We start from the raw sequence: 57,671 nt of genomic DNA, 5'->3' as shown, positions 1-57,671 counted from the left end.
CTCATCTATTACATTGCAATCTACATATCTTTAGAATTTAATTTCCTCTATCACGTTCCCCATTCCGCCGTGAAGTGATGCTACACCATCGTAAATACAGAACAGTTCAAATCTTGGATTGTCAGGTGTTTGGTAAACTGTAGCTAGTAGAGGCTCAATTTCAAACATCTCGTTTTTAAGCTCTTGGTTGTCAGAAAACTGTACTTTGCCTCTCAGTCTTACCCACTGCATGTTATCCCCCATAACAGCGAAAGCTGCTGTCGGATTTTCTTTTAGTTCTTTGTAGACTTCTTTGTCGTTGGCCGTACCAAATATGAATTTACCGTCCTTTTCACATAGAAAATGAAATGGTCTCATAACGACCTGCCCATCTTTAATTGTTGCGAATTGACCTACTTTGTTATTGTTTAAATATTCTACTACTTTACTCATTGTAAACCTCCCATTTATTCATACTGTTTCGATTATCCTATTGGTGAGTTATATTTTTCTTACCTGTTACCAACCACTTCTGCTTCAGTTTTCTTACCTCACTGCCACCTAGCAAGGTCTTTTCATATAATGACTTCATTTGAATACCTCCTGGGTTATTCATTAACAAGTTTTAACAACTTATTTTGATGCTTAAGGCAATCCGCTGATGTGCCTCAACCTTTACAAGTAGATTGTACTTTGATTAACCGTTATTAACAAGTACTATAATTTTTCATATATAGTACGTTAAAAAAGAGTATTGTTGAAATTAGTAGTATTGCTCATTTGAAAAAGTTTCATTTTTTTGCTCTATACTTTCTATGCCAATGATTATACAAGTATTAAATTAAGTTGATATCATAATGACAAAAAAATAGTCAGCCTTTCAGTAAAGGCTGACTATTTCTTACTTAATCATCGTATGTTCTATTCAGAACCTTTTTCTTCAAATGTTTCGCGTAAAAGCTCGTTGTACTTCTTCCCCCACTTCTCCATTGCTTGGGTAACAGGTAAAAACTCACGACCAATATCAGTAAGAGAATATTCTACTCTTGGTGGAACCTCCTTGTACACCTCTCGATGCACTAGACCATAATTCTCAAGCTCTCTTAACTTCTGAGTCAAATACCCTTGTCGAATATTTGGTAATGCTCTGTGAAGCTCTCCAAATCTCATCGTTTTTTGTGATAAGAAATGAATTATTGCAAATTTCCACTTACCCTGCATCACAACATTTGCTATACCAACATTACATTTAATCTCTAGTAAGTCTTTATTCATTCAGTCCAACTCCTTTATTTTCAACATTACTACTCAAAAACATAGTATATCATAAATATTGTAGTACTTTTATTTTTCAACATCTTTAACTATAATTTAGTTGAAAACATAACCCTTGTCAATACCGCTAACTCAATTGGCGGTTATATTAAAAAAGTAAGGAGTTTTAAATATGAAAAAAATTTCATTGTTAATCGTACCACTATACTTGATAATCTTTGGTTTAAAAAAACAAGTAGACTGGAGTTTATTACAGTGGATTGTTGCCATAATCATTTCCATTGATATTCGCAATGGTATGATCACCAACATTTTTTATTCTTTTATTTTTCCTAAAGATAAAAAGATTATACAGATATTACATGCTCATACAATCGTCATAAGTATAATATTTGCTCATTCTATAACATGGGGAGTAATATGGTATGCAATATTTAACTTTTCAGTATGGTTTATAGATAAGCTACCAAAACAACATCATCGTTTTGTTTCAATTGCAATCATCATTCTTGCAATTGGTGTGAATGTCTTCATTTACACACCACCTATGTTATTTGAATGGCTCATTCCAATGCTATTTATCAATAATTTGATTCGGAAATCTAATAATACAAACTTAGGTGAAGCTTATGGTCACTAGTAAAATATAAAGGGGAAGATACTATGAAAACAGCTCTACTTTATTTTTCAGGTACAGGTAATACAAAGAGAGTAGGCGAAGTGTTTAAAGACTATTTATTAGAAAAGAAGCATAACGAAGTTGATATGATAGACATCTCTACTCACCGACAATCACTAAGCAACTATGATCTATTGATAGCAGGTACGCCAACATACACAATGACTTCATCGAGAAATATGAATGATTTTATTCAAATGTATGTTAATAAAACAAATAACCCTAAAGCCCAATTCATTACGTATGTGACACACGGTTGGGGACATTCTTATGGCCATCTAACCCTTCAAGAATTTATTACAAAACTTGGATTTCGAGTTATAGGTGCACAATCCTTTTTAGCACCAAGTAACTTCTATGTCTATAACGAAAAAGTGCAGCCAAAGCAGAATGAAGTTGAAATACGTCGTTTATATGAAAAAATAACGATTGATGTCAAGGGATTAATGGATGCTTGTCTCAATGGTTATATTCGTATCGAAAAAAAATCAACCTTTAAAAAACAGCAAGCCAAACTGATATCTGCACTATCTAGAAAGGCATTTATCAACCAGTTTTCTGCTAAAACACTTTCGGTAGATGGGGACAAATGTACCAGATGTCTTGTTTGTGTTAAGAAATGTCCAAACAAAAATATCGCCTTGATAGATGGTAACATTAGATTCTCAAAAAATTGTTCAGCATGTAGTAGATGTATGCATATTTGTCCGCAAAATGCCTATGCCTATAGAGGTAAAACCTTTGAACAATATAACATGAATCAGCAATCAATCAGCGAACAATTGAAGTAACCCTAAAAAAAGTTAAAACTTTTTTAATCCATATAACCCAGCAAAATCAATATTACTACTTTTTTCCGTAGTATGTCAGATTAATTACAGTACTATTCATTTTCAATTTTAAGTACTATACTAAGTTTATCAAAACAACGATCTATTTTTTTAGATGAAAGGAGCAATGCAATGATTCAAAAAATATTAAAGACACCTGAGCATCGTTTTTCAAATTTAAAAGACTATCCATTCAAACCAAACTATATGGATGTGGGCGGCGTTAATATGCACTATGTAGATGAAGGGGATAAAAATAATAAAGTCATCTTCTTATTCCATGGGCAACCTTCCTGGAGTTATCTATACAGACATATGATTCCTCAATTAGTCAATGAAGGCTACCGTGTTATCGCCCCTGATTTAATTGGCTTTGGTAAATCTGATAAGCCAACTCACTCCCGTGACCACTCGTACAGCGCCCATGTAAAATGGATGTCGACTTTTATAGAAAAACTGGGCATTAAACATGCAGCAGCGTTTATGCAAGACTGGGGTGGTATGATTGGTCTTCGTGTTTTAGCAAACAACCCAGAATGGTTAGATAGATTAGTGGTTGCTAACACAGCACTTGCTGAGTCAAAAGGCTTCGAAAGATGGATCACTCCTACGATGTTAAAAGTCATTCGCTCAACAAGTTTGAACCCAACGATTGAAAGTCTTGAAAAGAAAATGAATTATGCTAACTGGGCTGGCTACTTCAGTCGTTCTAAGAAACTTGAAATCGGTAAAATTATGCAGTTATTAACAACTAAAAACCTTTCAAAAGATGAAATGGAAGCATATGATGCACCATTCCCGACACCAGATTATTACGCAGGACCACGTAAAATGCCTGAAATTGTTGTTTCAGATTTAGATAAAGCTTATGAGGATTGGCAAAAATTAAAGCAATGGACAAATCCTGTGTTAACACTGTTTAGTGATAAAGACCCATTCCTTGCAGATCAAGGATACGACAAATTATTTCAACAAAACTTTCCTGGTGCAAAAGGGCAACCTCATATTACAGTGACGGATGCCTCACACTTCTTACAAGAAGATCAATCTTCAGAACTAGTAAGCAGAATATTGAAGTGGCTTAACCAGACAAAGTTTTAATTATAAAAACAAAAAATTATAAAAGAAAAGGATGATATAATATGAAAATTTTAGTAGTTGGCGGAACAGGAACACTTGGAAGTGCACTCGTTTCATTATTAAGAAAAGAGCATGAGGTTATTGCAGTTGGTAGATCAACGGGTGATTATCAAGTAGATATAGAAAGCAAAGATTCTATAAAAAAAATGTTTGAAGATATCGGTCCAGTTGATGGTATTATTTCAACAGCTGGTGATGGTAAAATGGCACCTTTCCAAATTCAAAGCGATGAAGACCTTGATCTTGCTATCAATAGTAAATTAAGAGGTCAAATTGATCTTATAAGATATGGTATACATTCTGTTAAAGAAAATGGCTTTATTATTGTTACTACAGGTACTGCAAGTCACACTTATATGCCAGGTGCTTCTTCAATCACAATGGCAAATGTTGGCCTTGAAGGCTACATTCGTGCAATTAACGTTGAACAGTTCAATGGTGTGAGAGTGAACGCTGTAAGTCCATTCTTTATCAAAGAAACAGTTGAAATGATGGGATTTGATGTTCCAAATGCAGTTCCAGCAGCAGATACTGCAAGTGTTTATAAAATGGTAATGGACTCCGATGTATCAGGTATCATTGCTGACGTAAATGAGTATTTGAATCGTGGATAGTAAATGTAAAGCAACATATGAATTCTAAATGTGAAAAAGAAAAGACCACTTGCAAGTGGTCTTTTCTCATTGTTATGATGAACATTAGATACAGTCCATAGTAACCAATGTAACTGCGGATTTCTTCTTCATGATATGTGGACTCATCACACATAAAATAAGGGCAACCTCAATACCTAAATGAGATAGCCCTACATATACTAGAATAAAATTTATTTTACAAAATTAACAGAATCTATTTATCCTCGTTACTCTTGTATATTTGTGAATTTGCATTTCAATTATTCATCAGAAATAATATTTTCAAGAGTGCGGTCTAATAAGTTATATAGTTGATGCTTCTCTTCTTCTGAAAATCCATTCTGCACATGCTCATTTAAAGAGTTCCAAACAATGTTTGCTCTGTCCATAAGATCATCAGCTTTGTCAGTTGATTCTACATAATAGACTCTTCTGTCCTCTTCTGATTGATATTTTACTAAGAATCCCTTTTTTTCTAGTGAATTGACATTTTCTGTAACGGTGGATTTTTTCTTCTCCATCTGAGTAACAATATCCTTAATAGTGACTTTTCCACCTTTTGTTATAACAAAGTCCAGTATTAGCATTTGAGGACATTTCATATTAATATTTTCAGCTAACAGTCCGTTATTCAGATTATTAGTTATATGTTCAAATATGCTCATAAACCTTCTCAATATATCATTCATAGAGTACCTCCCTAAACTATTCGTAACTAAAACAATTCAATAATGAATTTGTCTTTATTTTATGTGAAATAAAAATAATTGTCAACGGCTGTCAGGAGAGTACCTTGAAGTAATACTTATAATTCCAGCTGCTCCATTATTGGTTTTTTGATTCCTTCATATTGTTCGAATTTTTCACCTGAAACCATGTATGCATTTTTAGGACAAACATGAATACAACGACCACATGCTAAACATTGATTTGAAAATTCAATCTTCCCATCTCTTAAAGAAATATTTTCACCTGGGCATTGTTTAACGCACACTTTGCATTTCGTGCACTTGTCAGCATCCACTTTCATCATGAATTTAGCAAGTCTTGACACCATTGTACTACTGCTCATCAGTTTCGCTTTCGTATATGCTAAGTTTTTTTTGAGTGTTGGGCGTTCATCAATTTGAACTGATCCTTTTACGTAAGAATCCATTAAACTCCAAACACCTTTATGAATATTCTGTAGAGCCTGCTTTACTTCGTTGTCACTGAACTTAGGTTCATCTTTTCTATACATATACCAATTATTAGGTGCTATAAATGCTCTAGCTCCAACAACTTTAAATCCTTTTTTTCTTGCAAAATCTTTAAGAGTCAAGTGCCCAAATGCGGTCCCCCAGCTGTGAGTTACATAGGTGATAAATCGAGCATTAGGATTATTCTTCTTAGAAATATGCTTTCCAATAAAATCATGCATATTGAACGTAGATGTACTATTTTGAGTTGGTGTACCCACCACAAATAAGTCATACCCCTTAAGATCGCTACTATGTTTAGTAATGTCGATCATTTCCACTTCATAATCGATAGTTTCTAAATATGCTTTAAAAACTTCACCTACTCTAAATGTATTGCCAGTGCCTGAAAAATATACGATAGCTGCCTTCATAATAAACCTCCTGAATCATAATAAATCCTATAATTAGCTTTTATAATTAGTTCGGATCCGAACTTTGATTCAAGTATAGTTCATGCCCGAACTATTGTCAACTACTTTTTAGTATTACCTTATGATTTTGTATAAGTAATCATTACTTAGATATTATTAAAATTGAGAATAGATATATCCAAGTGATATATGTCCGTAAGCCTCTAATATTATCAAAATAAAAGCCCAGTTTCATATTAGCAACTGGGCTTTTGTTTTTGGATGAAGATATGCAATTTAAAAACTGTACTTATTTATGATACGGCTCACCATCCTGTGTGCAACGGCAGTTTTTTTAAGTTCTATTCAATAAAGTACAACTTACAAATCCATTGACTAGGATTATTTTTATTATAATAGTTTACGATTCCAATGCTTTTTCATATGTTTTGGAGCAGTATATCTTATCTAAAAACATAAATAAAGACCCTCCAAATATAATCAAATATCCAATTACACTCAAGAAGTCGGCATATTCTTCAAATATAACCATACTAAATATTGCTGAAAATATAACACCAAAATAGCTATAAATAGATATCTCCTTTGCAGGTGCATATTTATATGCAACAGTTAAACCATATTGACCCACACACGCCCCAACACCAGAAAGTATTGAATAAACAATTTGTATTCCACTCATTGCTACAAAATTAAAAATTACATATGGCAGTAGAACAAGAGTAGAAAAAGTTGAAAAATACATAACAATAGACAAATAATGTTCTTTTTGTCCAACAACTCTAAGCACCGTATAAGCTAATGCAGCTGCTACGGATCCCAAAATAGCCACTATATACGCCGGTTGAATTGTTAATTGAGGCTTAACGATAAATAGTACCCCAATAAAAGCTGCAATAATAGCCCCTACTTGTTTAAAATTAACTTTCTCTTTTAAAAAAATAAAACAAAAAATAACAACAAGAAATGTACTTAATCTAGCTATAATATTGGCATCAGATAAAATCAAATTATCTAACGCATAATAGTTAAGTAGAATACCTATGGTACCTAAACTAGAACGTAATAATAGAAGTTTGTGATGTTTAATTTCTCTAATATCTACTTTAGAATATATGATTATAATAAGTGTGATAATCATTGTAACTCCATTTCTAAATAAAGATTTTTGTATTACTGGTATGTCTCCTATTAACTTGACTAATCCCCCCATTATTGCAAAACCAAATGCAGAAATTATCATAGCCATAATACCTTTATTTTTATCAGTCATTGTTTTCCTCCTGTATATTTAGGTTATACACTGTTTTGAACTCATTTATTATCGCATAATTGATAATCATTTTCAAGTTCCTTATTACCCCAGTGTATCTTTTGAGTACATATTAATCACTACTCTTGATATTTCTTCTATGGAATACTTATGCCTATTATTAATCCCAAAGCAAATGACACCTATAGGTCATGGGGTCAGGTATTCAACGTAGATTTTTCTATTGTCAACATTTCTCTCTTCAGCTTTTAATGGTACAAATTTATCTACCCCTTCATTAAGATGATTCTTTGCAAAAACTTGACAAATTAGAATCTTGGTGTTAGCATGTAAGTATCACTTGCATAGCAGAGGAGGAATTTCGATGGACTCAAGATCATCTAAGGAAAAGATTCTTCACGCAAGTATGGATTTGTTTGTTAAAAACGGTTACAAGAAGACAACGACAAAATTAATTGCAAATGAAGCTGGAGTCAATGAAGTAACCATATTTAGGTTATTTGGAAAGAAAAAAGCAATCATAGAAGAAATTATCAAATACAAAATGAGTAATATAGATCCTTTAACAAGCTATTTTAAAAATGACGCAAAATTTAACTTGAGTGAAGATCTTTACAAGTCAAGTGTACTGTATTTCAACTCAATGTCGAAAAATCTACCTCTTATGCTGACTTTGATAGAAGAATTGGGTGAAGATTTTGAACGTATTTTCTCAAAACTACCTATGCGCATTAAGGAAGCATATAAATCATACTTTGATGAAATGCATAAACGTGGAGTAATCATTGAACCGGATACTGAATTTCTAGCATTGTCATTTAGCACTTTAATTGTAGGGTTAGCAGTAACAAAAACAATGACAAACAAAACCATCATAGAATTATCAAATGAAGAATTCATAAGAAGGAATGCAGAAATTTTTGCAAGAGGAATATCAAAATAATTTTTTTTACGCCTCATGCAAGTAACACTTGCACAATGTGAAAAATATAGAGTGAAGGGGAGAATTAGTATGAGTAGACCAGAACAAATAGAAAAAAAAATCAAAGTAGACTTTAACATGGAGGAATACGTGGAAAAGGATACAGTTCTATTCATCCATTCAGAGGAGTCTAAAGTATCACACAATATTGCTGCTTTGGCTAGAAAATATGGTGAAGGACCACCAAAGTTCTATCCTAAGACTTTTGAAGTAATGATCGATACTGGACAGCAGACAAAAATAAGTTATGAAAGTGTTTCAGAGAATCCATCAGAGGCGAAAACTACCATTTCCTCAGAAGAATTATCAGACATAATTGAGTATGCAAAATCACTAGGTGTTAATGATATAGGCTTTACGAAGATTCCCTCAAAACTCATTTTCAAAAACCATGCAATACTTCATGATAATGCAATAGTACTTACCATGGAAATGGATCCTGAAAAAATCGCATTAGCACCTTCACGAGATACGGGGCATGAAGTGCATTTCACTTACAATAAATTAGGACGTATCTCAAATAAAATTGCTCATTATCTCAGGACAAAAGGTTTTAGCGCTCAAGCAGGTCCGGCTATGGGTGGTGATGTTGACTATAAGCATCTGGCAGAAGAAGCAGCTATGGGCGCCATAGGAAATCATGGGCTTTTAATATCTCCAGTTGTTGGACCAAGACAAAGAATAACAGCTGTCTATACAAGTATTGAAAACTTACCATTCCCAGAGATAAATCCTCATAATTGGATTAAGGATTTTTGTAGCACTTGTCAGATTTGTTCTAAGCGTTGTCCAGCAGACGGGATAGTAGGTATTGAAAAGGCTAGTATGACCAACGAGTATATTGACTTACCTAAATGTGCAAGATCATTTGCAACCTCATTCGGATGTTCAGTATGCATTAAGGAATGTATTTTTAATAAGTCAGATTATCATAAGGTTCATGAAGTCCATTTAAAAAGAACTAAAACAGTTGGTTAGTATGCAAATTATTTTTAAGTTCTAGCAACTTTTTAATAATGCCAGTATATCTTGAGAGTATATATTAATCACTATTCTTGATAATTCTTCAATGGAATACTTATGCCTATTATTAACCCAAAAACGAATAACACCTATAATCCCTGCTGCCATGTATTCAACATAGTTTTTTCTATTGTCTATCATACTAATACAATATTACTGTAATCAATGAGAAACATCAAATATTTATAAAGAATTTAGGAGGCTATTACTATGAGTAAATTAATTGACTTTTTAAATGAAAACAAGTACGGGCAAATTGCCACAATCAAAAATAATAAACCAGTTATGAGACCTTTTCAATTTGTATTCGAAAAGGATGGTAAGTTTTATTTTTCCACATCAAATACTAAAGATGTTTATAGACAATTGAAGGAATCAGGGGTTGCAGGTTTTGCTGTCCTTGCTAAAGACCTTACCTGGGCTCGTTTAAGTGGAGAGATTCAATTTGTTGATAGTCTAGAGGTAAAAGAAGAAGCTCTTAATAACAACGAAAAAGCTCGTGCTTTCCTTAAAACTGCTGATAATCCTATTTATGTATTGTTCTACATCCATAGAGGAGTGGCAAGTCTTCATGATCGTACCGGAGCGTTAATTGAAGAAATGGAAATTTAGTATATGCTGGCATATTAAAGCCACAGCAGTAGCTGCGGCTTTAATATATGTCTCTTCCTATCAAGAAACCGTACTTATTTATGGTACGGTTCACCGCACATAGTATAACGCCGGTTTTGATGATTATGCATTTTAGATTGGTTGAATTAATTTTATTATTTAATCTCACTTGGTATTTTAGACAATATTAAATCAGTATTTGCATTATTTTATTATTACTATCAGTTTACTTTATATATATATGTTAGAATTTAAATAAATAAAAAAAACTTCAAACTAATAATCTATTTAGATTCTCAGTTTGAAGGCTAATTTACATGATTCTATTCTTATTTATGACACTTACTCTTTTTAGAACTAGAACTACAACTACAACCACCACATTTATTATTTTTTATATTAATACTAGTTTTTATAAAAGCTACTATTAGCACTCCAGCAAAAACAGTTCCAACAATTATATTAGCTAACATTATATCTCAACTCCTATATTTAAAATTTTTGTATCTAATTCCATTCTAACGATAAAAAGTTAAACTTTTAAATTACATATTCTTTATAGCTTCATTTATTAATATGTATAATCATTTTCAATATAACACTAAATATAATTTTATGTTTTTTTAATTACATAACATCAAGTAAATATACTTTTTTTACCATTAATTTATACTTCAAGTACAATTATTTTGGCAATATTTGGCTCAATTGCATACCTACTATCTTTAATGTTAACTACAAAATTTCCCGAAAGTTTAGAAATAAGAGTTATTTGTTCTCCTTCAAAACAACCTAATGTAAGAAGGAATTTTTTTGTCTTTTCTTTACCTTCAACTCTTTTCACTTTAAAAGTTTGTCCTATCTTAGCTTCTGTTAATACCATAGAATTTCTTTTCATAATAAAACCTCCTTGCGACTAAATATTTTGTACTGATGTAAAGGGTTACAAATAAATTTACGTTCTTAGGCAGCATCGATCATTACTATGCCATAATCCTCTATACTTATACGGCTATTATCGTCTTTGTCTTTTAATAAGAAATCATCACTAAATTTATATATTGCTGTACGGTTGCTTGGTTCAAAAATGCAGATTGACTGATGTAACTCCAATCGTATTGACCTTTGTTCTACAGGTAATCTAATCCTTCTTTCATACCCGAAGCTACCTCAAAATATTCTTTAGGGATTTTTGCTAATATAAACTTCTGGATTTTTCCCTTTAAATTCATCTCTTATGTTTTTATCTAATAAAAAGTTATTACCTCTCAATATCACATAATAAAGTGAACCATGATAATGTCTTATTAATTTCTCTACCATGTATTAAATAATAATTCAAAACAAATATTTATATAAATAATTCAGGTTCACATCTATTCTCATTAAATTTAGCTACTAACATACTAGCAACTTTTTTGAATGCTTCATGGTTTATGGCCTTAGCATTTGTAGGGTATCTTTTACACTTGTTAATATCCACTTCTTTAACATTTTCAAAATTAATAGCATTCATTGGACAATGTTTAGCACAAATTCCACAGTTAATACATTCATTATTAGTTCCAGGTCCCATAGGTGGCATAGATTTCATATCTTCTTTATAAGGATAATTTCCTTTAACATGGAGGTTTATATGCAGAAACAAAATATTACATATCCTGTTGAACTTACACTAGCACTACTCAGTGACAAATGGAAGATTCTTATATTATGTAAACTTCAAAAGGGTACTAAACGATTTGGAGAAATTAATCGTTCTATTAACAACATAAACCAAAAGATGTTGGCACAACAACTTCGCAGCTTGGAACGTGATGGCTTCATTACAAGAAAAGTCTATGCAGAGGTTCCACCTAAAGTTGAATATTCTTTAACACCACTAGGCCAAAGCTTAGAACCTGTTATTAAGACTATGTTTGACTGGTCAATGGAGCATAAAGATTTTTTTAAATCAAGATATAATATCAATATTGACCCTAGTATTAAATTGCATAAATATGGTAAATGGACTTTCTTATGAAAAAGGAGAAAAGAACACTCTTTAACATAGGTTCTTTTCTCCTTTAGTCAACGCTTCTGATAATCTATTTATTATGCTATACTAAATTAATACTCTCCCTGCACCTGTCCTATTTTTTTATATCGTTCACCCAAAAGTTTTCCATCACCTGCACCTATACGATTTGTTCCTGCATTTATTAAATCTAATGCCTGTTCTAAACTGCGAACACCACCACTGGCTTTTACTAAAGCAGAATCTCCAACAGTTTTCTTGATAAGCTCTATATCACCAACTGTTGCTCCACCTGTTGAGAATCCAGTTGAAGTTTTCACAAAATCTGCTCCTGCCTTTACTGATAGCTTTGATGCCATAATTTTCTCTTCATCAGATAGAAGACATGTTTCTATTATGACTTTAACAGCTGCATCTCCTGATGCTTCAACAACTGCCCTGATATCTTCTTCTACAGTTTTATAATCTTTGTCTTTCAGTGCTCCGATATTTATTACCATATCAATTTCATCTGCACCCATTTTTACACATTCAGAAGTCTCAAATGCTTTAACACTTGTAAGCATTGCTCCAAGCGGAAATCCAACTACCGCAACAATATTGATTCCACTTCCTTTCAATTCTTTTGCAATGAACGGTATATTTGCACTATTAACAACAACTGATGCGAAACCAAATTCTTTTGCTTCATCACAATATCTTAAAAGTTCTTCTTGTTTTGCATCGGCTTTAAGTATTGTGTGGTCAATTATTCCGTTGATATTCATCCAATCCCTCCTAATGTTTTTTCTTACGTTAATATTTAAGATTATAAATAGTTCAATAATGTAATATAATAATATCACAATTAATTTTATACATTTACAATATTTCAACCAATAAATCAGACTAACTATAACAATATCGTCAAAGGAGATTAAAATGGAATCTATTTCATCACAGCATCATTATTTAATTGCCAAACAAATCAACTCTTCTCAAGAGTTTCCTTTTTTATCATTGGACATACGAGACAACACATGCAATCCTCCAAGAAAGGTGTTTCAAATACTACACAAACACGAGGAACTTGAGTTTATTCTTGTTTTTAAAAACAAACTTCACATTCAAACAACTATGTCAGAAATCACTATAAATGAAGGTGAAGGTGCTTTTATACCTAAAAATGTACTTCATGTACTCAATACCTATGGAAATTGCAAATGTCATGGTTTTCTATTTCCAGATTCACTTTTAATGTCTCCAGCTTTTAAAGATATGTATTCCAGTATTTTTAAATATACAGAGAATCCATTAATGGATCTTGTTCTCATCAAACAGAATGAACAAGAAAAGCCCATAATAGACAAATTGAAACTGCTGAGAGAGGTTACTTATGGGGATTTTAATAAGGAGTTCTATCATTTTAAATTGCTTTCAGCTATTTATGATCTATGGTTCAGCTTTATTAGCAACATTGATATTGATTCAAAGTCAGTTCAGCCTTTTAAAAAAGCACAAGGAGACCGTCTTAAAAGTTACATGGAGTTTATTCAATTTAATTACGATAAATCCATCTCAATAAAAGATATTGCTGCGAATGCTTTTACAAGTGTATCTGAGTGCAACAGAACCTTTAAATCTCTGCTTAATACAACAGCTTATGAGTATTTAATACAGTACCGGATGAAAAAGAGCCTGGATTTAATAAAAAGCCAGAAATATACTATTGCAGAAGTAGCTTATAAAGTTGGCTACAACAGCCCTAGCCAATTCACCAAGTATTTTAAACACCATATGGCTGTCACTCCAACAGAATATTCAAAAGCATGGAAAAATAAGATTTGATCATCTTTAATGATGTGACAATATTATTACAGTAAGTCAAAATTTTTGATTATAAAGCTACATTAAGACTTCTTCTTTCATGATATGATTATAAAGATTCTGTTTGAAAGGAGTTGTGAAAGTCATTACACTATATTTCTCTTTATTTATTACTTTTTTTAAATGCGGCTTATTTGCTTTTGGTGGTGGTTCAGCTTCTGTTCCACTAATAGAAACCGAAGTTGTTGCTACTCTGCAACTACTAACTTACAAGGAGTTTGCAGATGCCTACGCTATTGGAAACACACTGCCGGGACCTATCACAACAAAGCTTGCTGCTTTAGTCGGCTACAGATCTGGAAGATTTTTAGGTCTTATTGCAGCCGTATGTGGATATGTTCTACCCTCAGCATTAGGGATTATTTTGCTGTTTTCAATATATCAAAAAAACAAAAACACCAAATGGGTAAATGGAATGATGCAAGGAGTTCGTCCAATCATTTGTATTTTGATTTTAAAACTCTTATGCACCTCCTCTTATTCGGCCTTTGGTTTAAATTCTTTAGAACCTAGATTTTTAGTCTTAACCTCTTTGATTGCACTGATAGGCTTCATTCTCTTGTTCATTTTTAAACTGAATCCCATTTTTCTTATTTTATTATCACTTATTTTAGGCGGTGTTTTTTTAGGTTGATTTTATTAGAAAGTATATGGAATTTTCTATTAAAACACAAAAGTCCCACCTTTGTAGTACGACTAAATCTTGATTAACTTAGAACTTCATAGTTTGCATCTATTAGTGCTCCTACAGGTTTATCTATATCATTGTTTTTACAAGAATATAGTCTGTATCATAAGTTGAAACAGCAAATATACTTATCTCTTTTTGGGCTAGTATGGAACTTATAGATGCAAATATATCAATCAAAGAAAAATTTAATAGGCCTTCTTATAAATTAAAACCACACCTATTTATGATATGTTTCACCCTACTTTATTCTAAAGGAAAAATTACTTAACCACTCTACAAAGCAGAGTGGTTAATAATAGCATCTATTTAATTAATTCCGGCACTAATAATACAATTCCTACCTTTTTCCTTAGCTTTATATAAAGCCCTATCAGCCAGTTTTATCATTTCTTCTGCAGATTCGTTTTCATATGTTTTCACTCCGCCACTCACAGTAACTTGATATGGTAACCCAAAATCCATTTTTTCAACTTCTTTGCGAAATCGTTCAGCGAATTTTTTTGCACCATCTTCATTAGTATCTATAAGTACTACAAGAAATTCCTCACCACCATAACGTCCCACATAATCAGTTTCACGACAAACCTCAGTCAACAACTTTGAAATTTTAATTATTACTTGGTCTCCCACTTGGTGACCGTAAGTATCGTTGACCTTCTTAAAATGATCAATATCAGTCATTAGTATACTAACTGGTTGTGAGCTTCGTTTTGACCTTCTGATTTCCTTCTTTAGTAAATCACATATAGTTTTATGATTAAATAGATTTGTCATTGAATCTTTCAATGCTAGTTCCTCCAAAGCCTTCTTTTCAAGAAACACTTTTAAACGTAACTTATATACAACGATTCCTAAAGCACAACAAATCACTGTTATTAAAAATGCATCTGCTATATGAAGATTAACTTCAATAAACATAGAGTCAACCGTATTTTCTACTGGAAAATTACCTGGTGAAAAATTTCCAAGCTGTATCATAATATAATCCTCAACCAAGTATTTTATCTTAAGGGCGAAGTAAATACAAAGTCCAAAGTTCGTAATCAAAGTTGCTAATGGACGTCTATAAAAAAACGCGGAAGTCCCCGTCAATGTAAGTATAAACAGTGTAATTGAACCGTGTTCATTTATATATTCAAGACTAGTATCGATAGACCAATATACAAGTACAAAACAATATAAGTATATAATAACCTGTGTTGCCATTCCATTGACGTGATTCTTTTTAAATCTTAACCAGTAGGAAATGAGAATAAACACTATATGAAAAATTATTATTAATGTGGATAACTTATCTTCATATACTGAATATACCTTTTGCACATCTGTAAAAATAATTATTATTTCAAACAATACATAAATTATGCTTATAATCATAACTCTTACTAAATTTTCTTTTACAATTCTACTATAAAACTCATCTTTTAAATCTTTAGGAATTGGAATAATTAAACTCTTAAGCTTTTGAAAAATATTATGGCGACCTGTTCCCTCCATCTTTACCTCCTCTTATTGCTGCATCTAGAATATTTTATTTTTATGATACTATAACCATGTTATGAGTTCAATAAAAAGGATAGTCACACTTAACCCTCACCTATCAAAAAATGTACTTATTTATGCTACGCTTCAGCGTAACGGGTGTAAGTGCGGTTTTCAACAAGATCGCTCAATTATGATTTATTAAGGAAGACCGTATGATCTAAAGCGTATTCAGAATACATCTTTTTCTACCAGCAGACGCACACTTGCTACAGCTGACACAACGTGATTTTTCCTGACCCTTTTTTAGACGTGTAATAAGGTCTGGTTCAGTGATAAATGGTCTAGACAATGAAACCATATCTACACCTGATGTTAATACAGTTTCCATATCATTGAAGTTTCTTACACCACCAACAACCATAGTCGCGATATTCCTATCACCTTTGATCTCAAGGGCGCGATCCAAGAAATAATTATGATCTGAATATTTCTTCGTTGCGAAATCTGAACCACTGAATTCAACCGCTTCTATACCAAGCGCCTCAAACTGAAACATCATGTAATCTAGATCGTCATTATACGTAGCAGTTTCTATCAGATCATTGGAATCGATCTTTATGAATACTGGATAAGCTTCACCACAGGCTTCTTTAATTTCTTCCAATATCTCGCGTACAATTCTAAATCTGTTTTCTGAACTTCCACCATAGTTATCCGTACGCTTATTGATAGATGGCTTCAGGAATTCGCATAAAAGATACCCATGAGCAGCGTGTAATTGCACACCATCCATTCCGGATTTTTGTGCACGCACAGCGGCTTCAACAAAATCACTTTTCACTCTAGTAATTTCATCAATCGTCATCTCTCTTGCAACTCTACCATCTTCTAGATTAAATTCAGACGGTCCGAATGGATCTTGTGAATAAGCTTCGATACCAGCATGGTTGATTTGTGCAATAACCTTCGTGTCGTTCGGCTCTACAATTTCCTTGATTTTTTTTGCATGTTTAACATGATTGTCATTAATCAGTTCATTTGAGCCCGGTGCAACAATACCGTCCTTTGAAACGAAAAACTGTCCTGCAATAATGAGCCCGATTTCATTGGATGCTAATTCATCATACATTTTAAGCTCATCTGCGCTGATGGTCCCATCAAGATTACCAAGCATACTATGCGTCGCTGATCTTACAATTCTATTCTTGATTGTCATGTTTCTTAGCTCTAGTGCTTTAAATACTTGCAGATTTTCAAAATTCATAATACTCATCTCCTTATTTGTTCACCTTTATTGGTTTAGATAATTGTTTTATTTTATTCAATGACTCGTTTCTATATTGAGCATTGCTTTGATTAATTGAAATTAATCTCCATATCTCCATTCTTCACAGACCTTAAAATGACTTCTATATCCCTAGATTTCATTACTTTAGGAACCGCATAAGACTTCATAACTTCGTTATTTGCAGCCCTCGTAATTTCACTGAAATCACTGTCTGAAAGCTCAGATATCATTACTGGAATTTCAAGTTGCTCTAGCAAATCATCCACTCGCTTAATGAACCTATCGGCTAGAACTTTAGTATCGCTTTTTCCTTTAGAAGAGCTAAGTTTTTTCTCTATTTCAGCCAGATGCCTCTCACTTACTCCCCTATTAAATCTTAAAACACGTGGAAGTAGTATTGCATTCGCCAGACCATGAGGGGTATTATATAAGCTCGTGATCTGATGTGATATTGCATGGACATACCCTAAGCTAGATTTTGCAAAGGCATAGCCAGCTAAAAAGGATCCTTTTGCAACTGCCTCACGTGCCTCTAAATTACCACCATCTACAAATGCCTTTGGTAAATTCTCAAAAATTAGCTCAATAGCATTTAAAGCGCTTTCATCAGAATCACGGAAAGTATTCTTTGATGTATATGCTTCAATGGCATGTGTGAGTGCATCTAGCCCTACTGATGCTGTTATATGTGCAGGTAACGATTGAATCAGTATTGGATCAAGTGCAACATCAGTGGGTGTATACTTAGGATCTATGAAAAAAACCTTTTTATGTGTCTCAACATCTGATATAACAGCTGCACTTGTTGCCTCCGATCCACTCCCCGATGTTGTTGGTGCAGCGAAAAAAGGAAGTGGTGGTTTCTTTACCTTTAAAGGACCAGCTAGTTTCCTAAGCCCCACTTTATTGGCCGCTGCTGCTGCAATAACCTTTGATGTATCAATTACCGATCCCCCGCCAATTGCAATAACGCAATCACACTGATGTTCCAAGCATAGTTCAAGACCACCATTGACTTCTGCAAATGTTGGATTTGGTTTAGTTCCATCATAAATGGTCACCTCACAGCCATTGGAATTCAGTCTCTTGATGAAGGAATCCAACATTCCATTATGAAGCAGGAACCTTCCCGTGACAATTAGAGGTCTCCTACATCCAGATAGAAAAACTAAATCAGCTAGTCTAAGCACTGAGTGAGGTCCAGTGTAAACCTTAGGTTTTGGTGGTGGCCAAAATGTTGAGAAAATTCTTAGACCCATTCTTTGTAGTATTGATGACATACTATCAACCTTTCTCTAGTTTATTTTCGTTATATAACAGTTTTATTGGAAAAGTAATCCGTTCATGGCTTATGCAAAGTATCCGATTATTGGTCCAAAAATCAGTATGTGCAAACCGAATAGTCGGATTCCCTTAAAGAACTGCCTTGTTTTTTTCTACCATTTAAGTAATATTTTTCGAAACTCACGTTTATTTAGACCAGTCTACTTAAAACTGTGAAAATACAACCACTTTACTTTAAGTAAAATGGTAGTACATTACTAATGAAGTTGTTGAGTGGCAACTCTGAATTCTCATATTTCATCCTCAATACTGCACCATGATAGTTATCATAAATCATATGTGTCAATCGAACAGAATCCATTTGATTTGAGATGAGTTCCAAGGTCGTTGCTCTGTCAATCCATTTTGCTATGAAACCTTTGTGCATATCCATACTGCTATGAATTAACTCGATAATGGCCTCATTTTCCACACCATCTGAAACAATATTCATCATTGGACATGTTCTAAGGTTTCCGTTATTGAAAAAGAAATCATTCGCAATAGAATAATACTTCGTAATCTTCTCAATCGGATTCAGAGTGCTATCATTATCTATCTGTTCCAAAATGAATTTTACTTTTCTGTTGTAAAGCTTTATTGCTTCGATAACAAATGTATCTTTGTTTTCAAAAAAATTGTAAAAGGATCCTTTAGGAATCCCGCAAGCTTTTAATACGTGCTGAACGCCTAACCCTGAAAACCCCTTCATCGTTAGAATTTCAACACCAGATTGCAAAATTTCCTCTCTATTGTATTTTGACATATTTCCTCCTAACTAAACATCAGACCGGTTTACTTATATACTACTTCTTCTTTCGATAATTGTCAATTAAAATCTATACAATTCTCATTGACAATGAATAAAAAATAAATTAAGATATAAGTAAACCAGTCTAATATTCGTAGTGATGTATTACCATTTTACTTATCATAAGCTGAAGTGGTTATATTTTTACACGATATAAGTAGAGCGGTCTAGTAATTGATACGTTTAATATCAATCTAAAAAATATAAATGAAAATAGGAGGCTTATAATGAGTCAATCACAAAAATATCCAATAATTGATATCAACAAACATTTACAAGAACATTGGACAGAACAAGAAACAGAAAATGCAAAGATCGTCGTGGACTTTTTTCAACATTTGATGAATGAACATGACTTTGACTACACAATGAAAAAATATGGAAATGGTTCGTACACACAACACAACAGAGCTATACCAAATGAAATGTCAGGAGTTATTGGCTATGTGAAAACAATGACCAAGAGATTCCCTGAGTATTCTTTTGATGTGAAGCGAATATATGCTGATGGTGATTTCATTCTCTTGCATAGCCATACCACAATGATGGCGAAGCACAGGGGCAATGAGAAAAAAGGATTCATTATTACTGATACATTTCGATTAAAAGATGGAAAACTGGTAGAGCACTGGGACGCAATCCAACCAATTGATATTTTCTCAAGACTGTTGTTCTTAGTAACAGGAGGAAGTATAAATAATAGCAATCCAACTTTCTAACAAACTCATGTAGATTAAAGGCCATCTCATTAAGGGATGCCTTTAATTCAAGTATATTTCATAGGATATGAACTCATGGTGTAGTTCACCATCACAAATTCGAGATAGTTCATGCTCCACAAATGATTTCATCACAAAAGCCCCATTACTTGGTACATAACATTTTTTGTACAACAAAATCCACAATCTTCTCTTCCGAAAAGTGGTGGACTTTGGAAAGCAGAGGCGAGGCTCACACTACCCCTGTCAAAAAAAACTCACTTATTTGTGGTAAGGTTCACCGCGATTTATCCTAAATCCCAAAACACTTAACCACTCTGCACAGCAGAGTGGTTAATAGTAGTCTCTATTTAATTGATTCAGGCACTAATAATACAATTTCTACCTCTTTCCTTAGCTTCATATAAAGCCCCATCAGCCAGTTTTATCATTTCTTCTGCAGACTCGTTTTCATATGTTTTCACTCCACCACTCACGGTAACTTGAGTAGGTAACCCAAAGTCCAAATTTTCAACTTCTCTGCGAAATCGTTCGCTGAAATTTTTTGCACCATCCTCATTATTATCTGTAAGTACTACAAGAAATTCTTCACCACCATAACGTCCCACATAGTCAGTTTCACGACAAATATCAGTCAACAACTTTGAAATTTTAATTATCACTTGATCATCTACTTGATGACCGTAGGTGTCATTGATTTTCTTAATATGCTATTAAAATATAGTTAAAACTACATTGTTTAGGATTTAATTATTTCATTTTCCAATCTTATTTTTCTAATGAATAACAAAAATGGTCCATGCCCTTTTTATTAAGAGCTGAACCATTCTTTAAAATCATTTTAAATATAGCAGTTTTCTAGAGTTCCTATCACATCTCATACATCTAGAAGCTTCTTGTTTTGCCTCGTCTTCTGTATATACTCTAGATACTACATTAAAGTTTCCTTTTCTTTCTAAAGGATTTATATGTTTTTCGTTAGTTTTTTCAATATCCCAAATGGTACAATTTAATGGTTTCTCAGGTATTTCTATTTCTTCACCTAAATATAACCCTTTTCCACCTAAATATTTATCTATAGATACTGCCGCTTTTTTACCTTCAGCTATGGCTTTTATAGCTATACCTGGTGTGTACATATCTCCTGCTGCAAATACTCCTTCTACATTTGTTTCAAATGTATATGGATTTACTTTTATATATCCTCTTTCATTAAGTTCAATATCTTCATCTAAATAACTATTGTCTGGTCTTTGTCCTATTGCTAATATTAGACTGTCTATTTCAAATGTTTTAACATCATCTTCATCATATACTGGGCTAAATCTTCCTTCATCATCAAATATTGATAAACACCTCTTTAAAGTTATTCCTCTTAATTTCCCATTTTCCACATGTATATCTTTTGTTCCATATCCACTGATAAATTGAACACCTTCTTCTACTGATCCATATTTTTCTTCATCACTTGCTGGCATTGTATCAAATGTTTCAAGGGAAGCTACCATTACTTTTTTAGCTCCAAGTCTAATAGAAGTTCTAGCAGCATCCATGGCTACATCTCCACCACCGATTACTAATACATTTTCTCCAATTTCTCTTCTTCCTTGTACTTTTACTTCTCTTAATAAATCCACTGCTGTTTCTATTTCTGGAGCTTCAGGACCAAATTTATTACCTATGTGGCACCCTGTTGCCAAAAGTACTGAATCAAATATTACTCTTAATCTTTTAAGAGTAATATCTACTCCAACCCTCGTATTAGTTTTAATTTTTACTCCTAAACCTTTAATCAACTTAATCTCTTTATCTATAATTTCTTGAGGTAATCTATACTCTGGAATTCCCATAGCAAGCATTCCACCCACAACTTTAGCTGCTTCATAAATAACTACTTCATATCCTGTTTTTGCTAGATAATATGCGGCTGTAAGTCCTGCTGGACCAGATCCAATAATAGCTACTTTTTTACCCTTACTATCTAATTTATCTTCTTTATACTCTCCTATTTTCAATGTCATATCACATGCATATGTCTTTAATGCTCTAACTCCTACTGTACTTTCAATTTCTCCTCTTCTGCATCTATCTTCACATGGACGAGCACATACTTTACCACATACAAATGAAAGGGGATTATTTTTTCTCATTAAATTATAAGCTTCTTCCACCTTATCATCCTTCATAAGTTCAATATATCCTGGAATATAAACTTCAGCAGGACATGCATTCATACACTGGGCTACCATCAATCCTCTACATATACCATTTTTACATTTTCTATCTATTATATGTTCCATAAATTCACTTTTAAATTCAGAAGTTATATATATAAATATTTTATGAAGTAAATCTTCTGCATTAGTTTTGCCTTCTTTATTTACTTCATTAATTAATTCTTCAAAATCAAATTTTGTACCTTTACCTTGAGCTATATTTTCTAATAATTCATTTAATTTTCTAATATGTTCATTATCAATACGAAGTTCTCTAATCATAAATCTAGTTAGAAATCTTAAATAATCTACTGGGCATAAAAGGTCACTAAAAAATGTAATCATATTTCCAGTCATATACTCTTCATAATCACTTAACTTCTTATTTAGCTCTTTTCCTTTTATGCATACTCCTAATGGTCCTCCGACTTGAACTAATTTAACTTTTCTACTATTTTTCATTCCTCCTGAATACTCTTTTAAAATGTCTTTTATTATTTTATGAGTGGGAATTTGAAACTTACCCTTTTTATTAACATCTCCCAATATGTTAATTATTTTATTCATTATGTTCACCTTCTTTTTGGGATACTAAGTACTCTTTATTAAGTTCATCTCCTTCTAAATTGTACATATAGTATTGAGGTAATGATTCCATGCACTGGTCATATCCGATCATACTAAAAGGACATACTCTTACACACTTTAAACATTCTTTTGCTGTTGTCATTAGTTCAAGACAGGTTGAAAAACGTGTTTGACGTTTTATGGCCCCTTTATATTTCTTCTCTTCTTTTGGTATTGAATGGGATGGACAAGATTTTTGACACATTCTACATCTTGAGCAGAATTCCTCAATGTTGAAATCTTTAGGTTGATCCAATGGAAGCTCTGCATCTATTAAAACAGAACAGTATTTTAATCTTGTTCCTGCCTCTGGAGTTACACAAACTCCATAAGTTGAATAATTCCCTAACCCAGCATTTACTGCATGTGGTGGATATTTTATAGAACCGTCCCAACCTCTTGCTCGACAATCATATCCCTTTAATCTAATAAAATCAGCTACTTTATGTACATTTCGTGCACATCCAGTATAAGCTCCAAAAGCTCCCAATTCACCTTTAGGATTTGGGTAATGTTCCATCACATCTTTAGGCATTTCATATCCTAGGAGTATCATGGTATCAAATATTACTTCATCATCAACGCCCATTGAAACATATCTTCTATCTACTTTTGTTACACCAACACTTGCAAACCCTAAACTCTTTGCATATTCAAAAATTTCCTTTTTCAGTTTAAATAAATCTTTTTCTTTTTCTTCATTAGGCTCAGGTATATTGATACCTTTTGCTTCATTGTTGATTCTTTCCATAGAAATCATTTGATCCTTCATATAGTACATTGGATCTCCAGTTATCTCTTTATGCATCACTCCAAAAAATTTAGCACCTCTACTCTTCTTTTTACTCTTCCCTTTGCTCATAGGCGGGGGAGCAACTGGATAAGGTTCATTTTCTATAACAAGATCAAATTCTTCAATGTCAGCTAAATTCACATAAGGGTTATTATCTGTAATAACTTTGCCTGTATTTTCATAAATCTTGTACATACAATCAGGATTCCATCTATATATTCTATCTTCTGATGTTTGTTCAATCATCTGTTTTTTTTCACTTTTCCAAGCTTTTACCAAATCATCATACTTTGGCATATTCATTATTTCACCCCATTTTTTTAAATCAAAATACATATATCTATCAATTAGTTTCATTTTTCAACTTTATTTTATCGTATATAGTTTCATTTTGCAACTATGTTGCCATAAAAATAGCAATGCATTCCTCTAGGAATCTACATTGCTATTTAATAATTTTATTTTTCATCTTTTAGTCTTACAACTTCCTTATGGATATTTTCAGACATTTCTCTTAGTAATTCTAAAATCTTTTCTTTATTTTCTTCTGAAAATCCTCTGAAAAAAATATCATTTACTTCTTTTAAAATGTTTAAAATTTTTTTTCTATTAACTCTACCTTCCTCCGTAATATATAATCTTGTTATTCTTTTATCTTCACAATCTTTAATTTTTTCTACATAGCCTTGTAAAATTAAATTTTTTACAGATTTATTAACTGTTATTTTATCTTCTTTAAGAATAGTACATATGTAATTTTGACTTAATCCTTTATTGGCATTAATTACTTTCAGAACCCTTATATCATGCTTCCCTAAATTATATTGTTTTAATTTTTTATTAATATAATAATTATAATCTCTTTCAATGGTAGATAAATACATAGTTATTGAATGATTTTCCACTATCCGTCACTCCTATATGATTCTATTATCAATATATTATATCAAAACAACTTCCTTTTAAGAAGGACCCTTATTTCCATAGTTTTCACTTAAGCCTATCATGAAATTAAAATATTAAACTCTCCATAACTATTCCTTATCTATTTCAAATCCATCTATTTAGAAGAAGGCTTCCAACAGCATATATAATAAAATAAATAACCTGTATATTACTCAATCGTAAATACAGGTTATTTCAGTTCTAAGCTACTGTTTAGCTATATCACCTTATAGTTTAGCAATTCCTTCTATTTCAATCAGTGAATTATTTGTCTTCATTGCCTCTTTCATATTCAAATATAGTATAACTATCTGTTTTTATCAGAATCTAAATTTTTTATTCGCTTGTTCAATAGTAGTGTCATAACTGTACCTAATGAATTAAGAAATTTAGCAGTAAATGGATTTATAGGCATAAAGAATGCTAATGCTCCAGTTGTCATATTATATAATTTTGAAATATTAATGTTTTGAGTTATTATCTTATATGACTTCTCAGTTAATGATATAAAATCATATAATTTACTTATGTCATCTTCAAATATAATACAATCAGAATGATATTTTATATTATCGCAGCTTGAATTTCCAAGACATACACTTATATCAGCTTTATTCATTGCAGTTATATCATTTATCCCATCCCCCACCATCATAACCTTGTTAGCTATTTTATGCTTTGATATAATCTCTAATTTATTTTCATTTGTACAATTGCTATATATATTTTCGATTCCTAGTTTTGAAGCAACATCATAATTTTTAGAATATGTATCTCCACTTAATATAGAAATATTTTTAATATTTGTTTCTTTTAATTTGTCTATTAATTCATATGACTCTTCTCTTAATGTATCTTTAAGTACAATCATACCCCTTAATTTATTATCAATACTTATAAATATAGGCGTAAACAATTTTTCCTCATACTCAATATACAAATTTAAATATTTTGATATGTTAATTGTATTTTCTTCCATAAGTTCTTTATTACCAATAATTACTCTCTGATTATCATAAACAGCTTCTATTCCTTTAGAAGGTAATAACGCAGAGCTTTCTAATTTTCTTAAATCATAGTCTTTTCCTGTTTCTTCTTGAATAGTTATAGAAATTGGATGGTAGTGATTTACTTCACATGCAGCGCATATTTTAAGAAGCTCATTTTTAGAGTATCTTTTATCAAAAGTCTCTACATCTATAATTTTCATTCTGCCATATGTTAATGTACCCGTTTTATCAAATAGTACATGATCAATATGCAACAGTTTTTCGAATGTATTTGGATTTCTTAAATATATGTTATTCTTAGCTAGTAAAGATAAGTATCTCTTTACTCCTATACTCATCGCAACTTCTGATGAAGATGGACATAGTAAAAGAACTACTGAAAATGCATTCAATAGGCTTCCCGTTATACAATAATTTATAATAGACAGTCCTACAGCTATTTTACTAATCTTTTCTTGATATTTAGTTACACTTTCATAGATATTTAAACTATTTATAGAAGTATCTATTTTACTAGAGAATTTAGGTAAATTTATTACTCTTATTTTTAATTCTCCAGATACTACTATGCTACCCTCATATATTCTATCCCCATCATCTACGTGTGTGACTAGGGTTTGTCCCGTAGTGTATAAATTGTTTATTATCCCTTTTCCTTCTACTACAATTCCTTCTACAGGTGAAATTTCACCTTTGTGAATAGAAATAACATCATCTACACGTAGATAATCAACAGGTACAAGCAACTCATTCCCCTCAGAATCTTTAATGCATGCCATTCCTGTACCTTTTCTCATACTTTTATTTAATAATCTATAACATTCAACATCTGCACTATATTTTATATAATCATTTAATGACTTAAGTCCTAAAATCAAACATCCTATTCCATCTTCTCTTAAAAAAATCAAAGATATAATAGTTAATCTTAGAATTAAATCTGATATTTTAGGAATTTTTTTGGATAAATGTTTAACTGGTCTTCTTAATAATGGATATCCTCCAATAATAGTAATAGCAGAAGCAGCAAATAATAATCTTATATTTCTACTAAATACAGCTCTTCCTAATAATGATTTTTTCAGTTTGAATAATATGTAAAGTGATCCATATATTAAAAGCTTTTTTTTAGATTTACTTCTATTTTCTATTGCATTAGCATGATTATCATACTTATTTAATAAATTATGCTCATTTCTAACTGCTAAACCTATTGCATTTTTAATATTTCTTTGTATTGATAAATTACTTGTTTTATCAGCATCATATACAATCAGTATAGTAGATGTATAATGATTTACTTTACTATGTTTTACTCCATATAAATTATCAATATATCCATTAATAAACTTTCCTATAGATTTATCATAAAGATCTGGAATTTTATATCTTACTCTTCCTGGAAGATAACTTATCTGCTCCATGAAATTTCACCTCTTTAGATCTATACTAATCATCATGTTAAGATGTCTTTTATATATAAATGTATCTAGTTATATTAATCTGTTAAATTATTATATTATATATTAATATTGTTTACAAAAATTAGAAAACTATAACAAATAACCCCCGTATTATGGGGGTTAAAATCTTTTAAATATAACAGACCTAAATATTTTTTTTCCTAAGGCTGAATTCCCACTTTTTTCTGCATAATATATAAAATAATCTCTTAAACTGTTTCCATGTTTCTTATATAAGGAAAATAATTCTTTTTCAGCATTTGGAGCCTTATTTACGGCTTCTAAACTTAATGATATTGCCTCTTTCAATTTCTCTTCTACTTCACAAAGAATATTTTCTATTGGCTCTAAATTATTTGAATTTTCTTGACTTACAGGCATGTAAAACTCCTTTTCTTTTATATTGTTTCTACACTATACTTTATACGGATAGTCTGTGTTAATATATTTAATCCATATATACCTAAAGCAAAAAATGGATTTATATTTGTTATCATGCATAAGAAAATTCCTAAAGTATTTAATCCTATAGCTAGTGCTTGAGAACGCGTTATAACTTCTTCATTGTACTTACTCAAATTTAGTAGCCATGGAAATTTATTCATTTTCTTATCTATAAAATTTATATCTCCTATAAGAATATTACCTTTATCAGTTAAATTAATACATACAACCAAATCCATATTTAAATTTCTGATTTTTTCAATTGAATCTTTAACAATAATAGCAGTTACATTTTCCTCTGTTTTTAAATCTTTTAATATTAAAATATTGTCTTTTAAAAAATATGTTTTATCAATCCCTAATGAGTATGAAATATAATCTAACAGTTCTTTGTTATTATCAGAGAAAAGAATAAGATTTGTAATACCATATTCTCTTATTTTATAAATAATTTTTTCTAACTCCGGGTCAATAGGATTATCAAGCTTTTTTAATGCAGCAAATCTTCGTATTGTTGTTGTATTTAAGTTGTTTAAAAGGGTATTTGATATATACTTTTCTTTAATTAATAAATTATCTTCTATAAAAAGAGTATCTGTCTTGCCTAATAAACCTATAAAATAATCTTTTTTCAAATAAATATCATTGAAATGAGCTTTTTTAGCAGAGTAAAAATATGCTATTGAAGATATTGCGAATAGAATTCCAGGATAACTTAGTATTAATATAGATATTAAATTTCTTAAATTAGAAGTTATGGCAAATACTATACCTCCCAATAATAGCCCTAACTTTATTATTTTCTTTGAAAGAGAGTAATCGTCTTTGTAACCTTTATTAGGATATTTCTTTTTTATTAAACTAAAAGGATTCAAAGTTTGCAAAATAATTTTTCCAATTGAATCTTTATTAATACTTTTAGATATATTATTGTGTGTTTTTTTATAATCCAAATCTTTAATCTTATTCAGTAGTTGAGATTCATCTATTTCTTCCCATCTATAAAATATGAGAATATTTCTTGTTCTTTTATTAAAGGAAGCAGAAATAATTCCATTTATACTTTTTAGTGAATTTATAATCAAATGCCCAGTTTTCTCTTTTTTTAACAGAGAATCTATATTTACTCTAACTCTTCCAGGTATAGATGATATTATTTTAAAATTTATTTCAGCAAAATAAACCACTCCTTAGCAATTATTCTCATTTAAATTCATTCTTCTTTTTTGGTTTTCATATTGAGCTTCTGCTACAATATCTTCAACGCCTTCCTTAATGCAACATGCCTTTTCTGCAGTGGCATCTGCTACACAGAAAAATGCTTCTACTGTCTTTATGGCTCCTCTTCTGAAAGCTCTTCTAATCATTCCTTTTTTTCTCATTATGGTTTTATGCATATTAGGCATTCTATTAAGTTTACCTGAGATTTCCTGTATATTCTTGTTTAATTGCTCTAATCCTTTATTTATAGTTTCAACCCTTTGTTTTAAATCATTTATTGCCTTTTCATTATTTTGGATAGCATTAATTTCTTTTGACAAACTAGAATATTGAACTTTAATTTCATTTAATTCTTCTTGTATTTTCTGTTGATCTATTATTTTCTTTTCTTTGTTTTTATCTTCTGAATTAGTCATATTTGCTCCTCCATATTATGTTTTAGATACATTAATATTATTTCCGAAAGCTAAATGAGCTATTCTTATTAGTTATATAAATTAATAAATAAAAAAAACAAGGCATTTAATTACCTTGTTCTGAAAAACTTTTTTCTTAAAACATTATATTTATATTTACTAGATCTTTTATAGAATAATTAAGCTATCGCATAACTCTTCTGTTCTTGAATGTTATGTATATTTCTGATAGCTTCCTCAATTAATTGATTTCTGATATCTACTTTAATGTTAATTAACATTCCTTCAATTTGATTATATATTTTTTCTTGTTGAAGTTTAATTTGACTCTTATAACTGTTCTTTCCCAGTACTTTTTCTCCTAAATTTACTTTTTTAAACATAAAATTTGCTGCGAAATTATTATAAATATTTTTTAAAGTTTTAGAAAATGCTATATTAATAATTTTTTCACAAGTTTTAGTTAGTTTTTGAGTTATTTTAAAAGAATTAATACTACCTTCTAATATGGTATTATGATTTTCTAAATTAAAAGTTACATACTCTATATGTCTTTCAAGCTCCATATTTAGTTTCTTAATTATTTTATTCACAATGATTTCAACTTCTTCAGAGGATATAACTAACTTTTCAAAAGTACTAAAATCATATTTGTTTATATCCTTTGCAATCATAACAGAGTATGCATATGCTGATTTTTTACATGAGTTAAAAAACATATCTAAGTCATCTTCTATTATAGAAGTACACATTATTTCTAATTTATTAATGGACCTATCTGAATATTTATATAAGCTTTGCATAATACATCTCCCTCTATTAATAATGATTATCATTCACATTAATATTTTATCATACTTTTTAATCTTTTACACTAACAAAATATTACAAATTCCTCATATATTAATCTTTATAAATTAGAATATATTTTCCCTTATGGGAAATAATTAGATAGTATGATACATACATGTAATAACATTTTAATTTTACTAAATTTACCATTAGGATAGGTGATAAAATAATGTTTCAAGCACTGAAAAATATTAATAAATATGATGATGATATTCTATATAAAAGAATACGAATTCCAATACAATCAATTTACAGAAATGAATCTCTAGCAAAAAAAACAAGTAATTTCACCTTATCTCTAGATGGTGTGAAGTACTCAAAGGCAAATCCCCTAACAAGTAAAATACTTATTGTATTTGATGAGGAATTAACAAACGAGAATTTATTGAAAAAAGAAATTTATAAGTTTATTACTAAAGCAACTGCAGTACATAACTCTAATGTAATATCTATAGAAGTAACTAATTCTAAAAAAGAATTCCCATCTAATTCGAAATCTGACTTCATATCTACTAAAAATATTAATAATCAAACTTGTTATCATGCCTTGAGTAAGGAACATATAGAAAAAGTACTTAAATCAAATTACACTGAAGGATTAAATAACTTTTCTATAGAGCAAAAGCAAAAAGAGTTTGGTCTAAATGTAATATATGAGAAAGAAGAAAAATCATTATTTTCTAGATTCATAGAAAGCTTAAAAGACCCTATAATTAAGATATTACTAGGATCTGGTGTGGTTTCTTTACTACTTGGTCAGATACCTGAAGCTATTGCACTAGGTGGTATTATACTATTTCAATCTGCAATTGGAGCAATAGAGCAGCATAAATCTGATAATTCTTTAGATTCCTTAAAAGATATGTTAGTTCATAAAGCAAAGGTAATAAGAAACGGAAAACAGCAGGAAATAGACTCAAAATACCTTGTTCCTGGAGATATTATTATAGTGGAATCAGGTGATAAAATCCCTGCTGATGCAAGAATCATTGAATGTAAAGATTTAAAAACTTCAGAATCCTCTTTAACTGGTGAATCAACTTCTGTTATTAAATCTTCACTAATTTGTGATAAGAATACAGATTTAGGAAGCATGACTAATATACTCTTTATGGGTACAAATGTCTTATCAGGAAGGGGTAAAGCAGTAGTCATATCTACAGGTAGAAATACAGAAATCGGTAAAATAGCAAGTATGCTAGATAGTATAGAAAATGAAGAAACTCCACTTCAGCGTAAATCAGAAAAATTCATTAATAAGTTAATAAAGATATATTTAGGTTTTTTTGCTGTGGCTGGAGGAATAGCCTTATTATCTGGAATGACTTTTGCACAAGTTTTAATGATGGGAGTTACCTTCTTCTTAGGATCAATTCCTGAAGGATTTCCTGTGATGGTCACTACATGTATGGCCCTAAGTGTCCATAGAATGGCTAAGAAAAATGCAGTTGTAAGAAAACTTAATTCAGTTGAAACATTAGGATGTGCTGATGTTATATGTTGCGATAAAACAGGAACATTAACCATGAATGAAATGACAGTTCGTAAAATATATGTAGATTCCTGTCTATATAATGTATCTGGCTCTGGCTATAAACCATCTGGTGAAATCACCCCTATTAATGGAAACCCTAAAGGAAAATCCTCCTTGGAAAACCTTTTAAAGACAGGTGTACTTTGTAATAACTCATTACTATTAAAATCAGGTGATAAATGGGAAGTACAAGGTGATCCTACAGAAGGTGCATTATTAACAGCTGCGTACAAAATGAATATTAACGTTGATAATTTAAGAAATATTAATACTATGGTACAAGAAATTCCATTTGATAGTAATAGACGTTTTATGACTACAGTCATGGAATATGACATGGAAAAAGTTGCTTATTGTAAAGGTGCTTTAGATACTATTATTGAAAAGTGTACAATGATATATGAAGATGGCAAAGAAAGATTATTTACCTCAAAGGATAAAGAAAAGATTCAATCCATATGTGATAAAATGGCTGATGACGCATTAAGAGTTTTAGCTTTTGCTTATAAAAAAGTTGAGGAGGATAATTCAAATTTTGATAATGGTTTTGTTTTCATTGGCTTTGTAGGTATGGAAGATCCTCCAAGAGAAGGTGTGAATGAATCTATACAAAAATGCTTCAAAGCAGGAATCAAAGTTGTAATGATAACAGGAGATCATATGAGAACAGCAAGTGCAATAGGAAAGCAACTAGGATTGTTAACTAATGGATTAGTAGTATCTGGAGCTGAAGTTGATAACATGACAGATAGTGAATTAGACTCTAAGATAAATCATATTCAAGTCTTTGCTAGAACCACTCCAAAGCAAAAACATAGAATTGTAAAAGCACTGAAAAGATGTGGACATATAGTTGCCATGACAGGAGATGGAGTAAATGATGCTCCTGCCATAAAGGAAGCACACATCGGAATAGCTATGGGTATGAATGGAAGTGATGTTGCAAGGGATGCTGCTTGTATTACTCTTGTAGATGATAATTTTTCAACAATAGTTACAGCTATTGAAGAAGGTAGAGGAGTATCAAATAATATTGGAAGTACGATGAAATATCTCTTTTCAGGAGCAATAGGAGAGATGTTCTCAATATTTTTATCATTTGTATTTCGTACACCTGCACCACTTATTGCAATGCAAATGATTTGGATAAACTTACTTTCTGAAACACTTCTAGGGTCCTCACTAAGTGTGGAGCTACCTTCAGAAGATGTTATGAACTATCCTCCTGTTGATAAGAATGCTCCTTTAATAGATAGAACTTTGAGAAATAGTATATTAAGAAAGGGAATTGTTATAGGTGTTAGTACATTTGCTATATTTAAAGGTGCTTTACTTCTAGGAGTAGGGTTAAATAAAGCAAGAACACTAGCTTTATCTAACTTTGTCTTTAATCAAGTTGTTAACGTATATACGTGTAGAAAAAATAAGAAAAATTTTAATAATAAATATCTAAATAGAATGGCTTTAATCACTGTAGCCCTTCTTATGGGTATAATCTATATACCAGTTTTCAATAATTTCTTTGGTACTGTTCCATTAGATCCATTAAGCTGGGTAGCAGTTTTAGGAACAACAGCATTAAGTGGTATTTAGTTATATAAAAAGTGAACTACCTCTATAAAAAATATTTAATACAGAGGCAGTTCACTTTTTTATATTACTTTTTATATCTTTATTTATCATTCTTTATCTAATCTTTGCATAAAATTGATTTCTTCTCTTATTTTTATATTCTTATAATTTTTTAGAAAGGCTATTGAAACACTATTAAAAATTCTCGGGCTATTTAGATGACAAAGATGTGTTGAATTTTGAATAATGAACATAGAAGCTCCTCTTATATTCTTCACAATATTTCTTATAAGAATTTTATCTTCTTCTCCCATAATAAATAAAGTTGGAATTTCTGTGTAATCTTTGTTTTTAAATGTTCTATTAATTAAATTAAAAATAGATGCCCAATAATTTAGATTCAATGCATTTGACTTTTTTAAAAGTTTTGAATATCTTCTCATCTTCTCTTTATCAGTTTCTTTTGGAAATGTTATCTTAAAAGCTATATAATGTCCCCATTTTTTGTCAGTAAGTTTAAACATAATTATAATCTTTAATATAATCATAATTATAAAGTCAATTCTTGTAACAGCACCACCTAAAATAATAGACTTTACTCTGTCAGTATGCGTTAACGTAAGTGAATTTACAATAATAGTTCCTAAAGAAATTCCAATAAAATGTGCAGACTCAATATTTAATAAATCTAAAACTTTTATGATATCATTATTTATTTCTTCAAAGTTTGGATTAGTATTATTTCTTAAACTAATATCTTTTGATTTTCCATGTCCATGCAAATCTATAAGTAAAAGATTATAATATTTTTTTAATTCTCTAACTTGTTTAACCCATGTATTTGAACTGCTTCCTAATCCATGAATAAATACAATCCATTCAGAACTTTCAGCGTTATCATATATTGTATATTTGAGCATTATAATATTCCTTTCAGCAAATGCTAAATGAATTTTTTCTTATATAATTATATTTACTCAAATATGAAAATTTATCATAATTTTTATATTATTTTATTTGCAATTTTTTATTGATATCATTCATCTGTGATTTTATGGTTTCCAGCTGATTCCTTATGGTTTTAGTTTTATTTTTTAAATCATCCTCTAATTTCATATTTTGTCCTAAATTTATACTTATACCTTCAAGTTCATATTCATTAACACCTTTGTTCTGTTTCGTATTAGAACGTAAAATATAGCCTAAAAACCCTATCCCTAATCCATATAGCACTTTTTTTCCTGCCATTAAATTATCCTCCAATTATTGCTTTTACCATCTTTAAATATATGTAAATTACTTTTTTAAAATTTATCTTTCACGGCCCATTTTATTTAATTGGCCGTTCCTACAGACTAATCTTTTTCTTTTATTTTCATATTGAGCTTCTGCAATTAAATCCTCTAAACCTTCTCCAAATCCAGAAGTTTTTTCCATAGTATTATCTACTACGGATAAGATCGAACTTAAAGTTTTTACTGTCATTCCTCTAATATCTAAAGGTCTATTGTTATTTTCAGTATTTAAGTTATTTGTTTCAGACATTTCATTTAGAATATTTGTAATATCTTCCATATTCTTGTTAACTTCATTAAATTCATGAAAAAGTGAATCAATACTTTGTCTCAAGGAATTTATACTTTTTTCATTATTATCTAATGCCTGTACTTCTTTAACTAAACTGGTGTATTGATCTTTTAATGTTTTTAATTCTTCATATATTTTTTCTTGATTAATTTCTAATAACTTATCATCTTTTTTTTCTGCTAAATTTTCCATTTATACTCCTCCATTTTCTATTGTATATACTATATATAAGCATTGCCTATTTTCAAGAAATTATTACTAATTTAGTGCCTTTTTAAGAAAATTAATTCTTAGGGTATAATCTCTATTTTAAAATTTTTAAAAAAAACTAGATTAAAAATTATATATATAACAAAATAGGAAGAGTCCTATGGACTCTTCCTTAATATTTGTATACAGTTTTATTTATTAGTGCCAAGGTTCCATACATTATACTTTTTCATTAATGTCCAGAAAGCTAAAGCCGCTGGAGATAACCTGGTACTCTTTGAATAACTTATACAAAGAGGGCGTTTCATACTTATCTTTTTTATAGGTATTAAAAGTCCTAATTGAGATTCGTATTCAAAAGTACATTTAGACAAAAAAGCAACCCCCATATTATTAATAACACTCCGTTTAATTGCCTCAGTTGAACCTAATGTAATCTTCTTTTGTGAGGTTACATTGAAATTGGTAAATAAATCCTCTAATAGAAGATGAGTATCTGACCCTTCTTCTCTGCACAAAAAAGTTTCCTGATTTAGTTGTTCAGAGGTAATATTAGCAGTTTCTATAAAGTAATGATTTTGAGGTACTACTAAGTATAGTTCATCTTCTGCAAACATTTCATAGTACAATCCGTTAGCATGATCTTCACCTGCTACCAATCCTATATCTACCTTTCCTTCACATACCATTTCTTCAATTTGACGACTGTTATCCACTTTTAAATGGATATCTATCCCTGGATTCTTTTGCTTGTACAAAGCCATAATTGGAGGAAGCAAATAATTGGCAATAGTAGTGCTAGCTCCTAGTGTAAGATCACCGATAGTTAAGTCCTTTAATTCTAGCATTTCTTTTTTAGCCTCATTGTTAAGACTTATTATTTTTTCTGCATATGTTAGTAAACGCCTACCAGCATCTGTTAAAACTACTTGTCTATTTTGACGGGTAATGAGCTGCAAGCCTAATTCCTTTTCCAGTGATGCCACCTGTCGTGAAAGAGCAGGTTGGCTTATATATAATTCTTCAGCTGCTTTGGAAAAGCTACCACAAATCATAACCTGATAGAAAGCTTTTAAGTGAGAAATTTCCATCATAACCCCCTAATAAATATAAGTATGCTAATTTTGCATAACTCATGTATAATATATGCATTTTAATTATAGCAAACTATATATTAAAATAAAATAAAATAATAACGATTGAGGTGTTTTATGTTTCATCAAAGACCATTAGTTAATCTAACTGCTTATTCTCCTGGTTCTGGCTGAGCCTGTAAAATTGGTCCGGCGGACTTAGAACAAATTTTAAGCTGTTTGCCACCTACAACAGATAAAAATCTGGTGGGTGGATTAAAAGAAGATGCAGCAATTTATCAATTAAATTCTAACTTGGCAGTAGTTCAAACAGTGGATTTTATCACTCCTGTACTTAATGACCCTTATGCATTTGGCGTTGTTGCAGTAGCCAATGCTATGAGTGATATCTATGCAATGGGTGCCAAACCTATCTATGCATTAAACATCGTAGAGTTCCCTGTGAAAACATTGCCTTTAAGTATCCTAGAAGAAATCTTAAGAGGAGGCGCTGATAAAGCTCTTGAAGCAGGAGTAAATATCGCTGGCGGACATTCCATTGAAGATAATGCGCCCAAATATGGCCTAACCGTAACCGGATTAGTTGACCCAACTAAGATAGTGAGGAAAAAAGGTGCTCGCCCAGGTGATATATTGTTCTTAACTAAACCATTAGGTACGGGAATCATTACTAGCGCTATTGACCGAGGTCTAGTAGGTTCTGAAATAGAACAAGAAATATATGAAATTATGGCTCATCTAAATAAAGGAGCTTCTGAGGCTATGACATCTATTGGAGTACATGCTTGTACTGATATAACAGGATTTGGATTAATAGGGCACTTATACGAAATGATGGCCTCAAGTCAAGTTTCCGCCCAGATAAATCTTGACAAAATCCCCCTAATTTCCGGGGTAAGAAAATTGTTAAAAATGGGAGCTGTTTCTTCAGGTACTCACAATAATTACCGCTATTTGCGAGAAAAAATCATTTGGCAAGAAGGCATTAGCCAAGAAGACGTAATGCTTTTATGTGATGCCCAAACATCAGGTGGACTTTTAATAGCTGTTCCTCAAGAAAAAGCAAGTCAATTTCAATCTGCCCTCATGGCAGCAGGTTGCATTGTAGCAGCAGAAATAGGTTTGGTAACGGAAAAAAAAGAGAAGTTTATAGAAGTAATATGAAATGAAAGTTTACTTTAAGAATAAACAATAGAATTACTAATAATAAGGAGGGATAAAGATGAAAGTTGGATTAATTAGATGCATGCAAACAGAGGACTCATGTCCAGCTACTACAGACCTTAAAGTAATGAAAGAGAAAAAGTGTGCCTTTGAAGGAGTAGAGGGTGAAATTGAGGTTATTGGAGTAAATACATGTGGAGGATGTCCTGGAAAAAAAGCTATTACAAGGGCTGTTGAAATGGTAAAAAGAGGGGCAGATACTATAGCCTTGGCATCATGTATCACAAGAGGAAATCCTATTGGTTTTGCTTGTCCACATGCAGAAAAAATGAAGAATGCCATTGCAAAAAAACTTGGTGATACTATAAAAATCATTGACTATACACATTAAAATACACTATATATGCGGATTCTAAAAATCACCAAACATCAAAATCTACATTAGCTGAATAAAAGCTATACATATAATACATTGATTTTTTATAATCTATGTGCTATTGCTCATAAAAAATGAAAGGAGATTAGTTATATGAAATTTACACCACTGAAATTTCAAGGTTCTTTAGCGGCAGCCGGAATGGCCCTAATGCCTTTTAATTTTCTAAAATCTACAGTTTATAAAGGTGAAGGTGTATTTACTTTATCAAAAATATCTTCATGGTCTTTAAGTTCTTTTGAGTATTCAACAACTTTATTATTAATTGTATTGATGTTTGCATTTATAGCAATCCATTTAATACTTACTGTTATTTTTCTAAAGGAACTTTTTGTGTGGTTGTTTAAAACTAATGGTTTTAATGAACTAATAAAAAATCCACTAAGTAATAGCGCAATATTTTCACCTTTAATCTCAATATCAATGACTATGGTTGTAATTTTGGGTCCAGTTAGTTTTTTTGTACCTCAAATATCTGCTAATATGCACAGTTTAATGTTACCAGGCCTCATTTTCTTTATTTTTTTATGGGTGTTATTAATTTCTCTCGAGATAAAGGTTGTTAAGACTATGTTCACAGAGTTTTTTGAGTATGATAAACTAAATTTTGGTTGGTTACTTGATGTACTAGCAATTGGTGCTGTTTCACTATATGGTTCAGGTATTGCAACTTCATCAAATAATACTATTATAGGGTCAATCGCAGCATTTATGACTATTGTTTCATTATTGATTGGTATTGTAGTTTTTGCTTTAAAAATAGCATTGCTTTTTCATCAACAAATCAAGTCAAAAGTAATGCCAGATATTCATCTATTACCAGCCTATTTTTTAGTAATACCCCCAATGTGTTTATTGTGGTTTAGTTTCTATAAAGTACTAGTGTATGTTAATAAAGTTTATGTTTTTGATATAAGTACAATTTCGTTTATGATTATTGTATTTGCATATGTAACTACTATTTCATGGTGGATTTTCTTAATCGTATTACTAAATGATTATTTTAAAAACAAATTCATAACTAGCGATTTTTCTCCCGCTCAATGGGGTATGGTCTGAGGATTTGTTGGATCCCAAGTTTTGGGAACAATTGTTTACGGAAAGTATTTTCCAAGTCCTTTACTTGGAGTAGCTAATTTTATAAGTATTATTTTAGGTTCAATCGTTTTTGCAATAATACTAATGAAATTTGTGAAAGCATCTAAAATTATAAAAGTTACTGCATAGTAAAGATTCCAACTACATATAGTAAAATAGGAAGAGTCCTATGGCCTCTTCCTTAATATTTCTTTTATTTATACATTTAAAACCGTTTGTAACGACAATGAAACAGAAATAACCATTCCCTCTTTATATGGAATATGTAAAAACTTATATATTTGGTCATCATGAGTTCTCTTCCTAATAGGAGTAGATGTATAACCACTCTTTAATTTTGAAGCTTCATATGATGTTGGATCTATTTCAAAGGAATCTAACCCAAGGCCTTCTGGATCAGAGCACCCAGTAATTATTCCAGAAGACTCAACTACGTATATATCTCCAATATTAAGACTTTTAGTGAGTTTTTTCAAATCAACATTCTCTGATTTATCAAGGTGTTCCTTCACGTCTAAAGCCTTCTGATACATATATTTATCCATTGTATTCTTAGCTACACTTTGCTGCAAACTATTTGCATATTCCTTTAAATTATTTGATTCCATTACCATATCCTTAAAGGAAGTATTTATCTCTTCTATAACAGCGCTAAATTGCTGACAATCAGCCACATTTCCCTCAGAGATTCCTTGAATGGTTTCCACTGAATTAATTACGCTAGCAGTATGTCCACCCATTTCTTCCATATGCTTTCCAATTGTTGAAACTTGAGATTTTGTATCTAGAGTACTATCTGATATTTTTTTAAATGCCGTTTCTGTTTTTTGGGCTATCTGTATACCTTCTTCTATCTTATCTGTGCCCTTTGACATTTCTTCTGTCAATTTAAAAATTCTTTTCTCCATATCCTGAATAACAGTACTGATCTCTTGAGAAGCAGCCTGTGACTGGTTTGATAAGTTGCCAATCTCATTTGCTACAACGGCAAATCCCCTACCATGCTCACCTGCTCTAGCCGCTTCAATAGATGAATTTAATGCAAGTAGATTCGTCTGTTCAGTAATTCCTTTAATAATCTCTGCAAACTTTATGATCTGTGAAAAGCTCTCTATGAAATTATGAAGATTATTGCTATATTCAATCATAATATTTCTTACGATCTCGATAGATTCCTTGGTTTTACCCACATATTTATTGCCATCTTCAGTAAGTTTAACAGATATATCTGCATGATTCATAATTGTTTTTAACTGTCCTCTTATATTTTCTATATTATTTCCTACGTTTTCAATATTACTAAAAATACTGTTTATAGATTCCATTTGATTTAATGAACCTGCTACTATTTCCTCGCTTGTTGTGGCAATCTGCTCTGTTGATGTCTCCATGTCATTCACTTTATCTGCAACATTGTCGGCTACCTGAGCAAGCTCTACGGATGATTTTAATACATGCTTAGAAGCTTCTTTTGTATTATTAAATCCTTCTACAATTAATGATACATAATTATTCTCTTTTACATACTCATCTAAATCACAGTCATAGCGACTTTTAGTAACAATATCTAATATACGTTCTAATTCATTCATTTTCCCCTTATGTACATTGTTCAGCACTATATATGCATAGATCATTGTGAAAAGAACATTAATAACTACAGATATATAGTAATTTAAACTGTGTAAAATTGTCACATTCATAATAGTAATAATTATTAAATATAATAAAGAAATGCTACCTGTAATTAAATTTTTTTTCATTTTACTCTTCTCCTTCAACTTCATAAATGAATTACATATTTTACCTTTATTTCCTCATCATTCCTCCTTTTTTCTTCTCTTTTCTTTCTTTTTCTTGATTTTATGTACATCTTAAGTATAACAAGCCCTATTATAAAATTCAATTATATTGTCTAAATCTACCTTTTAAGGAAAATAGCTTTTCAATAAAAAAAGCCTAAGAAAGTAACTTTTTACCAATTACTTTCTTAGGTTAAAAACTAAGTTAAATATGCATTCGTTCTTTTAAAAACCTTTTATGACTTCTTTAACTCTTTCACTTGCTTTAGCTTTAATGGCATCAGGTCCAGGTTCTGATTGAGCAGTTCCTTCAATTAATATGGATTCAACTGAATTAACACCAATGAAACCTAATACAGTTTTAATATAACTATTTCCAAATTCAAAATTCTTAGCTGGTCCTTCTGAGTAAATTCCACCTGAAGCTTGAATGTGTACTGCTTTTTTACCTTCTAAAAGGCCAACAGGTCCATTTTCAGTATATTTAAAAGTTTTTCCTGCAATAACAAATGTATCAATATATGCCTTCATCTTTGGTGGTATTGATAAATTCCACATAGGTGTTACGAATACATACTTATCTGCTTCAATAAATTGGTCAGTGAATTGATTTATTTTACCTACTGTTTTCTTTTCATTATCTGTCAATTCATCAAACGACTTACCACTTTGAAGTTTACCCCATCCACTAAATACATCCGTATCAATGTAAGGTATATCTATATCATAAAGATTAATCTCAGTAATCTCATCCTGAGGATTATTTTGTTTATATAAGTCTATGAACTCTCTTCCTGCTTTTAAACTAAATGATTGTTCTTCTGATTTTGCATTTGCTGTAATATAAAGTACTTTTTTCATTTTATTAACATTCCTTTCTTTTTTAAATATCTTTTTTATTCTTTCAAACATTTCAACACTCTCTTTCTAAGCATTATTTATCCTATACATCCTATTGTTTCTGTGGTTAATAGTATTTTAGAATTATAAATAATTTTTACTAATGAACTCTTTAAGGACATCATATTTTAAAGCCCCTGATATTTTGTGCTCACCATTAATAATTATTGTAGGAACTGAGTTAACATGTTTTTGTCTAGATAAGTTAATATCATCTTCAACCATCTTCTTAACAGTTTCACTATTAAAATCCTTAATAAATTTTTCTTTGTTAAGTCCTACTTGCACTGCCACATCATATAAAACTTCTTCATCAGCAATATTTCTTGCTTCTGTAAGATGTGCCCTTTGTACAAGATCAAAATAATTCCAATGTGCCTCTTGTCCCCCTTGAATTTCTGCAGCCTTACACCCTAATAGTCCAGGCATTGAATATGGATAATTGAAATCTTGACATTCCATTAAGTCTGTACTTATTCTTTTATCTTCATCATTTATATTTGAAGCTCTCCAATGCTTCATAATTTCCTCTTTTGCATTTTCCATTGATCCAAATGCTCTAATTGTATCCTCTGGTGTTTTAGATAAGGCAAAGGAACGATGAATAACTTCTATTTCAGGAAACTCTTTAACTAGTTCTCTTAATCTCGGTGATAAAATATAGCACCATGAACAAAGAACATCATGAAAAAATTCTATTGTCACTTTCTTTTTCACATTAATCCCCCCTCTATAACTTTAATAACTCATTATGCCTATATATTTTTCTTGTTTATGTCTAATTATTCATTTTCATATTATATTAAGTTTTATTTTATAACTAATTAGTAGTTAAATTTCTTTTAAAAAATATACTAACAATACTTTCTCTTAGTAGAAATCCTAATCACTATAAAAATAGTCTTTTCCTCCACATGTTAATCGGCTCATTATTATCACTGACAAAGATACTATTTCCTTTCAATTACACATTATTTAACTTTAAAATTCAGTTAGCATACTAAAATATTTTATTTTACATGATATATGAAATTTGATTAAAGTTATTATATTACTAATTAGTTGTATATAGTTAAAAAAATTTATGCTTCACTCATTTTTTTAAGAAGCATTATAAGTATTTTTTTCTCTTCCTTTGTCAACCCATCAAAAATCTCTCTTATTTCTTCTACATGCTTTGGAAATAAATCATCCAACAATTTCCTACCCTTATCTGTAATGCTTATTAATGTTGCTCTTCTATCCTTAGGATCGGAGATTCTCTTAACTAAATCATTCTTTTGAAGATTGTCTATAACCACAGTCATGTTGCCACCAGTGGATAGAATCTTTTCGATTATTTCAGAAATTCGTAGATCCCCCTTATGATACAATACTTCAAGCACTCCGAACTGAGAATGCGTCAATCCTCCCTTTTTAATACTTTTCAAATTCTTTTTTTGTAAGAATTGATTAGATCTGGACAAAGCAATTACAAGATGTAAATTCAAATCATTAATTTCACCGTATGATACTTTACTATTGTTATTCATACTCAAATTATATTACTAGTTAGTAATATAGTCAAGGCATTTTTGCAATTTATTTTTCATTAATTACAATTTCATATTTATTATTTTCTCATAACTTTCACAATCACTATTTCTGGTTTATTAAATATTCTTTGTGGTGCAACACTGCTATTTCCTATTCCTCTACTTACAATCATCCTAGTATTACCCTGTTTATAAGTACCAGATGTGTATTGAGGAAATAATCCTTGATGAGGTGAAAATAATCCACCTATAAAAGGGAGTCTAACTTGTCCCCCATGAGCATGCCCTGAAAAAACTAGGTCAATATTTTGTGAACAATATAATGAAAATAGCTCTGGTCTATGACTTAGTAAAATTTTAAACTTATCAGCCTCAATTTCATTCATTAAATCTTCCACTTTAATTTTAAACTGTATATAATCTTTATATTTTCTAGAATACTTTCTAGGGTCATCAAAGCCAATAATATATATACTATCATTTCCTCTATTAATTTTATGATATTTATCATCTAATATTGTTACGTTGCACTTCTCAATCTTTTTTTTGAGCCTTCCATACTTTCCAGATCTCCATTCATGATTACCCGTTACATAATATACTGGTGCTATTTTAGTAATTTGTTCTAACAATGTAATTGCAATATGTTCATTGTAAAGTCTACTGTCGATTAAATCTCCAGTAAATACTATCAAATCCGGCTTTACCTTTTTAACAACTTCCACTAATTTATCATGACTATTCCCTAGTTTTTTATTGTGGAAATCTGACAAATGTAGAATTATGCTTCCGCAAAATTCATTGGGAACTTTAGAAGATTTTATATTTATTCTTGTTATTGATAGTTTATTATTCTGATAGTATAGAAAAGCCACTAAAAACAAAACTATACTAATGATTAACTTTACTTTTATTCTCATCATCTCCTAACTCATGTTTAGAAACAACTATTTAAAATCCTATTCATAATTATACTACATCTGTGATTTTTTGGAAAAAATATGAAAATACAATAAAAAACAAAACCCGCTCAAATAGACTATTTATTGTGTCTAATTAAGCAGGTTCAATTTAAATGTACTAGGTTTATTAAACTATATATTTATTAAGCACTTATAAGTATATCTTCCATTGTCTTAATTTTTTCTCTACACATGGGTTTAATTCCTTGTAATCTATATGGTATACCCATAATTTCATATTTATTTACCCCAAGAGTATGATAAGGAAGTAGTTCTATTTTTTCTACATTATGAAACTCACTGATTAATTCTTTTAACTCACTAATATGTTTTTCTCCATCAGTTATTCCTGGTACAACTACATGTCTAATCCATAAATTTACATTAGATTTTCTTAAAACCTCAGTAAATCTCCTAAACTCTTCAATATTCCCTCTAACAAGTTCTCTATATCCCTTTCTGTTTACATGTTTAACATCAAGAATTACCAAATCCGTATATTTTAAGATTTCTTCATAATTTCCTAAGCCAAAACCCGCCGTGTCTACAGTAGTATGCAATCCATGTTCTTTGCAAAGCTTAAGAAACTTTATTAAAAATTCCGGCTGTAAAAGTGGATCCCCTCCAGAGCATGTAATGCCCCCTCCTGATCTTTCAAAATATGGCTTAAACCTTAATGCTTTTTGTAAAAGTTCTTCGGCAGACATATCTTTTCCTTCATTTAAAATCCATGTATCTGGGTTATGACAATATGCACACCTTAGTTTACACCCCTGAAAAAATACTACAAATCTTATACCTGGACCATCCTTAAGTCCTAAAGTTTCTATAGAATGGATTTTCCCTAGCATGAATATCCCCTTCTTTCATTACATAGTTTCATGGAATGTTCTGCTTATTACTTCAAGCTGTTGAGATTTTGTTAATCTGTTGAAGTTAACAGCATATCCAGAAACTCTAATAGTTAGCGTTGGATATTTTTCTGGGTTTTCCATAGCATCCATTAGTGTTTCTCTGTTTAACACGTTAACATTTAAATGAAATGCGCTTTGAGCGAAGTATCCATCCATAATATTTACTAAGTTATTTATTCTATCCTCTTCAGTCTTTCCTAATGCATCAGGCACTATTGAGAATGTGTTAGAAATACCATCTTGACACCACTCTCTATATGGGATTTTAGCTACAGAGTTTAATGAAGCTAAAGCACCATTTTCATCTCGTCCATGCATTGGATTAGCCCCTGGTGCTAGAGGTTCTCCAGCTTTTCTTCCATCTGGTGTAGCACCAGTCTTCTTACCATAAACTACGTTAGATGTAATTGTTAAAGCAGATAGAGTATGCTCAGCATTTCTGTAAGTTTTATGCTTCTTAAGTTCAGTAGTAAACTTCTTAACAACTAATATGGCTAATTCATCAACCCTATCATCATCATTACCGTATTTAGGGAAGTCACCTATAATTTCAAAATCAACAGCTATTCCTTCTTCATTTCTTATTGGTTTAACTTTAGCGTACTTCAAAGCACTTAAACTATCAGCTACAATTGAGATGCCAGCTATACCAAATGCCATATATCTGTGTATTTCAGAATCGTGTAATGCTAATTGCCCTGCTTCATAAGCGTACTTATCATGCATATAGTGGATAGTGTTCATTGTATCAACATATAACTCAGCAATATACTCAATTACTTTCCAGAAGCTTTTCTTAACTTTATTAAAATCAAGAACTTCATCTTCCATTTTTTCTATTCCAGGAATAACAGTAATTCTGTTCCCTTCCTTATCAAGTCGAATTTCATCTACACCACCGTTAATAGCGTAAAGAAGTGCTTTAGCAAGGTTAGCCCTTGCTCCAAAAAACTGCATTTCCTTACCCACTTGCATTCCAGATACACAGCAAGCGATAGCGTAGTCGTCACCGTAAATTGGTCTCATTATATCATCATTTTCATATTGAATTGCACCTGTTTTAATAGACATATACGTACAGTACTTTTTAAATTTTTCAGGTAGGTTTTCAGACCATAGTACAGTCATGTTCGGTTCTGGAGCTGGACTTAAATTAGTTAATGTGTGTAAGAATCTGTAAGCAGTTTTGGTTACATGATGCTTACCATTGATACCTATACCACCCATAGCCTCTGTAATCCAGTTAGGATCTCCAGCGAATAAGTCATTGTATTCTGAAGTTCTTAAATGTCTTACTAACCTTAATTTGATAACAAATTGATCTATAAGCCCTTGAGCCTCTTCTTCAGTTAGAACTCCATTCTTCAGATCTCTTTCTATGAAACAGTCTAAGAATGCTGTGTTTCTACCAAGAGACATAGCAGCACCGTTGTTTTCTTTAACAGCAGCTAGATATCCCATATATAGGAATTGAACAGCTTCTTGTGCATTTTCAGCTGGCTTAGAAATATCTATACCGTAAGAAGCAGCCATTTTTTTAATTTCATTTAATGCTCTGATTTGTTCTGAAATTTCTTCCCTATGTCTAATTAACTCTTCACTAGCAGGTCCTAGAGCTTCAGATAAGTCTTTCTGTTTTTTCTGTATTAAGAAATCAATACCATAAAGGGCTATTCTTCTGTAGTCACCTATGATTCGTCCTCTACCATAAGCATCTGGAAGGCCCGTTAAAAGACCAACATTCCTTGCTAATTTTGTTTCTTTAGTATAAGCATCAAATACACCCTGGTTATGAGTTTTTCTATATTCATTAAAATGTTTAGATATATTAGGGTTAATCTCAAATCCATATGACTTTAATGAGTTTTCAACCATTCTGTATCCACCATAGGGGTTAATGATTCTCTTAAGTGGTTCATCCGTTTGAAGACCAACAATTGTTTCGTTATCTTTATCTATATACCCTGGTGCAAAGTTGTTAATTCCTGCAACTTTGTTAACCTCCACATCTATTATTCCATCTTTAATTTCTTTAATAATTAAAGCATGAGCTTTTTCCCAAACCTTATTAGTTTTTTCAGTTGGTTTCGCTAAGAAACTTTCATCTCCATCATATGGAGTGTAGTTCTTAACAATAAAGTCTCTTACGTCTATTTCCTCTTGCCAATTTCCTTCATTGAATCCTGCCCATTCTCTTTTAAACATAAAAATGCCTCCTTGATTTAAAATTATCAAGTCCGGTATTTATTCCAAAAAATAATAAAAAACCCCCCGGACATAGTTGCCCAGGCGGTCGGCATTCATTCAAATCACACTCCATGTGGTTAATTCCACTTCCGCCAGTCATGTGATTCACTACAATAAACTAAAGTAATATTTTATAGGTTTATAATAGCATCACCTTAACATTGTGTCAATTATTTATTTTTATTTTCGTCCCATTTCGTATTTTTAATAAATTTAATATCTTATAGTTCGTATATCTACAAGTTATATCTAACTATCTTTAATACAGCTAAAATAAAAGAAATCTTCATCCTGTATATGTATTTGACTAAAATTATACTTTTCACTTAATTCCTTTAAAACCACGTCAGTAGGTATTGCCTCTCTTCCTAAATTATATCCAATTCTTCTATGATGTTCTTTTAGTCCTTCTCGTGTTCTAGCATGTATTATTGAAAATTTCCCATTATTATTTAATAGGTTTGCTGCATTTTCAAACACTATATTCATATTCTCAAAATGAGGAATACTATTAAATATGATGATGTAATCAAACTTGTCATTTATTTCTACTCTTTCATCAAAATCCATACATATTGTATCTGCATCAGGAAATGTTCTTTTTAATTCTTCTAACATTTTTTCTGAAATATCTAACCCAAGATATTTTTTTAATCTTTTATCTTCTAATACATAATATAAAATTCCCGTTCCGCATCCCACATCAAGTACTGATTTATTTTCTGATATGTCCAGTAATTCTATAGACTTCTTTGCAATATTAATCCGTTCTTCACTCATGTTCTCAGCCCATTTTTTAAAATTCTTATTAAAGAATTCTTTTTGGTCCTTAATTTTCACTTTTGTCCTCCTAATTATCTTCCTTAATAATTTTCATCCAAGTTAAAATATTATTTAATTCTTGTTTTTGCCCATTCTTCTGCCTTTTTATCTATATCTTTTATAAAGTCATTCTTCCCATTACAATAGCCCTCATTATCATACCTAAACTTTATAGCTAACTCTTTTTTCAATTTTTCATAGTCTTCTGCCTCTTTTGAATGCACTAACATATAATCTCTAAAATTCAAATGCCTCTTTATTTCTGGATTTCCTATTTGAAATACATGTAAATGATGAGTTCTATTATATAGCCCTTTTAGAAAAAATCTACGACCTAATATTCCATATTCACCCTTTGCTATGTATCCTAACTTCTCCATTTCGTTATTATATTTATCAACATTTTTAATATCTTTTACACCAATCAAAATATCTATTATTGGTTTTGCATATATATTAGGAATAGATGTGCTTCCGATATGGTGAATTTCAGCTATCTCATTACCCATTATGCTATAGATTTTTTTTGCTTCTTTTTCATATTCCTCTTTCCATTCTGAATTATGTGGAACAACTTCAATTATTCTAATTTGCTTTTGTATATCCATAAAAGATCCTCCAATATAATAGCTTCACTTCAATATATGATAATTGCGAATTATCATATTCCCCTATAAAACATCACTCTAATTGCAACGGTCCACATGATTTTCGTAGCCTGTCTGTAAATATTATGTTAGTTGAAGTCCAGTGAAAGGAAACTCTAATGGAATTTAAATATTTATTTCCATATTTCAAATTACATATTAATCCCTATCTTCTACTAACACTATATTTACTTAGTGATTTCCACTAATGTTCTTAGCTTTAAAGTTTTAACTCTAAGTGTATATCTTCCGGCTCTAAATCGTGCATTTCCTTGATAAATTCTTCTGCAAGTGTACAACCTACTCCCATATAAAATCTAACTGTATTCTCAAATGGAGTTGCTGAAATATAGAGTTTTTTAGCTCCCATTTCTAGTGCCTTCTTTCGAACAAGTTTAACTAACTCTGTTCCTATCCCCTTTCCCCTATAATTCTTGCTTACATAGAGTTTATCAAACTTCAAATATTCATTATTTATACCGAAAAACTGACTATCTAAAGCTGCAATTCCACAAATCTCGGCACCCTCAAAAGCACCATAGATTGTGCCTCCTCTATCGGATATGTCATGTAATATTTCAATATAGTCTTGTAGTTCTTTTTCATGCCAGCCCTTTATATGGTAAAATTCTTCTTTAATTATTAGTTGTCCATCTTTATGGAGACATATTCTTTCCACAACTTCACTTCGATCTATTTCGCTCAATCTTATATTTTCTTCTTTTAAAAGCTTTCTAAATTCCATTTTTAGCTCCTTTCCTAGTTCAATAAATACTTTTTCTTATTATTTTAAATACCTAAATGATATAAAGGAATAAGTTCATGTTTTAATACTATTTATTTTCCTCCAGTAATTAAATCTATAAGTTTTGTTCTCATCATTCCATGTTGGATGCCATTTAGATAATAGCATTGGATTTCTATATATTTACAATTCTATCACACTTTTTTAAAAAAATTAGAGCATAGGTTTTAATCTATTTTACTTCGATTAAAACCTATGCTCTTCATTCATTTTAATTTAAATCTATTTTTTCATTTTGCATGGAATGATCCAAGTTATCTCCTTATTGAAAATTAAAAAATCTATGATTTCCCCAATATTCACTAAACCAATACTTTTTATTCTGTCCATTATGATATGTTTCTTCATAATACTTTTCATCATCAGAATATAATTGTATTATTATCCCTAAGTAATTAATATTCATTCCATATGTATCTTCATCTTCATTTTCTAATTGAGTAGCTAAATGCATTTCAACTAACTCTCTGATTTTTTGAATATCTCTATCTTTATAAACTTTCTTTCCTTTCAACTTGATTAATAGCACATTCCCTTTGTAGAGTTTTTCAAATACTACATCTTTTATCCCCCAATATTTGCCTCTAACTTTTCTTGAAAAAGTCTTCATATTTGAATTTTCTACAATTCTTGATGGTAATTCTATATGAGTATTCTCATAATAATTAGACTCTAATTTACCAGAACTAATTTGATTAAACTTGTGTTCAATAATTTTTGTTTCATTAATGAAAATTTTAAAGATTACTCTATCCCAATCTATATTCCTATTAAATACATTTGAATATGGAAATGCAGTATATTTGTATGTTCTCTTTAATATGAAAACTTTCATTATAAACTTTTTAATATTGTCAATTTCGTTTCTTTCCACGTTCTCATTAAAATATATATCAATATTCATACTTTTCTTATCTCTATAGACCTTATGCATAACTAAATTTCTTATACCAAACAATTCTTTAAACAAGATATCTGCGTTTTCATCAGTAATATAATCTATATTATTATCATCTTTATACTTTTTTTCTATATTTTTTATATGCCCATTATCTAAACTAGTAGTTTCCTCTATTGTGCAACTAATAAATATAAGAGTTAAAACTCCTACCATAACTAATAGTAACACTCTTTTCAAATCCTTACCCCCTTAAAAATTTAGTTTTTGGCATCTAATCCATTGCCACAGGAACTATCTAATATTTTTGAACCTATTTGTAGTGTATCTAATATTCTTTTATGCTCATTTATAAAAGCATCCTCTAAAACATTACTATCATAGCCTGAATATAAAATATTATAAAAAAATGACACTGAATTATATTGTTATTTTATAATATCTGTTTTCAAAACTAAAACTCCTCCCTTAAAATAATTTATCATAATCTAAAATGCTACTTGTCTGCTTTATATCCTAAAATCCATTCGTTTTTCTTTTTTTCTTTCTATATAAGTGTACTAAAAGATTTACTCCTAATATAACAAAAATAATGATTTCCTTAGTCCTACTAGTTAATTCAAAAGTTGATATTATAGCAATATATATAATTAAAGGCAAGAAGCCTGCTAACCATTTCATTCTACTCAATTTAATCCCTCCAGTATTTTCATAATGTTAAAATCCTAGGTCTTCATTCACTATAAAAAGTTTCATTCTTTCTTTGTCATATTGTCCTTCTATAGTCACTATGTTAAAACATACTCTATCCTTTGTTTTACAATCCATACATTTCTATATCTTCTAACAATTCATCGCTTAGGATTCCCTCACATATTTGTCTTACTTCTCCTGTCATTCTGATATTCCAATTATCATCTATTTCTATTTTTAATTGTCCACCAATCATTTTTATTGTTACTTCATTTTCAATTAATCCTTTTTTCCTCATTATACTGGCTACGGCGCAAGACGAACTTCCAGAAGCTAATGTAAATCCTGCTCCTCTTTCCCAAATTAACACTTCAACTTCTCTTCTATTTATAACCTTTGCAAATTGTACATTTATCCTATTAGGGAACATATGATAATTTTCAATTTTCGTTCCATACTTTTTAATTTCATCTATATCTAAGCTTTCTTTCAAAATCACACAATGAGGATTCCCTACTGAAACACAATTTATTTTATATTCCTTATCTTCCAATAAAATAACTTCACCTTGAACTTCTTCTTTTTCATATTTTGTAGGTATTAATTCAGATTTAAAGATTGCTTTTCCCATATCTACAGTGATTACATTTGCCTTACCCTTTTTTATTTCTTTAATGTTAGCCTTTACTATACCACCCTTAGTTTCAACAGTTAATTCCTTTTTATTAATTATGCCGTAATCAAAAACGTATTTACAAAATATCCTTAATCCATTTCCACTTTTTTCTGCTTCTGAACCATCAGGATTATAAATTCTTAAACCAATATCTGCATTTTTAGAACTAACTTTTAGTAAAATTCCATCTGAACCTATGCCAAAATTAACATTACATATTCTTTTTATTGCCTTTTCATTCAATTCAAATGTAATATTATCTTCATCAAGAACTATGTATTCATTTCCTAAACCATGTGACTTTATAAACCTATTTCTATTCATTTCTCTCTCCCATTTTCTTATATCTATCCTTTTCACCAAAGAATGTAACATCTGCATACCCAGCATATATTTTTGCTGAATGTTTCACTCCACTTTGAATATAGTATCTATCACCTTTCATATAAGTTCTTCTTTCTCCATTTATGGTCAATTGAATTTTCCCTTCTAATACAATACCCCATTGGCATTCGTGTGAATGCTCAGGTAGTTCAGCATCCTCACTAAACTCCATAAATAATATCTGATGATTATCGCCCTGTGATAAATGTACCTTAAGTCCTTGTAAAGGAATATCTGCTTCTGGAAGATTTATTATTTCTTTTGGAAATATTTCTGACATTTTAATTCCTCCTTGTTCATTTCTTGTGTAGATTAAGACATAAAAATACCGTAAAATTCATTTATGAATAATGCGGTATTTTTATTAATTATTAATTTTTTAATATTTACTTTTTCTCACTATTATCGTTAATAATTACAGCTTGTGCCACAATTACATCTTCTCCATTAAATGTACATGAAGGAGATCCATATAATTTATAACCTTCATCAAGTAATTTAGAAATTCTCTTACAAAAATTCGCATCATCTTTTCCAGTAATTAATCGATATTTAAGTTTCTTTTCCATAATAACTCCCCCTATTATAATCAATATATAACAACTTTAGATTAAATTATAAGAGGATTATAACATATTATTCCTGCATTCTAACTATTTTTAATATCGTATTATTCAGTTATCAAAGATCATTATTCATGATATGTCACACCATTATTGGTAAACTCATGCTATATGCAGTAGCAATACTTATATGTATTATTTCTTAAATCTTAGAATAGATAATTTATAATCTTGATCATCTGGTTTTAAAAGGTTTACTTCTTTCCATTTATCATTTACCTTAATATATTCATTTAGTAATATATCTTCACCATTTGTAAGTCTTACAAAATCAAATCTGTATTCATTCTCTTTTCCACTTGCATATATTGATACATATGAATTCTCTTTTTCTACTTTATCAATTTTATCGATAATTTTATACCAGTTACCATAAACAGCCTGTACAAGAGCCTTGCTATGCCATTGCCAAAAATGCCATGGAGCACAAAGAAAATCCTCTGGTATATAATCTACAGATTTTATTTTCCATCCTTCTTTTTTATCATATATTGTAGTAATAATTCCATAGTAATAGGCAAAATAGCCAGGTTCAGGTTTGTATTCTTCATCTTTGGAATAAGGTGGTCCTGTAATTATTTCAATTTCTGCCATGTAATATTGGATATTTAGGGGTATATTTGGAGGTTGAAATGCTAGATATAATTTTAATAAAGTAGTATGTCCTACACCTGAAAAAGAATCTTTGAATTTTTCTAAGGATATTTCTTTTTTAGTTTCACTACTTAATAACTCATAGGCGAAGGGATAAGGAGTTCTGCTCCGGCCTACAGTGCCACACCCTCCATGGTATCCTATCATATTTGCTGCATCCTTCAATATGGAATAATAGGCATGAATTACATCTTTAGGTTTATTATATTTTTGTGGATATCCTTTGGGAATATATGGAGGTTCTAATTCTTTAAATAACCCCTCATAACCTTTATACTCATACTTTAATTTCAATACTGGTTCTTTAGATGGTCTTGCAAATCTCTCCTTATAAAAATCATTATCATTTTCCTTCATAACAGACTTTGATAACTCTGTTCCGTTCCTTTGTTTTTCAAGTTTATGTATATAACCACCTACTACATAAGGTTTTGAGTTGTTATTTATATTTTTAAATAAAGTTAATGATAAAACTGTAATAACTATAGTAAATATGAATACTAGAGTAATATCCTTTTTATAAATAATCATCTAATCTCCTCCCACTTTAATCTATTCAAAATGAGAGATTACTAGAATAGATGGGTATAAAATTAAACTAAATACTCACATAAAGATATATAATAATTTGATTTTTAATTACTTCAATCCTTTATACCGGCTTGCAAACCATAATAGTTTGTTATGAGCTGTACAATACCTTTACCCGTCTTGCTTTCCAAGGTATTTCGTAGTAATTTTTTTATTTCTAAACTCTACCCAGAATTCATTATCTTTTATACCATGTGATGTGGAAAAATTGCCAAATAGTTGAGTACTATTACTCTTTGAATATTTCATTGTTTTAAGCATCATTGATTAGTTTAGTTTCTATCCAAATTTTTAAAACATCAGACAAAAACATCTTAGCTACTTTCAGTTTATATTCCTTGTTTGTTACTTTAAAAATTCTTCCATCAATAATTTCTCCTATTATATCTATATCAATAGTTTTTACTTCACGACCTACTAATTTGCAATATTTCTCTTCCGCATACTTCTCAATCGTAATTTTATCTATTTCATCTCCTTCGTGTATTAATACAATCTCTACGTCTTTAAGAATTAGCTTGTGTCTATTAATGGATTGTTCAAGTTTTTTTAATCGTTCATCCTTTGCTTCTATTGCAATGTTAAGCTTTCGTATTTCTTCATAATACTTGTCAATTCTATAACTGACTAATGCAATAATCATAGACGATCCGATTACACAACCAATTATAATACCTGCTATTGTTGAAATAAAATATTTTAGCTTTCCTGAACCTACTCGCCCCATAGAGAACCACTCTTCCATAATAGCTTAATAATTAACTGTCCTAGATTTGCTCCTATTAGGGCTGAAACAATATATGCTACTTGTTTTACTACAGATTTAATTTCTCCTTTTAATATTCCTTGTTCAATGATTTCAAAGGATGAGAATGTGCCTCCAAGGCTAACAGCTACTGCCCAAATCTTAATTGAACTGGATATATCCATCATGGTCTTAAGAGGAGGGTGATTATTAATCAAAGCTGCAATTCCCGCAAAAAAGCTAGCACCAATTATCACTCCTAATGCTATCAAAAACATATATACAAGATTGTTGATAAAAACCATACCCTTAACCACCTTTATACTTGTTATTAAAATATATAGACAAATTAAATTTACTTTATAAATATAGCAGAGATGTTCCATCTTCCCCTAATAATTAATTCTATGTATGAGAAGTCATAGGGAATAGTATTTCATCACATAAGGGGTCTTTTGTTCTTACAAATAATGTATCATCTATTCTTTCAGCAACTCCACGCATCACATTATATTTACTTTTTTTAGGTATAAAGTAAAATTGAACCCGTTCATCCTCTTCCCTTACTACTTTTTCTAGAACATCATCTAAGTTAATAGGCTTTTGGCTTATAATATCGTACAAATGTAAAGTATGATCATTTCTTCTAGCTATTACAATACTATCATCCTCCATTAGATAGTACATATCGTTCCTATATTCATACAAACAATATACCAACAAAGGCCACTGGTCATTGATGATACCTAACTTTTCAGATATAGGTTTCCTATTTTGTACAAGCCTTTTTATGTTTTCTCTATCATTTTCATTTTTTATATCAAGTCTCTTAATAGGGACAACTTTTCTCTTTATATCTTTTGCTTCCATCTCATAACTATTTTCACTAATCTTTTCAAATCCAAATTTAGGATAAAATTCTAAGACTGAATCATTGGCAAAAAGATAAATTAAGTCACATGAGTTTTCATATTTTTGAATAACATGGTTCATAAGTTTAGCTGCTAATCCCATATTTCTGTATTTAGAATCTGTCATAACAGTTCCGATCTGAATAGCTTTCTTAATTTTACCATCCATAACAAGATTCATTTTATTTACAGACACATTTGCAATGATCTTGTCATCTTGCAAATAAGAGTAGGCAATATACTTATCCCCCAAATATCCGTTCTGATACCATTCTTCAAAATTAAGGCCAAATGTGTTCTTTGCCAATTCATTAAAACTTTTTCTATAGACTTCTATATCCATATAGGAACTTATTATTTTACCGTTTTTCATATTTTTTCTCCTAACCTACTTTTGATACGCCTCAATTTTCTTATATTGGGACAGTCCACATGTCTTATGTGGACTGTTTGCAAATAGCTCATTAGTGTATATCTAACACTAAAATTACCACTCTAATTCATTAACTAAAGGCTGGACAAATTCAACTCTATCTTTCACCTTTAAACTGCTAACCCAATTATAAATATTATTTGCCCCTTCAGACGGGTTCATATCAGCATCTGATGCAGCCATATTAGTTTTTAATTTACCAGGATGTATTGCTCCTAAGTAAATACCTTTATCTCTTAGTTCTTGATCTAAACAAATAGTTAGCATATTTTGAGCTGCTTTAGCAATTCTATATGAATAAGAAAAATTTCTTCCTTTAAATTCGCCTGATGCCATCTTTGTTAAAGAACCCAATCTTGAAGAAACATTTATAATCCTAGGATTCTTTGAGTTATATAGCATCTCTAATGTGGCTTGGACTGTTCTCACAACACCTAAACAATGAATATGAAATAAATTGCTCATCTCATTTGTAGTAACTTTCATAATCTCATGCTCTTTCGCTGTAATTCCAGCGTTATTAATCAATATATCTATTTGGTCAGTGTATTTTGTCAATGTAGACTTTATAATTTTAATACTATCATCAGAACTTATGTCAGCAACAATTGGATAACAGTTTTCTTTAAATTCTTTCTCTAACTTTCCTTTTCCTTCTATACTTCTAACTACCGCAAATACCTCATATCCGTTTCTTAGAAAAACTTTTACCAATTCATACCCTAATCCTCTATTTCCACCAGTAATTAATACTTTCTCTTTTATCTTTTCCACCCCCATAATTTTAATATTGATTCCCACTAATGAGCTTACTGTGGGCTGTTTGCAAATAATATTTCAGACCAAAGTAATATCCCTATCTATCTTTTTTCAGCAGATCCAATTCCATTGGAATAAACCTTATGCCATGTATTGTGTTCTCTGAATCTACCTGTTTAAACCCTAGTTTTTTATAAATATTAGCAGCATATGGTGATGAATTCACCGTAATTTTTTCTAAATTCTGATTTCTCATTTTGCATCTTTCTATTGATATTTCATATAATTCTCTACCAATGCCATGCCCTTGATAACTTTTATCCACAAAATATAATGAAATATGACTATAATTTCTCACTTCTATAATCCCTACTATATTATTCTGGTCAGTGGCCACTACCATAAAATGATTTTTCTTTAACCTATTGGCTATATTACTAGGCTCAATGTATTTCATAAACTCATCTATACCTTCGTCTGAATACTCTGGTGAAATAAATTCATTAAAAGCCTTTCTTATTATATTAAAAACCTCGATTTCTTCACCATCTTTTATGGCTCTATATAATATACACCCTTCCATATGGCACCTCCCTGTTTAATTGAAAAATCACTAATGTCTTTTAAATACTACTTTTGTTTTGAACTACTTTTCATACCAATCTTAAATAGCTTCCCGTTAAGCCAACCAAATTTGTATGATCTATTTTTAAATTTTTCCCCACAGGAGGAGCAAACTCTTTCATAC

General features: G+C 30.6%; 68 protein-coding genes and 1 riboswitch (1 of these 69 running past the window's edge). Of the genes, 15 read left to right on the top strand and 53 right to left on the bottom strand.

Annotated features, from left to right (window positions below):
* Positions 1-30: 30 nt before the first annotated feature.
* Complete coding sequence (locus CCE28_RS05830) at positions 31-432, bottom strand: pyridoxamine 5'-phosphate oxidase family protein (RefSeq protein ID WP_095131895.1); 402 nt, start codon at positions 430-432, stop codon at positions 31-33.
* A gap of 468 nt (positions 433-900) precedes the next feature.
* Positions 901-1,254: a winged helix-turn-helix transcriptional regulator gene (locus tag CCE28_RS05825; RefSeq protein ID WP_095131893.1), complete on the bottom strand. Its 354-nt coding sequence runs from the start codon at positions 1,252-1,254 to the stop codon at positions 901-903.
* A 172-nt stretch (positions 1,255-1,426) separates the two neighbouring features.
* Here CCE28_RS05825 and CCE28_RS05820 point away from each other — a divergent pair, with 172 nt between their 5' ends.
* The 4 genes from CCE28_RS05820 to CCE28_RS05805 all read left to right on the top strand — a co-directional run bounded on the left by CCE28_RS05820 (position 1,427) and on the right by CCE28_RS05805 (position 4,517).
* Complete coding sequence (locus CCE28_RS05820) at positions 1,427-1,894, top strand: hypothetical protein (RefSeq protein ID WP_095131891.1); 468 nt, start codon at positions 1,427-1,429, stop codon at positions 1,892-1,894.
* Positions 1,895-1,917: 23 nt separating this feature from the next.
* Positions 1,918-2,724, top strand: a complete 807-nt coding sequence (locus tag CCE28_RS05815; RefSeq protein ID WP_095131889.1) for an EFR1 family ferrodoxin — start codon at positions 1,918-1,920, stop codon at positions 2,722-2,724.
* A gap of 171 nt (positions 2,725-2,895) precedes the next feature.
* Complete coding sequence (locus tag CCE28_RS05810) at positions 2,896-3,864, top strand: haloalkane dehalogenase (protein WP_095131887.1); 969 nt, start codon at positions 2,896-2,898, stop codon at positions 3,862-3,864.
* A gap of 41 nt (positions 3,865-3,905) precedes the next feature.
* Entirely contained in the window at positions 3,906-4,517 is a 612-nt protein-coding gene (locus tag CCE28_RS05805) for a short chain dehydrogenase (protein WP_095131885.1), read from the top strand.
* A 281-nt stretch (positions 4,518-4,798) separates the two neighbouring features.
* Here CCE28_RS05805 and CCE28_RS05800 read toward each other — a convergent pair whose 3' ends face one another.
* The 3 genes from CCE28_RS05800 to CCE28_RS05790 all read right to left on the bottom strand — a co-directional run bounded on the left by CCE28_RS05800 (position 4,799) and on the right by CCE28_RS05790 (position 7,423).
* Entirely contained in the window at positions 4,799-5,227 is a 429-nt protein-coding gene (locus CCE28_RS05800) for a MarR family winged helix-turn-helix transcriptional regulator (protein WP_095131883.1), read from the bottom strand.
* Positions 5,228-5,343: 116 nt separating this feature from the next.
* Entirely contained in the window at positions 5,344-6,150 is an 807-nt protein-coding gene (locus CCE28_RS05795) for an EFR1 family ferrodoxin (RefSeq protein ID WP_095131881.1), read from the bottom strand.
* A 400-nt stretch (positions 6,151-6,550) separates the two neighbouring features.
* Positions 6,551-7,423, bottom strand: coding sequence for a DMT family transporter (locus CCE28_RS05790; RefSeq protein ID WP_095131878.1), 873 nt, complete (start codon positions 7,421-7,423; stop codon positions 6,551-6,553).
* A gap of 364 nt (positions 7,424-7,787) precedes the next feature.
* Here CCE28_RS05790 and CCE28_RS05785 point away from each other — a divergent pair, with 364 nt between their 5' ends.
* Both CCE28_RS05785 and CCE28_RS05780 read left to right on the top strand, forming a co-directional pair.
* Positions 7,788-8,366 carry a TetR/AcrR family transcriptional regulator gene (locus CCE28_RS05785; protein ID WP_095131875.1) on the top strand — a complete coding sequence of 193 codons (579 nt, stop codon included), beginning with the start codon at positions 7,788-7,790 and terminating at the stop codon, positions 8,364-8,366.
* Positions 8,367-8,435: 69 nt separating this feature from the next.
* A complete protein-coding gene (locus CCE28_RS05780; protein WP_095131873.1) occupies positions 8,436-9,383 on the top strand; it encodes a [Fe-S]-binding protein in 948 nt (315 codons plus the stop codon).
* A 21-nt stretch (positions 9,384-9,404) separates the two neighbouring features.
* Here CCE28_RS05780 and CCE28_RS22160 read toward each other — a convergent pair whose 3' ends face one another.
* Positions 9,405-9,569, bottom strand: coding sequence for a TetR-like C-terminal domain-containing protein (locus tag CCE28_RS22160; RefSeq protein WP_176461681.1), 165 nt, complete (start codon positions 9,567-9,569; stop codon positions 9,405-9,407).
* A 69-nt stretch (positions 9,570-9,638) separates the two neighbouring features.
* On the opposite strand from CCE28_RS22160, the gene CCE28_RS05775 reads away from it, so the two are divergent.
* Complete coding sequence (locus tag CCE28_RS05775) at positions 9,639-10,040, top strand: pyridoxamine 5'-phosphate oxidase family protein (protein WP_095131871.1); 402 nt, start codon at positions 9,639-9,641, stop codon at positions 10,038-10,040.
* Positions 10,041-10,369: 329 nt separating this feature from the next.
* Here the strand turns inward: CCE28_RS05775 and CCE28_RS21850 are convergent, their stop codons facing one another.
* The 4 genes from CCE28_RS21850 to CCE28_RS05765 form a co-directional block, all read right to left on the bottom strand.
* A complete protein-coding gene (locus CCE28_RS21850; protein ID WP_141228321.1) occupies positions 10,370-10,513 on the bottom strand; it encodes a FeoB-associated Cys-rich membrane protein in 144 nt (47 codons plus the stop codon).
* Positions 10,514-10,707: 194 nt separating this feature from the next.
* The gene (locus CCE28_RS05770; protein WP_242972916.1) at positions 10,708-10,938 is read right to left on the bottom strand and encodes a FeoA family protein; all 231 of its coding nucleotides are present in this window, start codon (positions 10,936-10,938) and stop codon (positions 10,708-10,710) included.
* 65 nt (positions 10,939-11,003) lie between these two features.
* Positions 11,004-11,153 carry a hypothetical protein gene (locus tag CCE28_RS22155; protein ID WP_176461680.1) on the bottom strand — a complete coding sequence of 50 codons (150 nt, stop codon included), beginning with the start codon at positions 11,151-11,153 and terminating at the stop codon, positions 11,004-11,006.
* Between the two features lie 238 nt (positions 11,154-11,391).
* Entirely contained in the window at positions 11,392-11,634 is a 243-nt protein-coding gene (locus CCE28_RS05765) for a 4Fe-4S binding protein (protein WP_141228320.1), read from the bottom strand.
* A gap of 42 nt (positions 11,635-11,676) precedes the next feature.
* Here CCE28_RS05765 and CCE28_RS05760 point away from each other — a divergent pair, with 42 nt between their 5' ends.
* Positions 11,677-12,063, top strand: a complete 387-nt coding sequence (locus tag CCE28_RS05760; protein ID WP_095131867.1) for a winged helix-turn-helix transcriptional regulator — start codon at positions 11,677-11,679, stop codon at positions 12,061-12,063.
* Positions 12,064-12,149: 86 nt separating this feature from the next.
* Here CCE28_RS05760 and deoC read toward each other — a convergent pair whose 3' ends face one another.
* Positions 12,150-12,824, bottom strand: coding sequence for a deoxyribose-phosphate aldolase (gene deoC, locus CCE28_RS05755; RefSeq protein ID WP_095131866.1), 675 nt, complete (start codon positions 12,822-12,824; stop codon positions 12,150-12,152).
* Positions 12,825-12,978: 154 nt separating this feature from the next.
* On the opposite strand from deoC, the gene CCE28_RS05750 reads away from it, so the two are divergent.
* Entirely contained in the window at positions 12,979-13,884 is a 906-nt protein-coding gene (locus CCE28_RS05750; RefSeq protein ID WP_095131865.1) for an AraC family transcriptional regulator, read from the top strand.
* Between the two features lie 103 nt (positions 13,885-13,987).
* Positions 13,988-14,557, top strand: a complete 570-nt coding sequence (locus CCE28_RS05745) for a chromate transporter (RefSeq protein ID WP_095131864.1) — start codon at positions 13,988-13,990, stop codon at positions 14,555-14,557.
* Positions 14,558-14,680: 123 nt separating this feature from the next.
* Here CCE28_RS05745 and CCE28_RS22910 read toward each other — a convergent pair whose 3' ends face one another.
* From CCE28_RS22910 to CCE28_RS05720, 5 genes are all read right to left on the bottom strand, one after another.
* Positions 14,681-14,791 carry an ACT domain-containing protein gene (locus tag CCE28_RS22910; RefSeq protein WP_334293509.1) on the bottom strand — a complete coding sequence of 37 codons (111 nt, stop codon included), beginning with the start codon at positions 14,789-14,791 and terminating at the stop codon, positions 14,681-14,683.
* A gap of 129 nt (positions 14,792-14,920) precedes the next feature.
* Positions 14,921-16,111, bottom strand: a complete 1,191-nt coding sequence (locus tag CCE28_RS05735; RefSeq protein WP_095131863.1) for a GGDEF domain-containing protein — start codon at positions 16,109-16,111, stop codon at positions 14,921-14,923.
* A gap of 205 nt (positions 16,112-16,316) precedes the next feature.
* Positions 16,317-17,363: an oxidoreductase gene (locus CCE28_RS05730; RefSeq protein ID WP_176461679.1), complete on the bottom strand. Its 1,047-nt coding sequence runs from the start codon at positions 17,361-17,363 to the stop codon at positions 16,317-16,319.
* A gap of 92 nt (positions 17,364-17,455) precedes the next feature.
* Positions 17,456-18,667, bottom strand: coding sequence for an iron-containing alcohol dehydrogenase (locus tag CCE28_RS05725; RefSeq protein ID WP_095131861.1), 1,212 nt, complete (start codon positions 18,665-18,667; stop codon positions 17,456-17,458).
* A gap of 233 nt (positions 18,668-18,900) precedes the next feature.
* On the bottom strand, positions 18,901-19,476 hold the full coding sequence (locus tag CCE28_RS05720; RefSeq protein WP_095131860.1) for a TetR/AcrR family transcriptional regulator: 576 nt from the start codon (positions 19,474-19,476) through the stop codon (positions 18,901-18,903).
* Between the two features lie 272 nt (positions 19,477-19,748).
* Here CCE28_RS05720 and CCE28_RS05715 point away from each other — a divergent pair, with 272 nt between their 5' ends.
* Positions 19,749-20,240: a nuclear transport factor 2 family protein gene (locus tag CCE28_RS05715; protein ID WP_095131859.1), complete on the top strand. Its 492-nt coding sequence runs from the start codon at positions 19,749-19,751 to the stop codon at positions 20,238-20,240.
* A gap of 359 nt (positions 20,241-20,599) precedes the next feature.
* Here CCE28_RS05715 and CCE28_RS05710 read toward each other — a convergent pair whose 3' ends face one another.
* The 9 genes from CCE28_RS05710 to CCE28_RS05670 all read right to left on the bottom strand — a co-directional run bounded on the left by CCE28_RS05710 (position 20,600) and on the right by CCE28_RS05670 (position 30,178).
* Positions 20,600-20,938, bottom strand: coding sequence for a GGDEF domain-containing protein (locus CCE28_RS05710; RefSeq protein ID WP_278277528.1), 339 nt, complete (start codon positions 20,936-20,938; stop codon positions 20,600-20,602).
* A gap of 138 nt (positions 20,939-21,076) precedes the next feature.
* On the bottom strand, positions 21,077-23,023 hold the full coding sequence (locus CCE28_RS05705; RefSeq protein WP_095131857.1) for an FAD-dependent oxidoreductase: 1,947 nt from the start codon (positions 23,021-23,023) through the stop codon (positions 21,077-21,079).
* A complete protein-coding gene (locus CCE28_RS05700) occupies positions 23,016-24,233 on the bottom strand; it encodes a hypothetical protein (RefSeq protein ID WP_141228319.1) in 1,218 nt (405 codons plus the stop codon). Before CCE28_RS05700 ends, CCE28_RS05705 begins: the two co-directional genes overlap by 8 nt.
* A 101-nt stretch (positions 24,234-24,334) precedes the next feature.
* Positions 24,335-24,781 carry a MarR family winged helix-turn-helix transcriptional regulator gene (locus CCE28_RS05695; protein ID WP_095131855.1) on the bottom strand — a complete coding sequence of 149 codons (447 nt, stop codon included), beginning with the start codon at positions 24,779-24,781 and terminating at the stop codon, positions 24,335-24,337.
* Positions 24,782-25,128: 347 nt separating this feature from the next.
* Complete coding sequence (locus CCE28_RS05690; RefSeq protein ID WP_095131854.1) at positions 25,129-27,255, bottom strand: heavy metal translocating P-type ATPase; 2,127 nt, start codon at positions 27,253-27,255, stop codon at positions 25,129-25,131.
* Between the two features lie 159 nt (positions 27,256-27,414).
* The gene (locus CCE28_RS05685; protein ID WP_095131852.1) at positions 27,415-27,675 is read right to left on the bottom strand and encodes a hypothetical protein; all 261 of its coding nucleotides are present in this window, start codon (positions 27,673-27,675) and stop codon (positions 27,415-27,417) included.
* Between the two features lie 17 nt (positions 27,676-27,692).
* Complete coding sequence (locus CCE28_RS05680) at positions 27,693-28,925, bottom strand: HMA2 domain-containing protein (RefSeq protein WP_095131850.1); 1,233 nt, start codon at positions 28,923-28,925, stop codon at positions 27,693-27,695.
* 3 nt (positions 28,926-28,928) lie between these two features.
* Positions 28,929-29,375, bottom strand: a complete 447-nt coding sequence (locus CCE28_RS05675) for a hypothetical protein (protein ID WP_095131848.1) — start codon at positions 29,373-29,375, stop codon at positions 28,929-28,931.
* A gap of 179 nt (positions 29,376-29,554) precedes the next feature.
* Positions 29,555-30,178, bottom strand: a complete 624-nt coding sequence (locus CCE28_RS05670; RefSeq protein ID WP_095131846.1) for a hypothetical protein — start codon at positions 30,176-30,178, stop codon at positions 29,555-29,557.
* A 218-nt stretch (positions 30,179-30,396) separates the two neighbouring features.
* Between CCE28_RS05670 and CCE28_RS05665 the strand changes: the two genes are divergently transcribed.
* Positions 30,397-33,354, top strand: a complete 2,958-nt coding sequence (locus tag CCE28_RS05665) for a cation-translocating P-type ATPase (RefSeq protein WP_095131844.1) — start codon at positions 30,397-30,399, stop codon at positions 33,352-33,354.
* An 86-nt stretch (positions 33,355-33,440) separates the two neighbouring features.
* Here CCE28_RS05665 and CCE28_RS05660 read toward each other — a convergent pair whose 3' ends face one another.
* The 4 genes from CCE28_RS05660 to CCE28_RS05645 all read right to left on the bottom strand — a co-directional run bounded on the left by CCE28_RS05660 (position 33,441) and on the right by CCE28_RS05645 (position 36,221).
* Complete coding sequence (locus tag CCE28_RS05660; RefSeq protein ID WP_095131842.1) at positions 33,441-34,253, bottom strand: alpha/beta fold hydrolase; 813 nt, start codon at positions 34,251-34,253, stop codon at positions 33,441-33,443.
* 88 nt (positions 34,254-34,341) lie between these two features.
* Complete coding sequence (locus CCE28_RS05655) at positions 34,342-34,581, bottom strand: hypothetical protein (RefSeq protein ID WP_095131840.1); 240 nt, start codon at positions 34,579-34,581, stop codon at positions 34,342-34,344.
* Between the two features lie 63 nt (positions 34,582-34,644).
* A complete protein-coding gene (locus tag CCE28_RS05650) occupies positions 34,645-35,112 on the bottom strand; it encodes a hypothetical protein (RefSeq protein WP_095131838.1) in 468 nt (155 codons plus the stop codon).
* A 209-nt stretch (positions 35,113-35,321) separates the two neighbouring features.
* Entirely contained in the window at positions 35,322-36,221 is a 900-nt protein-coding gene (locus CCE28_RS05645; RefSeq protein ID WP_176461678.1) for a LysR substrate-binding domain-containing protein, read from the bottom strand.
* A 120-nt stretch (positions 36,222-36,341) separates the two neighbouring features.
* Between CCE28_RS05645 and selD the strand changes: the two genes are divergently transcribed.
* From selD to tsoY, 3 genes are all read left to right on the top strand, one after another.
* Positions 36,342-37,388 (top strand): selenide, water dikinase SelD, encoded by a 1,047-nt coding sequence (selD, locus tag CCE28_RS05640; protein ID WP_408607016.1) that lies wholly within the window; start codon positions 36,342-36,344, stop codon positions 37,386-37,388.
* Positions 37,389-37,446: 58 nt separating this feature from the next.
* Positions 37,447-37,779 carry a CGGC domain-containing protein gene (locus CCE28_RS05635; RefSeq protein ID WP_095131831.1) on the top strand — a complete coding sequence of 111 codons (333 nt, stop codon included), beginning with the start codon at positions 37,447-37,449 and terminating at the stop codon, positions 37,777-37,779.
* A gap of 138 nt (positions 37,780-37,917) precedes the next feature.
* Complete coding sequence (gene tsoY / locus CCE28_RS05630; protein ID WP_376797742.1) at positions 37,918-39,051, top strand: selenoprotein TsoY; 1,134 nt, start codon at positions 37,918-37,920, stop codon at positions 39,049-39,051.
* A 68-nt stretch (positions 39,052-39,119) separates the two neighbouring features.
* On the opposite strand, the gene CCE28_RS05625 is transcribed toward tsoY, so the two are convergent.
* From CCE28_RS05625 to CCE28_RS05525, 24 genes are all read right to left on the bottom strand, one after another.
* Entirely contained in the window at positions 39,120-40,685 is a 1,566-nt protein-coding gene (locus tag CCE28_RS05625) for a methyl-accepting chemotaxis protein (protein WP_176461677.1), read from the bottom strand.
* Positions 40,686-40,949: 264 nt separating this feature from the next.
* Complete coding sequence (locus CCE28_RS05620) at positions 40,950-41,636, bottom strand: FMN-dependent NADH-azoreductase (RefSeq protein ID WP_242972913.1); 687 nt, start codon at positions 41,634-41,636, stop codon at positions 40,950-40,952.
* Positions 41,637-41,708: 72 nt separating this feature from the next.
* Positions 41,709-42,341: a DsbA family oxidoreductase gene (locus CCE28_RS05615; protein WP_207652858.1), complete on the bottom strand. Its 633-nt coding sequence runs from the start codon at positions 42,339-42,341 to the stop codon at positions 41,709-41,711.
* A gap of 365 nt (positions 42,342-42,706) precedes the next feature.
* Entirely contained in the window at positions 42,707-43,156 is a 450-nt protein-coding gene (locus CCE28_RS05610) for a MarR family winged helix-turn-helix transcriptional regulator (protein ID WP_095131825.1), read from the bottom strand.
* 80 nt (positions 43,157-43,236) lie between these two features.
* Positions 43,237-44,082: a metallophosphoesterase gene (locus CCE28_RS05605; protein WP_242972912.1), complete on the bottom strand. Its 846-nt coding sequence runs from the start codon at positions 44,080-44,082 to the stop codon at positions 43,237-43,239.
* A gap of 182 nt (positions 44,083-44,264) precedes the next feature.
* Entirely contained in the window at positions 44,265-44,972 is a 708-nt protein-coding gene (pflA, locus tag CCE28_RS05600) for a pyruvate formate-lyase-activating protein (RefSeq protein ID WP_095131822.1), read from the bottom strand.
* Between the two features lie 18 nt (positions 44,973-44,990).
* Positions 44,991-47,240, bottom strand: a complete 2,250-nt coding sequence (gene pflB, locus CCE28_RS05595; RefSeq protein ID WP_095131820.1) for a formate C-acetyltransferase — start codon at positions 47,238-47,240, stop codon at positions 44,991-44,993.
* 71 nt (positions 47,241-47,311) lie between these two features.
* Positions 47,312-47,392: riboswitch (ZMP/ZTP riboswitch) on the bottom strand.
* A 139-nt stretch (positions 47,393-47,531) separates the two neighbouring features.
* Complete coding sequence (locus CCE28_RS05590) at positions 47,532-48,122, bottom strand: class I SAM-dependent DNA methyltransferase (RefSeq protein WP_095131818.1); 591 nt, start codon at positions 48,120-48,122, stop codon at positions 47,532-47,534.
* 50 nt (positions 48,123-48,172) lie between these two features.
* Positions 48,173-48,712, bottom strand: a complete 540-nt coding sequence (locus CCE28_RS05585) for a GrpB family protein (protein WP_095131816.1) — start codon at positions 48,710-48,712, stop codon at positions 48,173-48,175.
* Between the two features lie 259 nt (positions 48,713-48,971).
* The gene (locus CCE28_RS05580; RefSeq protein WP_095131815.1) at positions 48,972-49,496 is read right to left on the bottom strand and encodes a GNAT family N-acetyltransferase; all 525 of its coding nucleotides are present in this window, start codon (positions 49,494-49,496) and stop codon (positions 48,972-48,974) included.
* A gap of 322 nt (positions 49,497-49,818) precedes the next feature.
* Positions 49,819-50,694 carry a hypothetical protein gene (locus CCE28_RS05575; RefSeq protein WP_095131813.1) on the bottom strand — a complete coding sequence of 292 codons (876 nt, stop codon included), beginning with the start codon at positions 50,692-50,694 and terminating at the stop codon, positions 49,819-49,821.
* Between the two features lie 20 nt (positions 50,695-50,714).
* Positions 50,715-50,870: a hypothetical protein gene (locus CCE28_RS22150; RefSeq protein WP_176461676.1), complete on the bottom strand. Its 156-nt coding sequence runs from the start codon at positions 50,868-50,870 to the stop codon at positions 50,715-50,717.
* A gap of 100 nt (positions 50,871-50,970) precedes the next feature.
* Entirely contained in the window at positions 50,971-51,144 is a 174-nt protein-coding gene (locus CCE28_RS22145) for a hypothetical protein (RefSeq protein ID WP_176461675.1), read from the bottom strand.
* A gap of 127 nt (positions 51,145-51,271) precedes the next feature.
* Entirely contained in the window at positions 51,272-52,147 is an 876-nt protein-coding gene (dapF, locus tag CCE28_RS05570) for a diaminopimelate epimerase (RefSeq protein ID WP_095131811.1), read from the bottom strand.
* Positions 52,140-52,487 (bottom strand): cupin domain-containing protein, encoded by a 348-nt coding sequence (locus CCE28_RS05565; protein ID WP_095131809.1) that lies wholly within the window; start codon positions 52,485-52,487, stop codon positions 52,140-52,142. The genes dapF and CCE28_RS05565 overlap by 8 nt, the downstream gene beginning before the upstream one ends.
* 106 nt (positions 52,488-52,593) lie before the next feature.
* Complete coding sequence (locus CCE28_RS05560) at positions 52,594-52,776, bottom strand: DUF1737 domain-containing protein (protein ID WP_095131807.1); 183 nt, start codon at positions 52,774-52,776, stop codon at positions 52,594-52,596.
* A gap of 189 nt (positions 52,777-52,965) precedes the next feature.
* Complete coding sequence (locus CCE28_RS05555; RefSeq protein WP_095131805.1) at positions 52,966-54,015, bottom strand: hypothetical protein; 1,050 nt, start codon at positions 54,013-54,015, stop codon at positions 52,966-52,968.
* Between the two features lie 171 nt (positions 54,016-54,186).
* Positions 54,187-54,336 (bottom strand): hypothetical protein, encoded by a 150-nt coding sequence (locus CCE28_RS22140; protein ID WP_176461674.1) that lies wholly within the window; start codon positions 54,334-54,336, stop codon positions 54,187-54,189.
* Entirely contained in the window at positions 54,329-54,820 is a 492-nt protein-coding gene (locus CCE28_RS05550) for a hypothetical protein (protein WP_141228318.1), read from the bottom strand. The genes CCE28_RS22140 and CCE28_RS05550 overlap by 8 nt, the downstream gene beginning before the upstream one ends.
* On the bottom strand, positions 54,790-55,125 hold the full coding sequence (locus CCE28_RS05545) for a YtrH family sporulation protein (protein ID WP_095131802.1): 336 nt from the start codon (positions 55,123-55,125) through the stop codon (positions 54,790-54,792). Before CCE28_RS05545 ends, CCE28_RS05550 begins: the two co-directional genes overlap by 31 nt.
* A 100-nt stretch (positions 55,126-55,225) precedes the next feature.
* Positions 55,226-56,104, bottom strand: coding sequence for a GNAT family N-acetyltransferase (locus CCE28_RS05540; protein ID WP_095131801.1), 879 nt, complete (start codon positions 56,102-56,104; stop codon positions 55,226-55,228).
* 114 nt (positions 56,105-56,218) lie between these two features.
* On the bottom strand, positions 56,219-56,938 hold the full coding sequence (locus CCE28_RS05535) for an SDR family NAD(P)-dependent oxidoreductase (RefSeq protein ID WP_207652857.1): 720 nt from the start codon (positions 56,936-56,938) through the stop codon (positions 56,219-56,221).
* Between the two features lie 82 nt (positions 56,939-57,020).
* A complete protein-coding gene (locus CCE28_RS05530) occupies positions 57,021-57,506 on the bottom strand; it encodes a GNAT family N-acetyltransferase (RefSeq protein ID WP_095131798.1) in 486 nt (161 codons plus the stop codon).
* A gap of 47 nt (positions 57,507-57,553) precedes the next feature.
* Positions 57,554-57,671 carry the 3' end of a DUF3795 domain-containing protein gene (locus CCE28_RS05525; protein WP_176461673.1) on the bottom strand. It continues 446 nt past the right edge of the window, so the window shows 118 of its 564 coding nt (coding positions 447-564); its start codon lies beyond the right edge, outside the window — the gene reads right to left on this strand; the stop codon is at positions 57,554-57,556.

The sequence above is a fragment of the Anaeromicrobium sediminis genome (assembly GCF_002270055.1).
Taxonomy (GTDB): domain Bacteria; phylum Bacillota; class Clostridia; order Peptostreptococcales; family Thermotaleaceae; genus Anaeromicrobium; species Anaeromicrobium sediminis.
The sequence above is the reverse complement of the archived record's forward strand: the minus strand, read 5'-3'. Positions and strand labels throughout refer to the sequence as shown.

Excerpts from the sequence above, each read along its gene's own strand:
- CCE28_RS05830 (WP_095131895.1), bottom strand. The coding sequence starts at position 432 with ATGAGTAAAGTAGTAGAATATTTAAACAATAACAAAGTAGGTCAATTC.
- CCE28_RS05825 (WP_095131893.1), bottom strand. The coding sequence starts at position 1,254 with ATGAATAAAGACTTACTAGAGATTAAATGTAATGTTGGTATAGCAAAT.
- CCE28_RS05820 (WP_095131891.1), top strand. The coding sequence starts at position 1,427 with ATGAAAAAAATTTCATTGTTAATCGTACCACTATACTTGATAATCTTT.
- CCE28_RS05815 (WP_095131889.1), top strand. The coding sequence starts at position 1,918 with ATGAAAACAGCTCTACTTTATTTTTCAGGTACAGGTAATACAAAGAGA.
- CCE28_RS05810 (WP_095131887.1), top strand. The coding sequence starts at position 2,896 with ATGATTCAAAAAATATTAAAGACACCTGAGCATCGTTTTTCAAATTTA.
- CCE28_RS05805 (WP_095131885.1), top strand. The coding sequence starts at position 3,906 with ATGAAAATTTTAGTAGTTGGCGGAACAGGAACACTTGGAAGTGCACTC.
- CCE28_RS05800 (WP_095131883.1), bottom strand. The coding sequence starts at position 5,227 with ATGAATGATATATTGAGAAGGTTTATGAGCATATTTGAACATATAACT.
- CCE28_RS05795 (WP_095131881.1), bottom strand. The coding sequence starts at position 6,150 with ATGAAGGCAGCTATCGTATATTTTTCAGGCACTGGCAATACATTTAGA.
- CCE28_RS05790 (WP_095131878.1), bottom strand. The coding sequence starts at position 7,423 with ATGACTGATAAAAATAAAGGTATTATGGCTATGATAATTTCTGCATTT.
- CCE28_RS05785 (WP_095131875.1), top strand. The coding sequence starts at position 7,788 with ATGGACTCAAGATCATCTAAGGAAAAGATTCTTCACGCAAGTATGGAT.
- CCE28_RS05780 (WP_095131873.1), top strand. The coding sequence starts at position 8,436 with ATGAGTAGACCAGAACAAATAGAAAAAAAAATCAAAGTAGACTTTAAC.
- CCE28_RS22160 (WP_176461681.1), bottom strand. The coding sequence starts at position 9,569 with ATGATAGACAATAGAAAAAACTATGTTGAATACATGGCAGCAGGGATT.
- CCE28_RS05775 (WP_095131871.1), top strand. The coding sequence starts at position 9,639 with ATGAGTAAATTAATTGACTTTTTAAATGAAAACAAGTACGGGCAAATT.
- CCE28_RS21850 (WP_141228321.1), bottom strand. The coding sequence starts at position 10,513 with ATGTTAGCTAATATAATTGTTGGAACTGTTTTTGCTGGAGTGCTAATA.
- CCE28_RS05770 (WP_242972916.1), bottom strand. The coding sequence starts at position 10,938 with ATGAAAAGAAATTCTATGGTATTAACAGAAGCTAAGATAGGACAAACT.
- CCE28_RS05765 (WP_141228320.1), bottom strand. The coding sequence starts at position 11,634 with ATGAAATCTATGCCACCTATGGGACCTGGAACTAATAATGAATGTATT.
- CCE28_RS05760 (WP_095131867.1), top strand. The coding sequence starts at position 11,677 with ATGCAGAAACAAAATATTACATATCCTGTTGAACTTACACTAGCACTA.
- deoC (WP_095131866.1), bottom strand. The coding sequence starts at position 12,824 with ATGAATATCAACGGAATAATTGACCACACAATACTTAAAGCCGATGCA.
- CCE28_RS05750 (WP_095131865.1), top strand. The coding sequence starts at position 12,979 with ATGGAATCTATTTCATCACAGCATCATTATTTAATTGCCAAACAAATC.
- CCE28_RS05735 (WP_095131863.1), bottom strand. The coding sequence starts at position 16,111 with ATGGAGGGAACAGGTCGCCATAATATTTTTCAAAAGCTTAAGAGTTTA.
- CCE28_RS05730 (WP_176461679.1), bottom strand. The coding sequence starts at position 17,363 with ATGAATTTTGAAAATCTGCAAGTATTTAAAGCACTAGAGCTAAGAAAC.
- CCE28_RS05725 (WP_095131861.1), bottom strand. The coding sequence starts at position 18,667 with ATGTCATCAATACTACAAAGAATGGGTCTAAGAATTTTCTCAACATTT.
- CCE28_RS05720 (WP_095131860.1), bottom strand. The coding sequence starts at position 19,476 with ATGTCAAAATACAATAGAGAGGAAATTTTGCAATCTGGTGTTGAAATT.
- CCE28_RS05715 (WP_095131859.1), top strand. The coding sequence starts at position 19,749 with ATGAGTCAATCACAAAAATATCCAATAATTGATATCAACAAACATTTA.
- CCE28_RS05705 (WP_095131857.1), bottom strand. The coding sequence starts at position 23,023 with ATGAATAAAATAATTAACATATTGGGAGATGTTAATAAAAAGGGTAAG.
- CCE28_RS05700 (WP_141228319.1), bottom strand. The coding sequence starts at position 24,233 with ATGAAACTAATTGATAGATATATGTATTTTGATTTAAAAAAATGGGGT.
- CCE28_RS05690 (WP_095131854.1), bottom strand. The coding sequence starts at position 27,255 with ATGGAGCAGATAAGTTATCTTCCAGGAAGAGTAAGATATAAAATTCCA.
- CCE28_RS05685 (WP_095131852.1), bottom strand. The coding sequence starts at position 27,675 with ATGCCTGTAAGTCAAGAAAATTCAAATAATTTAGAGCCAATAGAAAAT.
- CCE28_RS05675 (WP_095131848.1), bottom strand. The coding sequence starts at position 29,375 with ATGACTAATTCAGAAGATAAAAACAAAGAAAAGAAAATAATAGATCAA.
- CCE28_RS05670 (WP_095131846.1), bottom strand. The coding sequence starts at position 30,178 with ATGCAAAGCTTATATAAATATTCAGATAGGTCCATTAATAAATTAGAA.
- CCE28_RS05665 (WP_095131844.1), top strand. The coding sequence starts at position 30,397 with ATGTTTCAAGCACTGAAAAATATTAATAAATATGATGATGATATTCTA.
- CCE28_RS05660 (WP_095131842.1), bottom strand. The coding sequence starts at position 34,253 with ATGCTCAAATATACAATATATGATAACGCTGAAAGTTCTGAATGGATT.
- CCE28_RS05655 (WP_095131840.1), bottom strand. The coding sequence starts at position 34,581 with ATGGCAGGAAAAAAAGTGCTATATGGATTAGGGATAGGGTTTTTAGGC.
- CCE28_RS05650 (WP_095131838.1), bottom strand. The coding sequence starts at position 35,112 with ATGGAAAATTTAGCAGAAAAAAAAGATGATAAGTTATTAGAAATTAAT.
- CCE28_RS05645 (WP_176461678.1), bottom strand. The coding sequence starts at position 36,221 with ATGGAAATTTCTCACTTAAAAGCTTTCTATCAGGTTATGATTTGTGGT.
- CCE28_RS05635 (WP_095131831.1), top strand. The coding sequence starts at position 37,447 with ATGAAAGTTGGATTAATTAGATGCATGCAAACAGAGGACTCATGTCCA.
- CCE28_RS05625 (WP_176461677.1), bottom strand. The coding sequence starts at position 40,685 with ATGAAAAAAAATTTAATTACAGGTAGCATTTCTTTATTATATTTAATA.
- CCE28_RS05620 (WP_242972913.1), bottom strand. The coding sequence starts at position 41,636 with ATGTTTGAAAGAATAAAAAAGATATTTAAAAAAGAAAGGAATGTTAAT.
- CCE28_RS05610 (WP_095131825.1), bottom strand. The coding sequence starts at position 43,156 with ATGAATAACAATAGTAAAGTATCATACGGTGAAATTAATGATTTGAAT.
- CCE28_RS05605 (WP_242972912.1), bottom strand. The coding sequence starts at position 44,082 with ATGATGAGAATAAAAGTAAAGTTAATCATTAGTATAGTTTTGTTTTTA.
- pflA (WP_095131822.1), bottom strand. The coding sequence starts at position 44,972 with ATGCTAGGGAAAATCCATTCTATAGAAACTTTAGGACTTAAGGATGGT.
- pflB (WP_095131820.1), bottom strand. The coding sequence starts at position 47,240 with ATGTTTAAAAGAGAATGGGCAGGATTCAATGAAGGAAATTGGCAAGAG.
- CCE28_RS05585 (WP_095131816.1), bottom strand. The coding sequence starts at position 48,712 with ATGGATATACAAAAGCAAATTAGAATAATTGAAGTTGTTCCACATAAT.
- CCE28_RS05580 (WP_095131815.1), bottom strand. The coding sequence starts at position 49,496 with ATGGAATTTAGAAAGCTTTTAAAAGAAGAAAATATAAGATTGAGCGAA.
- dapF (WP_095131811.1), bottom strand. The coding sequence starts at position 52,147 with ATGAATAGAAATAGGTTTATAAAGTCACATGGTTTAGGAAATGAATAC.
- CCE28_RS05565 (WP_095131809.1), bottom strand. The coding sequence starts at position 52,487 with ATGTCAGAAATATTTCCAAAAGAAATAATAAATCTTCCAGAAGCAGAT.
- CCE28_RS05560 (WP_095131807.1), bottom strand. The coding sequence starts at position 52,776 with ATGGAAAAGAAACTTAAATATCGATTAATTACTGGAAAAGATGATGCG.
- CCE28_RS05555 (WP_095131805.1), bottom strand. The coding sequence starts at position 54,015 with ATGATTATTTATAAAAAGGATATTACTCTAGTATTCATATTTACTATA.
- CCE28_RS22140 (WP_176461674.1), bottom strand. The coding sequence starts at position 54,336 with ATGCTTAAAACAATGAAATATTCAAAGAGTAATAGTACTCAACTATTT.
- CCE28_RS05550 (WP_141228318.1), bottom strand. The coding sequence starts at position 54,820 with ATGGAAGAGTGGTTCTCTATGGGGCGAGTAGGTTCAGGAAAGCTAAAA.
- CCE28_RS05545 (WP_095131802.1), bottom strand. The coding sequence starts at position 55,125 with ATGGTTTTTATCAACAATCTTGTATATATGTTTTTGATAGCATTAGGA.
- CCE28_RS05540 (WP_095131801.1), bottom strand. The coding sequence starts at position 56,104 with ATGAAAAACGGTAAAATAATAAGTTCCTATATGGATATAGAAGTCTAT.
- CCE28_RS05530 (WP_095131798.1), bottom strand. The coding sequence starts at position 57,506 with ATGGAAGGGTGTATATTATATAGAGCCATAAAAGATGGTGAAGAAATC.